The following is a 55,567-nucleotide window of genomic DNA, read 5'->3' as shown; positions in this document are numbered from 1 at the left end:
CGCCCACCGAGGAGCCCTGGTTGGCGGGTTTGATAAACAGCGGCAGCCCCAGTTTCTCACTGACGCGGGCAAAATCGTGCTGCGCGGCATTGCGCCGCGTCAGCGTGACAAAGGGTGCCACCGCCAGCCCGGCGTCACGCAGCAGCCGTTTGGTGACGTCTTTGTCCATGCTCAGCGCCGAACCCAGCACCCCGGCCCCGACAAATGGGATGTTCGCCATCCGCAACAGCCCTTGCAGCGAACCATCTTCGCCCAGCGTGCCGTGCACAATCGGGAAGATCACATCGAGCTGCGCCAGCGCACTGGCATCCCGGCTCTCGATCAGCTGATGCTGCTGTTGGCCGGGGATCAACGCCACATTGCGCTGCGACGGGTTAAGGGCGATGCGCGCCGGGTCGTCGGCGTGTTGCAGGTAATGGGCGGCGTCGCTGACGTGCCACTGCCCCTGTTTGTCGATGCCGAGCAGCGTGACCTCAAACCGCTCTTTGTCCATCGCGTCCACGATGTTTTTTGCCGATTGCAGCGACACTTCATGCTCTGCTGATTTGCCGCCAAAAATAACGCCTACCCGAATTTTCGCCACGCCGGTTCCTTAATGAGGTCAGGGAAGAATTGACGCGAAATAATGGCGCGGCCGGGGGGCGGCTGTAAAGACGCGGCGTGCGTAAAACTGCCGCCAGCCGATAATAACCGTCAGTCGACAATCACGATCAATCGACAATAAACAGGGTCGCGCCTTCGGCGGTAAAGGACTGGTGCGCCTCATGGTCGTCCGCCACCTGATAACTGACGCCGGGCGTCAGCACAAAGGTGCGGCCGTCGTCGAGGCGGCTCTCGAGTTTCCCGGCCAGGCAGAGCAGGATATGGCCTTTTTTACACCAGTGGTCGGCCAGGTAACCGGGGGAGTACTCCACCATCCGCACGCGGACGGGGTTCGCCTCGTCGCCGAAATGCCGGGTGCGCCACCAGGCCATGCCCTGTTCGCCGGGGTGTTCGGTGGCCTCAAGAGTTGACCAGTCAGTGATGCCGAAAGGAATGGCAGAGAGTTTCATACGGGTGCCTTGTGCCAGTGTCAGGCGTTCCAGCATACGGAACCGGCAGTGGCCTTGAACAGCGGCGAAAAGTGAAAAGTTAAGTAAATCAGGCAAAAAGAAAAAAACGCGGCAGGTCAGGCGGTCACGGCCCTGCTGCGCCGGATAACCTGCTGCTCTGTTGCAAAACATGTCTGTACGGCAGAAACGCGATTTTTTCAACTATGCTTAAGGACGTTTGCCGCTGTCACCGGCGGCCCCTTTTCACGGCGTGTTATTGGTTTAACACGACAATTCGCCGTCACCAAGGAGCACGATATGCCTTATCAAACCGTTAATCCTTTCAATAATAAACTCATCAAAGAGTACCCGACCCACGACGACAGCCAGGTGCAGCAGGCGCTGGCCACTGCCCATGAACTCTATAAATCGGACTGGGCGCAGGGCGACATCCAGCCGCGCCTGCAGGTGCTGCATAAGCTGTCAGAGCTTATCTCTGCGCGGGTGGACGAGCTGGCGAAGATCGCCAGTGAAGAGATGGGCAAGCTGATTGAGCAGAGCCGGGGCGAAGTGAAGCTCTGTGCCGCCATTGCCAAATACTATGCTGAGCACGCCGAAGAATTCCTGAAACCGACGCGCTACCCGACCGACCTGGGCGAAGCCTGGGTTGAAAATGCCCCGATTGGCGTGCTGGTGGCCGTGGAGCCGTGGAACTTCCCTTACTACCAGCTGATGCGCGTGCTGGCGCCCAACCTGGCTGCCGGGAACAGCATCCTGATGAAACATGCCAGCATCGTGCCGCACTGTGCGGAAGTGTTCGAACAATTAGTTCACGAAGCGGGCGCGCCGGAAGGGGCGTACACCAACCTGTTTATCTCCACCGACCAGGTCGGCAACCTGATTGATGATGACCGGGTGCAGGGCGTGGCGCTGACCGGCTCGGAAAAAGCGGGCAGCATCGTGGCGGCGCGCGCCGCCGGTAAGCTGAAGAAATCCACGCTGGAGCTGGGCGGCAACGACATCTTTGCGGTGCTGGATGACTGCGACCTCGACAAAGCGATCAAAGCCGCCACCTATGCGCGCCTGAATAACTGCGGGCAGGTCTGTACCGGGGCCAAACGTTTTATTGTGCATGAGAAAGTGGCTGACCGCTTCCTGCAAGGCTTCACCGAGCAGATGAAAGCGGCAAAACTGGGCGACCCGCTTGACCCGGAAACCACCCTCGGCCCACTCTCTTCCGCGCAGGCGCTGAAAGACCTGGAAAAACAGGTGGATGACGCGGTGAAAGCCGGCGCAACGCTGCACCTGGGCGGCAAGAAACTGGAAAACAACCCCGGCAACTTCTACCTGCCGACCATCCTGACCAACGTCAAACGGGATAACCCGGCCTACTTCCAGGAGTTCTTCGGCCCGGTGGCGCAGGTGTACGTGGTAAAAGATGACGACGAGCTGGTGAAACTGGCCAACGACTCCAACTACGGCCTCGGCGGCGCACTGTTCACGCAGGACATCGCGCGCGGCAAAAAGCTGGCGTCACGCATTGAAACCGGCATGGTCTATATCAATTCCCTGACCGATACCGCGCCGGAGCTGCCGTTCGGCGGCGTCAAGCGTTCCGGTTATGGCCGTGAGCTGTCTGACCTCGGCATCAAAGAGTTTGTGAACCAGAAGCTGGTGGTGGTCGCGAAATAACGCGCCAGCCCCCTGCCCTGCCGGCCGCCGCCCTGGCGGCCGGTATTTACCGCATGATTCCCGCCGCCGTTTTATTGACCACACCCCAGGTTAGGATTAGGTTTATTCATCAAGTGAATAATTCATAAGCACAGGGAGAGAGTATGACCCAGCCCGCCAGCGTCAACCGCGTGTTCCTGACACGACTCCAGGAGATTGTCGGCAGCCACAACCTGCTGACCGATGCGCGCAGCACCGAACGTTACCGCCACGGCTACCGCTCCGGCGGCGGCCATGCCCTGGCGGTGGTATTGCCGCAGACGCTGTTGCAGCAGTGGCGCGTGCTTCAGGCCTGCGTGGCCGCCAACAAGATTGTGATTATGCAGGCAGCCAACACCGGCCTGACGGAAGGCTCAACGCCCAGCGGCCACGATTATGACCGCGAGGTGGTGATCATCAGCACCCGCAAGCTCGACAAGCTGCAACTGATCAACAACGCCGAGCAGGTGATTGCGTTCCCCGGCAGTACCCTGCACCAGCTGGAAAAAATCCTGAAACCGCATGGCCGCGAGCCGCATTCGGTGATCGGCTCCTCCTGCATCGGGGCGTCGGTGATGGGCGGCATCTGCAACAATTCCGGCGGGTCGCTGATTAAACGCGGCCCGGCCTACACCGAACTGGCGCTCTATGCGCAGGTGGATGCCGACGGCCAGTTGCAGCTGGTGAACCATCTCGGCATCGATCTCGGCGAGACGCCGGAAGAGATTCTGACGCGGCTGGAAAAAGGCAGTTACAGCCCGTATGAGATTGAACAGACGCCGCGCGCCGCCTCTGACCACGAGTACGTTGACCGGGTGCGGGACGTGGACGCCGACACCCCGTCACGCTTCAACGCCGACCCGCGCCGCCTGCATGAGGCCAGCGGTTGCGCCGGTAAGCTGGCGGTGTTCGCGGTACGTCTCGACACCTTCCCGCAGGAGCCGCAGCAGCAGGTGTTCTACATCGGCACCAATGACACCGGCGTGCTGACGGCGATCCGCCGCCATATCCTGCGCCACTTTACGGCGCTGCCGGTGGCCGGGGAGTATCTGCACCGCGACTGTTTCAACATCGCCGAGATCTACGGCAAAGACACCTTCCTGATGATTGACCGGCTCGGCACCGACCGCATCCCTGACCTGTTCCTGACCAAAGGCAAGCTGGATGCGCGGCTGAACAAGGTGCCGCTGCTGCCGCGCAATATGAGTGACCGGGTAATGCAGTGCATGAGCCGTTTGCTGCCGGGCCACCTGCCGGCCCGCCTCACCGATTACCGCGACCGTTATGCGCACCACCTGCTGCTGAAGATGTCCGGTGACGGCGTGGCCGAAGCGCAGGCGTTTTTGACCCACTTCTTCCAGCAGGCGGAAGGCGATTTTTTTGCCTGCACGGAAGAGGAAGGGCGCAAGGCGTTCCTGCACCGTTTCGCCGCCGCCGGGGCGGCGGTGCGTTACCATGCGGTGCACCAGGAGGAGGTCGAGGATATTCTGGCGCTGGATATTGCCCTGCGCCGCAACGAGACGGACTGGTTTGAAACCCTGCCGCCGGAGATTGAGCAACAACTGGTGGCGAAACTCTATTACGGCCACTTTATGTGCCATGTGTTCCACCAGGATTACATCGTGAAAAAAGGCGTGGATACGCACGCCCTTAAAGCGCAGATGCTGGCCGGGCTGAATGCCAAAGGGGCGGAATACCCGGCGGAACACAATGTCGGCCACCTCTACCCGGCCAAACCGGCGCTGAAGGCGTTTTACCGGGAGATTGACCCAACCAACAGCTTTAACCCCGGCATCGGCAAGACGCCGAAGCAGAAATACTGGCGGGCGTGAAGGTCAGAGGAAAAACGCCCCGGCCACCCCGGCCGTCAGCACCAGGCCGGCGCACTGCACGCCCACCAGCAGTTTGAACCCGCGCCGCGCCGGGGCCATCGTCAGCATCGCCAGGTGCAGCAGCAGCGTGGTGAAATTGGTGACGGCCAGGATGCCCAACGCCACATAGCCGTTAAAATGCTCAAAGGCCCCGTGTGGGGCAAACCAGACGGCATCCGCTGCCAGTAACACACCAATCAGGGTGACCATCCACGACACCACGGTAAATAACACTTTCAGCTGCATACTCTGACGGGCTTCGGCCCGTTCCTCTTTTTCTCTCGGGAAAGTCACTGTAACAAATGCGGCGGCGGGGTGCGCGCTAAAGCGTGCGTTCAATGTGGAACAGACAGGAAAAAAAAGAAAAAAACCCCGCTGCGCCTGAAGTTACCTCAGGGCGCAGCGGGGTTTTTGTGGCCGGATGCCGCTGCCAACTAAGCCGGAAATGTCAGAAGAAATGCGCGCCGTACCCCCACATCATTACCGCCAGCGCCAGCAGCAATTCCAGCACCAGCACACCGATGCCGAGCGTGGAGCCGAACACCAGCATCCCCTCCTGCCGGTTAATGCCGAGGAAGGCGGGCATCCCGACCGCCAGCAGATAGCCGCTGTAGGCCAGTGCCAGCGCGCCGACAAACAAGCAGAGCCAGACCATCGGGTAGAGCGCCACCACCCCGCTTAAAAACATCGGCGTGGCCACGTAGCCGGCAAACACAATGCAGTCATTGCGCGACGGGCGGCCGGGGTAGCGGCTGGCCAGCAGGTGGATCACCCGCCCCATCACCGCCACCGCACCCAGCATCAGCAGGTAGAACGCCACCGCGATGCCCAGCGCCGTTGCGGGCTGTACCCGCAGGTATTCGTCGCCGCCGAAGCTCCAGCCAATCTGCGTCGTACCAATAAACGAACAGACCACCGGGATGGCGGCCATCAACATGACATGGTGCATATAGAGATGGGGAACCGACTCATGCTCACGCTTAATCTGTTGCATTTCCGGTTCGGGATGGGCGAACAGCCCCCAGACGTGATTGATCATAGCTACCTCCAGTGTCCGCCTGTGGCCGCAACAGACGAACCGGCTGAGGCGCGCCCAGGCTGACCTGAGTGTGCACGACCCTCTTCAGCTCAAGTATAGTGCCGGTCAGATTTTATACAGGCTCTCTTATGCAGAAAGGCGGGCAGCGCAGCAGAAAGGCAGGGGAAAGGAGGAAAGACCGCGCAGCGGGCTGCGCGGCAGGCTTTATGCAATCAACGAAAGCGCTTTGTCCAGCACCTTGTCACCGCGCATGGTGCCGTAATCCATCATATCAATCACATCCACCGGTTTGCCCAGCGGCGCGGCCGCTTCCTGCAACCGTTTCAGCTGGAACTTCACCTGCGGCCCGAGCAGGATGACATCCGCGTCTTTGACCACCAGCTCGAAATCCGACACCGGCACCGCCTCAATATCCACCTCAATCTGACGCTTCTCCGCTTCCTGACGCATCCGCTGGACCAGCATACTGGTCGACATTCCGGCGGCACAACACAGCACGATCTTTTTCATCAGTCACTCCTTGGTGTGTCCATTCAGATTCGTTACCCAACCATAACCCAGGCGGGAGTGAATACAAGACACCGGCCGCCCACAGGCGGACTAAAACTTCGGGTTGCGATAAACGTCATGCTTTTCAGTCGGGTATGCAGGCGTTTTCCGGCAGAAAAGGGGAAAGTGTCTATACTTACTGATACCGCACCGGTTTACCGGGCGGGACGGGATGCGAGGGAGAGCGCGCGGCCGTTTTGGGAAAACAACGTCACGGCGTTGTAAGGTGCATATGAAGTCAGGAGAAACCTATGAAAATTATTTTATGGATTATTGCGATTATCTTTATTGTTGGCCTGCTGACCCTGACCGGCGTCTTTAAGATGTTGTTCTGACCGGCCCCGCGTTGCCCTGTCCGGCTGCCTGGCCGGACAGGGTACCCCTTCCGGGCGGTTACTCGATCGCCTGTGCCACCGTTGGGTGGTCAAGCCGTTGATCTTTTTCCCTTCTGTAATTTTTCGCCACCTGCGGCACCGGCGCGGCGCGCCCGGTTTCCATCCAGCTGCGCAGCCGGTTGGCATCCGCAAAGTGGGTATACTTCCCGAACGCATCCAGCACCACTAACGTCACCGGCCGGTGGTTAATGGTGGTGCGCATCGCCAGGCAATGCCCGGCCTGATTGGTAAAGCCGGTTTTGGTCAGCTGGATGTTCCAGCTGCCGTTGCTCAGCAGGTGGTTGGTGTTGCGGAACGGCAGGCTGTAACGCGGGTGGGTAAAGCTGACCTGCGCCTGTTCCTGCGTGCTGAGCTGGCTTATCAGCGGGTAGAGCCGGGTCGCCTGCAACAGTTTGGTCAGGTCACGGGCGGTGGAGACGTTTTTCACCGACAGCCCGGTCGGCTCCACATAGTGGGTGTGGGTCATGCCCAGCGCGCGCGCCTTGGCGTTCATCGCGCGGATAAACGCGTCATAGCCGCCCGGATAGTGGTGCGCCAGCGTCGCGGCGGCCCGGTTTTCCGACGACATCAGCGCCATCTGCAACATCAGCCGGCGGCTGGTTTCACTGCCGATTTTCACCCGTGAGAACACGCCGCGCATCTCCGGCGTATTGTGGATGTCCACCGCGATCACCTCATCCAGCGGCAGGTGGGCGTCCAGCGTGACCATCGCGGTCATCAGTTTGGTGATGGACGCAATCGGGACGACCTCATCCGGGTTGCGGGAGTAGATCACCTGATGGGACTGCATATCCACCACCATCGCACTGCCGGAGGCGATCTCCAGCGGCGTGAGTTTACCGGCGATTGCCGCATTGCTGCCGGCCGTGGAGGCCGGTGCTGCCACTGCGCCCACGCTGACCGCGAGCAGGCTTAAAACCAAAAAAGGGATTTTCACATGAAATACTCTGTCACTTGCCAGGATTATCGGACACTGCCCGCCAGATTGCGGGCGAATTATAAGTGACGTGAATACCGTTAGCACTTGGATAATGCAGGACTATTTGTGACAAAGTGCAAGTGGCAGCCTGCCGTGAAAGCGCGCCGAGGTGAAAAGGGGCCGGTTGCCTGGCCCCGCCCTGTCAGCCCTGTTTCACCAGATGGTGTACCGCCAGCGGGCCGCCGGGGAACTGGAACAGCGCCCCGCCTGCGGCCAGCGCCCCGAGGTCCAGCCCCGCGAACCCCAGTTGCGCCATCAGTGCCGCCACCTGCTGTTTCGCATCGGCATCATCCCCGGCGTAAAACAGCACCCGCTGCCCGCCGTGGCTCTCCGGCGGCTCACTCAGTAACGGGGCGCTGAGGTGGTTAAAGGCTTTGACCAGCCGCGCGCCCGGCAGGTGATCGCTCACCACCTCGCTGGATGTCCGCCCGCCCAGCGGCACGGCGCGGAATGACGGCACCTCCACCGCGTTGTTGGCATCAATCACGATGCGGTTCTGCCAGGCCGGCAGCCCGGCCAGCGCCTGCGGCAGCGTCGCCCAGTTCACCGCCAGAAATACCATGTCCGCCTGCGCCGCCTGTTCACGGGTAGCGGCCGTCAGCGTCGGGCCAATCTCTTCCACCAGCGCGGCCAGCGTCTGGGGGCCGCGGCTGTTGGCGATCATCGCCGGGATGTGGTGGCGCGCCAATGCGCGGGCGATTGCACTGCCGATAGCACCTGCACCAATAATGCCGATTGTCATGATCTGTTCCTTATGGGTTAACACGTTACGTGGGATGTCGGTATGGCTTAAGACTACGCTTCCGATTCCCTGATGATTAGCCCATAGTGATGGCTATTATTTTCAACGATTGCTTGAAGGTGACGGGATGGAAACGCTGGCCAACATTGAGTCTTTTATGCGCAGTGTCGAGGGCGGCAGTTTTTCTGCGGCGGCGCGGCGGCTGGGGCTGACCCCGGCGGCGGTCAGCCGCAATGTGGCGATGCTGGAACGCAACCTGGGGCAGCGGCTGTTCCTGCGCAGCACCCGCAAGCTGACGCTGACCGAGGCGGGCGAACGTTTCCGGCAAGCCGTTGGCAGCCATCTGGAGGGGTTGCAGGCCGCGATTGCAGCCCAGACCACGCAACAGGGCGAACCGGCCGGCGTGCTGAAAATCAGCATGTCGCTGGTGTTCGGCACCGACTACCTGCTTCCGCTGCTGCCGGCATTTATCGCGCGCTATCCGGCGGTGCGCCCCGAGTGCCATTTTGAAAACCGCGCCTCAGACCTGATCGCCGAAGGGATTGATGTGGCGATCGGCGGCGGTTTCGCCCTGACGCCGGGGCTGGTGGCCCGGTCACTGGCCCCGGCGCACTGTATCGCGGTGGCGGCATCGGCAGTGCTGGCCGGGCGTTCCCTGCCCGCCACGCCGGACGATCTGGCGGCGTTTGACGGCATCCTGCTGCGTTCCGCCAATACCGGCCGTTTGCGCCGCTGGGTGTTGCGCAATGCGGCGGGTGAGGAGCAGGCCGCGATGCTGCGGGAATCGCTGGTGGTCAACGATCCGCTGGCGATGCGGCAGGCCGCGCTGCAGGGGCTGGGCGTGGCGCTGATCACCCTGCCGGATGCCCTGCCCTGGCTGGCGTCCGGTGCGCTGGTGCGGCTGCTGCCGGACTGGTATGCCGACCTCGGCCCCATCTCGGTGTATTACGCCAACCGCACCCTGCTGCCTGCCAAAACTCGGGTGTTTGTCGATTATCTGGTAGAGGCTTTCCGTGAGCGCGACTACGCCACGCACTTTAATGCCCGGCTGCCGCAGGCCCGTTAACGCGGCCTAATCCCTGTACTGTGTCAGGTTAATCTGAATTCCCTGCCCGGCCTGCCACACGCTGCGCCCCGTCCGGCGCGGCGTGTGGCACGTCTGTCACGCAGGTGTGACAGTGCGCACCCGGTGCATTTTCCCGGCAGCCCGCCCCATCGCCTACGCTTAACAGGCAGAGTGCAGCCCGTTCCGGTGGCTGCATGCCTTCCAAGGAGTTTTTATGGCGATGACAATGAAAGCCGCTGTGTTACACGAATTCAACCAACCCCTCCAGATAGAAGATGTGCCGGTCCCTGACGTCGGCCCTGGCCAGATCCTGGTGAAAATCGCCGCCACCGGCGTCTGCCACACTGACCTCCATGCAGTGCAGGGTGACTGGCCGGTGAAGCCCAACCCGCCGTTTATTCCCGGCCATGAGGGCGTCGGCCATGTGGTCCGCGTTGGGGCGGGCGTCACCCACCTGAAAGAGGGCGACCGCGTCGGCGTGCCGTGGCTCTACTCCGCCTGCGGCCACTGCGAGCACTGCCTCGGCGGCTGGGAAACCCTGTGTGAGAAGCAGCAGAATGCCGGGTACTCGGTCAACGGCAGCTTTGCCGAATACACGCTGGCCGATGCCAATTACGTCGGCATCCTGCCGGATAACGTCAGCTTCAACGAGATTGCGCCGATCCTTTGCGCCGGGGTCACGGTGTATAAAGGGCTGAAGATGACCGAAACCAAGCCCGGCCAATGGGTGGTGATTTCCGGCATCGGCGGGCTGGGCCACCTGGCGGTGCAGTATGCCAAAGCGATGGGCATGAACGTGGCGGCGGTGGACGTGGATGACGGCAAGCTGGCGCTGGCAACGCGCCTCGGTGCCACCGTGACGGTGAATGCCCGCCAGCAGGACCCGGCCGCCTTCCTGAAAAAAGAGATCGGCGGTGCGCACGGGGCGCTGGTGACGGCCGTTTCGCCGATCGCGTTCCAGCAGGCGATCGGCATGACGCGCCGCGGCGGCACCATTGCGCTGAACGGGCTGCCGCCGGGCAACTTCGAGCTGTCGATTTTTGACATGGTGCTGGACGGCACCACGGTGCGCGGCTCAATCGTCGGCACGCGGCTCGATCTCCAGGAGGCGCTCAACTTTGCCGGTGAAGGCAAGGTGCAGGCCACCATTGCCACCGAGCCGCTTGAGAATATCAATGACATTTTTGCCAGGATGCACGCCGGGAAGATCGAAGGGCGTATCGTGATTGATATGGCGCTGTAAGGCGTGAAAGGCGGCTGACGCTGCCCGGCCTATCCGCTACGATAGAAGGACGTCCTCTCTCAACAACGGAAAGACAATGGGCACAGTGCTGAAAGCATTAACAGGGATCGTTCTGGCGGCCGGGGCCATTGGCAGCGCAACGGCCGCTCCCCTTCCCTGCGCGGTGAAGAACCGCCAGGTCAATGAGAGCAATATCCAGATTTTACTCGGCGGCAGCGCCCGCGGCGACATCCGGCAGTTTGTTTCCGGCTCACTCGGCAAAGACGTCAACCAGCAGGTGCACCTCAGCGGCAATATCGACCGTTGCGGCCGCCTCAGCGAAGCCGTGTTCAAATACCAGAAAACCGAGAATAACCTCCGGCTGGAGATGGTCAGCCGCACCCTGCGGGTGGAGGCAGGCTGGATAACCGATTATGAGGTCAGGATTTCGGTGCTGAAAGAGGCAAACCAGACGCTGGTCAACCGCAAGCGCGGCACCCTCTACTACACCACCGGCAAGCGCGGCAACATCACCGCCTCCACCGATCTGTTCACCATCAATGACCGGCGCGGCTTTACCACCGGCACCTACGATTATGATGCCCAGTTGCGGGTGGTGCGCAGCGTCACGCGCGGCACCGATGCGCTCAGCAACCAGGAGACGCGCTACCGCTACACGCCGCAGGGCTGGCTGCTCAGCGCCACCGCCACCGACGGCGACCGCAGCACCTACCGCTATGACCCGCAGGGGCGCGAAAGCGGCTCGGTGACGTTCTCCTCGTCGCCGTTCAGCCAGACCAGCCGTGTGGAACGCTGCCAATCCTGGGACGAGGCCGGCAACTGTACGCTGAGTGACACCTTTGAAACGGAGTTGCTGCCGTCAATGCGCCTGACGCGCAACCTCGGCACGGCTTACCAGTACCGTTACTGGGACGAGCCGCCGGTTACTGGCGGTCAATTACCTGTGCAATAGCGGCAGACGACGTCAGGGTACGGATTTCCGTAAACAGCGCCGTGGCCTCGTCATACTCTTTGCGCAGGTAGCCGAGCCACTGTTTGATGCGCGCCACATGGTAGAGGCCGGTGTCGCCTTGCTTCTCCAGCCGCACATATTTTTGCAGTAAGGTGACCACGTCCGGCCACGCCATGCGCGGTTCATTGTACTTCACTACCCGGCTGAGGTTCGGCACGTTGAGCGCGCCGCGCCCCAGCATCACCGCGTCACAGCCGGTGGCCGTCATGCACGCCTGCGCGCTTTCATAGTCCCAGATTTCACCGTTGGCGATCACCGGGATGGTGAGGCGCCGGCGGATTTCGCCAATCGCCGCCCAGTTGATGCGGTCTGCTTTGTAGCCATCCTCTTTGGTGCGGCCATGCACCGCCAGCTCAGTGGCCCCGGCCTGCTGCACCGCGTCGGCAATCTCCAGGCTGCGGCTGCCGGAATCCCAGCCCAGCCGGATTTTCACCGTGACCGGCAGCGCCGCCGGTACCGCCTCCCGCATCGCTTTGGCACCGCGGTAGATAAGCTCCGGGTCTTTCAGCAGCGTCGCCCCGCCGCCGCTGCCGTTCACCAGCTTCGACGGGCAGCCGCAGTTGAGATCCACGCCATACGACCCCAGCTCCACCGCGCGCGCGGCGTTCTCCGCCAGCCATTGCGGGTGCTGGCCCAAAAGCTGCACCCGCACCAGGGTGCCGGAAGGCGTGCGGCTGTTGTGCTCCAGCTCCGGGCAGAGGCGCAGGAAGGATTTGGCCGGCAGCAGCTGGTCCACCACCCGCAGGAACTCGGTGATGCAGAGATCGTAATCGTTGACCTCGCTGAGCAGTTGCCGCACCAGTGAGTCGAGGACGCCCTCCATCGGGGCGAGTAATACACGCATTGCCGGATACCTCAGAAAAAGAGTGCGACATGATACGGGCGATGCCCTGTCCGGGGCAATCGTCTCGCGGCCGCAAAGGCCACAGGCAAAAAAAAAGCTGCCCGCAGGCAGCTTTTTCTGGTGAGCGCTTTTTCAGCAAGCAAACGGTCAGTCCGCTTTGCCGGCCGGGCGTGAACGGCGCGGCTGGCTTGGGCGGCTCGGACGGCGCTGGCCGTCGCTGTGCTCCTGGCGCTGGCGCGGCTGGCCGTTGCGGCTTTCGCCGGTGCGCGGGGCACCGCTGCGCTGGCCGCCGCCATTGCCGCCGTTGCCGCGACCGCCGCCCTGCCCGCGTCCGCCACCCTGGCGGCCGTTGATGATCGGCTCCGCCTTGATGGTCGGGTCCGGGTCATAGCCCGGCAGCGCAATGCGCGGGATCTCTTTCTTCAGCAGGCGCTCGATGTCACGCAGCAGTTTGTGCTCATCGATGCAGACCAGCGAGATCGCCTCACCGGTGGCTTCGGCACGGCCGGTACGGCCGATGCGGTGCACGTAATCTTCCGGCACGTTCGGCAGCTCATAGTTCACCACGTGCGGCAACTGGTCGATGTCCAGCCCGCGCGCCGCGATGTCGGTCGCCACCAGCACGCGGATGCGGCCGTCTTTGAAGTCCGCCAGTGCACGGGTACGCGCACCCTGGCTCTTGTTGCCGTGGATGGCGGCGGCAGTGATGCCGTCTTTGTTCAGCTGTTCCGCCAGGTGGTTGGCGCCGTGCTTGGTGCGGTTAAACACCAGCACCTGCTGCCAGTCACCGGTGCCGATCATCTGCGACAGCAGTTCCCGTTTGCGCTTCTTGTCCACGAAGTGGACGCTCTGCGCCACCTGCTCAGAGGCGGTGTTGCGGCGGGCCACTTCCACCGACGCCGGGTTGTGCAGCAGCTTGTTCGCCAGCGCTTTGATCTCATCAGAGAAGGTCGCGGAGAACAGCAGGTTCTGGCGTTTGGCCGGCAGTTTGGCCAGCACACGGCGGATGTCATGGATGAAGCCCATGTCGAGCATCCGGTCCGCTTCGTCCAGCACCAGGATTTCAACCTGCGACAGGTCTACCGCGTTCTGGTGTTCCAGGTCGAGCAGGCGGCCGGGGGTGGCGATCAGCACATCGACGCCGCCGCGCAGTTTCATCATCTGCGGGTTGATGCTCACCCCGCCGAAGACCACCAGCGAGCGCAGGCGCAGGTGTTTGCTGTAGGCGTCGACGTTCTCGCCAATCTGCGCCGCCAGTTCACGGGTCGGCGTCAGGATCAGGGCGCGGACCGGACGGCGGCCTTTGCTCTGGTGCGGGGTGCTGTTCAGCAGGTGCAGCAACGGCAGGGTAAACCCGGCGGTTTTGCCGGTGCCGGTCTGGGCGCTGGCCATCAGGTCACGGCCTTCAAGCACTACCGGGATCGCCTGACGCTGGATAGGCGTCGGCTCACGGTAACCCTGTTCTTCTACCGCACGCAGAATATCGGCATGTAAACCGAGAGAATCAAATGACATAAAGAATAAAGCTCCAGATCTCCCGTTACCAACAAGGTTGGTGCAGTTTCCGGGGAGATAGTAGACGAGGCAAGATGGGGCATCACCACGAGGATTCGGCACAAACTGCGAGTGCGCCAGTTGCGCAAAGTGTAGCAGATAACCCCTGCGATACGTGAAATATTATGCGGCCGGTCACATTATGGTAAAAAAAATCGCGTCCCGGCCCGGCTTTTTTACAGGCTGGCATGGGCCTTTCCCGTCAATGACATAAAATCCTACGCTTTTCTGCTGTGTCGGCCGTTGACCCGCCTGCTACCCTTGAACTCTGTGTCCCTGCAAGAAGGCGGTTCAGGATCGATGGAAACCTGGAAGGTTAATTTATTTTCAGTCTGGTTAGGCTGCTTCTTTACCGGGCTGGCGATGAGCCAGATCCTGCCGTTTCTGCCGCTCTATATTGAGCAGCTTGGCGTGCATGACCACGAGGCGCTGAGCCTCTGGTCAGGGCTGGTGTTCAGCGGCACCTTTCTGGTGTCGGCGATTGTGGCACCGATGTGGGGCAGCCTGGCGGACCGCAAAGGGCGCAAGCTGATGCTGCTGCGCGCCTCGCTCGGCATGGCGATTGTGATGCTGTTGCAGGGGTTTGCCACCAACGTCTGGCAACTGTTTATTCTGCGCACCTTAATGGGGCTGACCTCCGGCTATATCCCGAATGCGATGGCGCTGGTGGCTTCTCAGGTGCCGCGAGACAAAAGCGGCTGGGCGCTCGGCACGCTCTCGACCGGCCAGATCTCCGGGGTGATTTTAGGCCCGCTGCTGGGCGGTTTTATGGCTGACCACGTCGGGCTGCGCATCGTGTTTTTCATGACCGCCGGGATGCTGTTCCTCAGCTTTCTGGTGACGCTGTTCCTGATCAAGGAGCGGGTGGTGGTGGTCAGCAAAGCGGACAAACTCAGCGGCAAAGCGGTGTTCGCGTCCCTGCCCTACCCGGCGCTTATCATCAGCCTGTTCTGCACCACCCTGACCATCCAGCTGGCGAACGGCTCGATCGGCCCGATTCTGGCGCTGTTTATCAAAGCGCTGACCCCGGCCAGTGACAACATCGCCTTTATCAGCGGGGTGATCGCCGCGGTGCCCGGCGTCTCGGCGCTGCTGGCTGCGCCCCGGCTCGGGCGGCTGGGTGACCGCATCGGCACCGAGCGGATTTTGCTGGCGGCGCTGCTGTGCGCCACGCTGCTGTTTTTCATGATGTCCTGGGTCACCACGCCGGTGCAGTTGGCGGTGTTGCGCTTCCTGCTCGGCTTCGCCGACGGCGCGTTGCTGCCCGCGGTGCAGACGCTGCTGATGAAGCACAGCAGCGAGCAGGTCACCGGCCGCATCTTCGGCTATAACCAGTCGTTTATGTACCTCGGCAACGTTGCCGGGCCGCTGATTGGCTCCGGCATCTCGGCGCTGGCCGGTTTCCGCTGGGTGTTTATCGCCACCGCCGTGATCATCATCATCAATACCGCGCAGCTCTGGCTGAACGTCAAACGGGTGCCTAAGCGGCGCTGAACCGCAGGCAGAAAAAAACCGGGCATGGCCCGGTTTTTTTGTCTGGTGTGCGCTTAGCGGCGGTTGCCGAAGATGCGCAGCAGCATCAGGAACAGGTTGATGAAGTCAAGGTAGAGCGTCAGCGCGCCGACAATCGAATACTTGCGGAAGCCGTCGCGATCCGCCGGGTCGAGCTGTTCGCCGATGTTTTTCAGCTTCTGAGTGTCGTAGGCGGTCAGGCCGACAAACACGATGACGCCGATGTAGGTCACCGCCCACATCAACGCGGTGCTTTTCAGCCAGATGTTGACCAAGGAGGCCAGCACGATGCCGATCAGCGCCATAAACAGCATACTGCCCATGCCGCTCAGGTCACGCTTGGTGGTGTAACCAAACAGGCTCATCGCCCCGAACATCCCGCCGGTGACCACAAAGGTGCTGGCAATCGAGGAGTAGGTGTAGAGCACAAAGATGCTCGACATGGTGAGGCCGGTCAGCACCGAATAGAGCATAAACAGCGCCGTGGCCGCCGCGCCGCTCAGGCGGTTAACCAGCCCGGAGAGCACAAACACCACGGCCAGCTGGGCAATGATCAGCCCAAAAAAGGTGATCTGGCTGGAAAAAATCGCCTGCATCACCGCCGGGGTATTGGCGGCATACCAGGAGACAAACGCCGTCAGCAGCAGGCCGCAAGTCATCCAGCCATAAACCTGGGCCATGTAGGTCTGAATGCCGGTGCCGACACCCTGAATAGCGGAATTATTGGAACGCGGATATCTGTCCATGTGAAACCTTTTGCGTAAGTGACAGAAAAATCAGGCTGCAACCGGCAGCCCCCTCAAAAGTATAGTCTACCACAGCCGGGGCAACGGCCTGTTAACCGATCCCGTCAGTCCCAGCGGCGGGCGGCCTGATGGTCGCTGTCACGCGCGTCGACCCAGCGGTCGCCTTCCGGCGTGGCTTCACGCTTCCAGAACGGCGCGCGGGTTTTCAGGTAATCCATGATGAATTCTGCCGCGTCAAACGCCATGCCGCGGTGCGCCGCCGTCACGCCGACAAACACGATCTCATCGCCGGGGTACATCGCGCCGATGCGGTGGATAACGGAAATGCGTTGCAGCGCCCAGCGGCTGCGCGCCTCAGCGACGATCTCCGCCAGCGCTTTCTCCGTCATGCCGGGGTAGTGCTCCAGCGTCAGGGTGCTGACATCGCTGCCGAGGTTATGGTTGCGCACTTTGCCGGTGAAGGTGACGACCGCGCCGTCGTCATCGCACGCGGCCAGCCAGCGGTACTCATCGCCGACGCTGAAATGCTCAGCGCCGACGCGGATGCGGGTATTGTCCATCTCAGCCCCCGGTGACCGGCGGGAAGAACGCGACCTCATCCCCCGCCTGTAACGGGTGGTCCATCGCCACCAGCGACTGGTTCACCGCCGCCAGCAGGTTGCCGGCTTCCAGCGCCAGCGCCCAGCGGTCGCCGCGTGCGCACAGCGCCCGGCGCAGCGCGTCAACGTCGTTAAACTCCGCCGGCAGCGTCAGGGACGCGGTGCCGGTCAGCTCGCGCACCTGCGCGAAAAACAGGATCTCAATCATACGTCCGCCCTGAAATCACCGGATTTGCCGCCGCTTTTTTCCAGCAGGCGCACCGGGCCAATCACCATGTCTTTCTGTACCGCCTTGCACATGTCATAGATGGTCAGGGCGGCCACGGAGGCGGCCGTCAGCGCCTCCATCTCCACGCCGGTCTTGCCGCTCAGGCGGCAGCGTGACTCAATCCTCACCCGGTGATGTTCCGGCTGCGCCTCAAGCTGCACTTCGACCTTGGTCAGCAGCAGCGGGTGGCAGAGCGGGATCAGATCCCAGGTTTTTTTGGCGGCCTGGATCCCGGCGAGGCGGGCGGTGGCGAACACGTCACCTTTGTGGTGGCTGCCGTCGATGATCATCGCAAGCGTAGCGGGCAGCATCTCAACAAAGGCTTCGGCGCGCGCCTCACGCACGGTATCGGCCTTGGCGGAGACGTCCACCATGTGGGCTTCCCCGGCGGCGTTGATGTGGGTCAGTTGGGACATAACGTTCTCTTACTCAGTGGCATCCGGCGCGTCAGGCTGCGGCAGCGGCTTGAGGTGCGGGATAAAGTTACAGGGGCCGTGGCGGGCATCAAGTTGCTCGGCGATGATGCGCTCCCAGGCGGTGCGGCAGGCGCGGGTGGAGCCGGGCATGGCGAAAATCACCGTCTGGTTGGCGATGCCGCCAATGGCGCGCGACTGGATGGTCGAGGTGCCGATCTCCTCATAGGAGGCCATGCGGAACAGCTCGCCAAAGCCTTCGATTTCGCGGTCAAACAGCGGCCGCAGCGCCTCCGGCGTGGTGTTGTGCGCCGAGAAGCCGGTGCCGCCGTTAATCAGGATGGCCTGCACATCCGGGTCAGCAATCCACGCCGAGACAATGGCGCGGATCTGGTAAAGGTTGTCTTTGACGATCCGGCTCACCACCACCTTGTGCCCGGCCTCGTGTGCCGCCTCGCGCAGGTAGTCGCCGGAGGTGTCATCCGCCTCGGTGCGGGAATCGGAGACGGTCAGCACCGCCAGCTGGGCAGAGACGAAATCACCACGGGGTTTGCTCATGGAAGCTCCTTAACAGGCAGCGCATCAGCCGCCGATAAATGAAAGGTTCTGCGTGATGCCGGTATTGCCTTCATGCAGGAAGTGGGTCTGCTTTTTACGGTGCAGCCCGCCCTGGATGCGGTCCAGCAGCGCCTCGTGGTCGCGGTCATCGGCCAGCAAATCGCGCAGCGGCACGCCCTGCTCGCCGAACAGGCAGAGGTGCAGGTTGCCGATGGCGGAGACGCGCAGGCGGTTGCAGCTGGCGCAGAAATCTTTCGCGTACGGCATGATCAGGCCAATCTCGCCCTGATAATCGGGGTGGCGGAACACCCGCGCCGGGCCGTCACTGCGGCCGCGCAGCTGTAGCTGCCAGCCCTGCTGCATCAGCTGGCGCTGGATCACCTCGCCGGAGACGTGGTGTTTGCGGAACAGGTCGCTGCCGTCGCCGGTTTCCATCAGCTCAATAAAGCGCAGCTGGATCGGGCGGTCTTTGATCCAGTTAAGGAAGGCCGGCAACTGTTTGTGGTTGACGTCGCGCATCAGCACCGCGTTGACCTTCACCTTCTCGTACCCGGCTTCAAAGGCGGCGTCGATCCCTTCCATCACCTGACGGAATTTGTCCTGCCCGGTAATGGCGTGGAACTGGCGGGCGTCGAGGCTGTCCACACTGACGTTAATCGCCGTCAGCCCGGCATCACGCCAGGCCGCGACGTCACGCGCCATGCGGTAGCCGTTGGTGGTGGTCGCCAGCGTGCGGATCTGCGGGTTCTCGCGCACGGCGGCGATGATCTCGCAGAAGTCACGGCGCAGGCTCGGCTCCCCGCCGGTCAGGCGCACTTTTTCCGTGCCCAGTTCAGCAAAGGCACGGGTCACGCGGCGGATCTCATCCAGCGAGAGAAAACTTTTTTTGGCATGACCGGTGGATTTATAGCCATCCGGTAAGCAATAGGTGCAACGGAAGTTGCACACGTCAGTAATTGACAGGCGCAGGTAATAGAACTTGCGCGCAAAAGCATCGGTAAGTTGGGGCACCAGTAACACCTTTCCAAATACGGGAGATGCAGGCATTTCTGCCTCGCACCCTGGTGGCTTACGCCACGGCCAGGGCGCCATATCATTTGTGTGAAGGTAATGACTTAGGCGCAAAGGCTAGGAGTTTGATCATCCACCGGTCGCCTGTGGCGGGCGGTGAAGACCCTGTTGAGAGGGAAATCTTAGCGCTAAATCCGCGCCGGCGCCAATCCGCATTTTCGCTATATATCTTGATATATAACGTATTTTGGCGCGCAACCGCTTGCTTTGTATCCGTGAGTAACAGCCGGTAAAAAAATCAGGTAAAATCGCCGCCGTCACGCCGGGCCTTTCTGCACGGCCCACGATTTCCCTTGGTAAGGAGCAGTATGCGCAACAGAACATTGGCCGATCTGGACAGAGTGGTCGCCCTCGGCGGAGGCCACGGCCTGGGCCGGGTGATGTCCGCCCTTTCCTCGCTCGGCTCCCGGCTGACCGGCATCGTCACCACCACCGACAACGGCGGCTCCACCGGCCGCATCCGCCGCTCTGAGGGCGGCATCGCCTGGGGGGATATGCGCAACTGCCTGAACCAGCTGATCACCGAACCCAGCGTCGCCTCGGCGATGTTCGAATACCGCTTCAACGGCAACGGGGAGCTGGCCGGGCATAACCTCGGCAACCTGATGCTGAAAGCGCTGGATAACCTCAGCGTGCGGCCGCTGGAGGCGATCAACCTGGTGCGCAGCCTGCTGAAGGTGGAAGCACAATTGATCCCGATGTCAGAGCATCCGGTGGACCTGGTGGCGCTCGACCACGAAGGCAACCCTGTGTACGGCGAAGTGGACGTAGACCAGTTGCAGCATATGCCGCAACAGCTGATGCTGTCGCCGCCGGTGCGCGCCACCGCGGAGGCGATCGACGCCATCACCCACGCGGACATCATCCTGATCGGGCCGGGCAGCTTCCTCACCAGCCTGATGCCGCTGCTGCTGCTGGATGAGCTGGCCACCGCCCTGCGCCGCAGCGCCGCGCCGATTATTTACATCGGCAACCTGGGGCGTGAGCTGAGCGTGGCGGCGGCGTCGCTTTCGCTGCCGGACAAACTGGCGCTGATGGAGCAGCGCATCGGCCGCAAAGCGATCCAGGCAATCATTGCCGGGCCGCGGGTGGACACCGGCGGCATCACTGACCGGCTGATCGTCCAGCAGCCGCTGGAAGCCAGCGACATTCCCTATCGCCACGACCGCGAATTACTGCGGCTGGCGCTGGAAAGCGCGCTGCAACGGATGAAATAATCCGTTACACCGTCAGTGACAACAAAAAACCGCCATCAGGCGGTTTTTTTCAGGGCTGCTTCCAGGGATTGCCGTGCTGGGTGTCAATGTAGAGTTCTTCGACTTTCTGCCGCGCCCACGGGGTACGGCGCAGGAATTTCAGGCTGGATTTGATGCTGGGGTCGCTTTTGAAGCAGTTGATGCTGATGCGTTGGGCGAGGCCCGGCCAGCCGTAGTGCGCCACCAGCGCCGTCAGCAATTGCTCCAGCGTGATGCCGTGCAGGGGATCTTTCGGGGTGTGGGAAGCCTTGTTTTGCGTCATCGCCGTGTCGCCTCTGAAATCGGGGGCGCACACCTTAACAGGTTTGTGCGCCCCGGCAAACCATCAGGAGGCAGCGATGAACTGCTCGCGCAACTGATGGATCTCATCACGCACGCTGGCCGCTTCCTCGAACTCCAGGTTCTGCGCATGGACATACATTTTCGCTTCCAGCTCGCGGATTTTGTTGTCCAGCGCCTTCGGCGACAGCGCCTCGTAAGTCGCTTTGGCTTCGGCCGCGCGTTTGCTCTGCTTGGTGCGCGAGGTCGGCTGGCCAAGTTGCAGGATGTCGGCAATGCGTTTGTTGAGGCCCTGCGGCGTGATGCCGTGCTCCTCGTTGTACGCCTGCTGTTTGGCGCGGCGGCGCTCCGTCTCTTCAATGGCACGCGCCATCGAGTTGGTGATCTTGTCCCCGTAGAGGATCGCCTTGCCGTTGAGGTTACGCGCCGCACGGCCGATGGTCTGGATCAGCGAGCGCTCAGAGCGCAGGAAGCCCTCTTTGTCCGCGTCCAGGATCGCCACCAGCGACACCTCCGGCATGTCCAGCCCCTCACGCAACAGGTTGATGCCCACCAGCACATCAAACTCGCCCAGCCGCAGGTCGCGGATAATCTCGACGCGCTCCACGGTGTCGATGTCTGAGTGCAGGTAACGCACCCGCTCGCCGTGCTCCTCCAGGTATTCGGTGAGATCCTCGGCCATACGCTTGGTCAGCGTGGTGACCAGCACCCGCTCGTTGATCGCCACGCGTTTGCGGATTTCCGACAGCAGGTCATCCACCTGGGTGCCTACCGGGCGCACTTCGATCAGCGGGTCAAGCAGGCCGGTCGGCCGCACCACCTGGTCAATCACCTCGCCGCCCGATTTCTCCAGCTCATAGTTGCCCGGCGTGGCGGAGACGTAAATGGTCTGCGGGGCCAGCGCCTCGAACTCCTCAAAGCGCATCGGCCGGTTGTCCAGCGCGGACGGCAACCGGAAGCCGTACTCCACCAGCGTCTCTTTGCGTGCGCGGTCGCCGCGGTACATGCCGCCAATCTGCGGGATGGTGACGTGGGATTCGTCAATCACCAGCAGGCCGTCCGCCGGCAAATAGTCAAACAGCGTCGGCGGGGCCTCGCCCGGCGCACGGCCGGAGAGGTAGCGCGAATAGTTCTCGATGCCGGAGCAGTAGCCCAGCTCGTTCATCATTTCCAGGTCAAACTGGGTACGCTGGGTGATGCGCTGCTCCTCGAGCAGTTTGTTGTTCTCCAGCAGCGATTTGCGGCGGTCGGCCAGCTCCAGCTTGATGCCCTCCATCGCCTCAAGGATGCGCTCGCGCGGCGTGACGTAGTGGGTTTTCGGGTAGATGGTGAAGCGCTGCACATCCTGCTCCAGGTGGCCGGTGAGCGGGTCAAACAGTGACAGCCGCTCCACTTCCTCATCAAACAGCTCCACCCGCAGCGCCAGATCGTCTGACTCCGCCGGGAAGATGTCGATCACCTCGCCGCGCACGCGGAAGGTGCCGCGCTGGAACGCCTGGTCGTTGCGGGCGTATTGCAGCTCCGCCAGACGGCGCAGGATCGAGCGCTGGTCGATTAACATGCCGCGCGTCAGGTGCAGCATCATTTTCAGGTAAGCGTCCGGGTCACCCAGGCCGTAAATGGCGGAGACGGAGGCCACCACCACCACATCACGCCGCTCCAGCAGCGCCTTGGTGGCGGAAAGGCGCATCTGTTCGATGTGCTCGTTCACCGCCGCATCTTTCTCGATGAAGGTGTCGGAGCTGGGCACGTAGGCTTCCGGCTGGTAGTAGTCGTAGTAGGAGACGAAATACTCCACGGCGTTCTCCGGGAAGAACTCCTTCATCTCGCCATACAGCTGGGCCGCCAGCGTCTTGTTGGGTGCCAGCACCATGGTCGGCCGGTTGAGGTCAGCGATGACGTTGGCCACGGTAAAGGTTTTGCCGGAGCCGGTCACCCCCAGCAGTGTCTGGTGCGCCAGCCCGTTCTCCAGCCCCTCTTCCAGACGGCGGATCGCCTCGGGCTGATCCCCGGACGGCTTGAAATCGGAACGCAGTTTGAACACTTTACTCATTGATAGGCTACCTGTTGGAGAGACGCGGCTGGCCGCCGCGAGAAAACCTGACCCAGCCCGCGACGCGGAAAGGGGTTACACGGCTACTAAGTATGGAAGCCGGAGCGATTTTTGCCAGCCCTATTCTACTGGATATAATTCCAGGTTCAAGTACGCTTTTTCGGCACGTTGGTTGTGCAACGCCTTTCTGCCTTTGGGCAGCCCGGCATTACATGACCAAAAAATGATATTTTTATCACAGGTTGACTTTTATCCCCAGAACGCGTCGCAAATTAACCTGGTGAGAAAAATGAGACAACCTCGCAACAAAATCATCACCCCCTTTTTTTTCTGACTTGTTTTTTACTAATTTACTGATAAAAAAGCACTTTTGTAAAAAGCGGGCTTTCGCGCCAATCTGGGCGCAAGCCGCGCCCCGCCTTGCTTACAGCCACTTTTCGCACGCTCATGCACAAGGTTATCCACAGGAATAGTGGATAACTCACACAGCGCCATGTGCGGCGGGAGTTGGCAAAAAAGGCGCTTTACCGGCCCGATGAGGATTAATGGGCTTTTTTTAGTTAATTTTATCCCGGTTTGCCTGGCTATTTATGCTGATAAAGACTAATGCGCCCTCTTGCCAAACCGCAGAACGCCGTTTTTAGCCCAGGCGGTGAGGTCAGCCACTATGGCACCGGTTAAGAGTGCACCAGCATCACCCCGCAGGCACCGGCAAGGTGCAGACCCGCCTCCCCCGGCACGCTAATGGTTAACTGCGCTTACCGGTCAGGGGATGTTTTTTTAGTCGCAAACCGTTAACAACCGTGTAACGTTATTCTTTTTTCCTGCCCATGGTAAGTTGGCCTGCGGATTGCTTAATGGTAACGGCGCGGGCAGTTTTTCCCTGTTTCAGGGCGCGGCGGGATTTCACTGAAAGCGTGCGCAGGCGACTTGTTTTGTCCCGGCCGGCCAACATTTTTCATGATTAATCACTGCCGTAACACCGTTTACCTGCGCTTTTGCCTGGGTGCCATCCCGCATACCGGCCGCAGAATCTGCTGGCGATGGCGTCAATCAGCGGGCCTTGTCCTGCCGCAGCCTGGCCCGCCCGCCCGCTGCGTTAACGGGCATCGTGCACGCCGCAGGTGCTGTCTCTGCACTGCCCCGGCGGCTCGTCGGCCGGGGCAACCACACCATGAACCATCGCGTATCGGGAGAGTGCCTGATGTTAAGCGTAAAAGCAGTCAACCAGTTCTATGGACCGACCCACACCTTATGGGACGTTAATCTGGAGTTGCCGCGCGGCGAATGCACCTGTTTGCTGGGGCGGGCGGGGGTCGGCAAAACAACGCTGGTGAACTGCATCATGGGGCACCTGCCGGTCAGGAGCGGCTCAATGACCTGGCAGACCGGCGACCGGCCGCCGCAAAACCTGCTGCAACAGCCGGTGGAGAACCGCGCGGCGCTCGGCATCAGCTATGTGCCGCAGGGGCGGCCCATTTTTTCACAGTTGAGCGTGGAGGAGAATCTGCATGTGGCGATGATGGCGGCGCAGCACCCGCACCGCCGGATCCCGGCGCAGGTGTTTGAGCTGTTCCCGGCGCTGCATGATATGGGCAGCCGCCGCGCTGGGGAGTTAAGCCCGTTCCAGCAACAACAGCTGGCGATCGCACGGGCGCTGGTGCCGGAGCCGGAACTGCTGATCCTGGATGAGCCGACCGACGGCAGCCCGCCGGACAGGGTGGCGGAGATGGGCAACCTGATCCACCGCCTGAACCGCGACCTCGGCATCACGGTGCTGCTGGTGGAGCACCAGTTAGCGTTTATCCGCCGCGTTGCTGACCGCTTCTGCCTGCTGGACCGCGGGCGCAACGTGGCGGAAGGCACGCTGGATCAGCTGGATGACCGGCTGATCAGCCATTATCTGATGTGATGCGGGCCAGATCGAGGTACGCGCCGAGCGGCTGGCTGAGATCGTCCAGATAAGGGATTTCGCCCAGCATCGGCGCGGGCAGCAGCCGTTGCAGCGTGGCGAGGTACTCACCGTGCCGCCGCCCCGGCGGTTGCACATCATTGGCGACCCAGCCCGCCAGCGGCAGCCCGGCCGCCTGTACCGCGGCGGCGGTGAGCAGCGCATGGTTGATGCAGCCGAGCTTCACCCCCACCACCAGAATCACCGGCAATTGCTCCTGTACCACCCAGTCGGCAAAGCTGAACGCCTCCCCCAGCGGGGTGAACCAGCCGCCCGCCCCTTCCACCAGCACCCAGTCCGCCCGCGCCCCGAGGGCGCGTAACCCGGCAGAGAGCACGATGGGGTCAATCGGCCGCCCTTCGTCCCGGCTGACGATGTGCGGCGAGGTCGGTTCCGCAAAGGTGTACGGGTTCACCTCCTCATAACGCAGGGCCAGCGTGCTGTGCTGTTGCAACGCCAGCGCGTCACTGTTGCGCAGGCCGTCGGCGGTTTCCTCACTGCCGGACGCCACCGGCTTGTAACCGGCGGTCTGGTAACCGGCGCGCGCCGCAGCCTGCAACAAGGCGCTGCTGGCCACGGTTTTGCCGACCTCGGTGTCGGTGCCGGTGACAAAATAGCGTTTAATCACGGTAAATCACTCCATAAGCCACGTGGTAACTCAGCGGGCATTGCCCATCCCGGCGCGGGAACACCTGTTCCAGCCTGTCCAGCCTGCGGCGGCCGGTCAGCCCCGGCGCCCGCCCCTGATGCAGGTGGGTCGCGCCGATGCCTTTCAGCGAACGCATCAGCGCCCGCACATCGGCAAACCGCTCCCGCTCATGGCCGAAGCCCAGCTCATGCCGGTAGGGCGCACAGGCCGCGGCGATCTGCTCTTTGGTCAGGAAACGGTTTACGTGGCCATGCCCGTCGATCTGCTGCCAGGCTTCCGCCAGCTCCGACAGCGATCCGGCCGCCAGCGTGGAGAACATGATCACCCCGCCGGGGCGGGTGACGCGGGTCAGCTCCGCCAGCACCTGGGGCAGCGCGTCGCACCACTGCACCACCAGGCTGCTGAACACCGCATCCACGGCGGCGTCCGGCAGCGGCAGCGCCTCGATGTCACCGGTCAGGTAGCGATCCGCCGAGGCCAGTGCCTGCGCCTGCTGCACCATGCCTTCCGCCAGATCCAGCGCCACCACCGGGTGCCCGGCGTCGCGCCAGCGGCGGCTGAAATGGCCGGTGCCGCACCCGGCATCCAGCACCGTGGCCCCGGCCGGCACGGCCGCCAACGCCATCAGCCGTTCGCCGACCCGGCGCTGCAACGCGGCAGCCTCATCATAATGGTGCGCCGCGCGGCTGAAGGCCGCCGCCACGGCGCGTTTATCCACGGTTGTGGGGTGGTCAGCCACAGACAGCATGCAGTGCCTCCAGAAGGGTCTCGATATCATCCGGCCGGTGAGCGGCGGTCAGGGTCAGGCGTAAACGGGCGCTGCCGGGCGGCACGGTGGGCGGGCGGATGGCGCTCACCCAGATGCCGCGCTCACGCAGCCGCGCCGCCAGATCCAGCGCCGCCTGGTTGTCACCGACGATCAGCGGCTGGATGGCGGTCGCCGAATCAGCCAGCTGTAACGGCAGCCCCGCCACGCCGTCGCGGAAGCGGCGGATATGCTGATGCAACTGCTCACGCCGCGCATCGCCGTCAATCAGCGCTGTCAGCGCCGCATCCAGCGCGCAGACCTGCGCCGCAGGCATCGCGGTGCTGTAGATCAGGTGGCGCGCCCGTTGCAGCAGGAATTCGGCGGTGGCGTCATCGCACAATACCGCCGCCCCGCTGACGCCGAACGCCTTGCCGAAGGTCAGCACCAGCAGTTCCGGCCGCACGTTTTGCTGCCGGCAACTGCCTGCGCCCTGCTCCCCAACCACGCCGACGCCGTGGGCGTCGTCCACCAGCAGCCAGGCGTTGTGCGCCGCTGCCTCTGCCGCCAGCGCCTTCAGCGGCGCGGCATCGCCGTCCATGCTGAAGACCCCTTCGGTCACCACCAGCGTGTTGCCGGGGGCCGGCTTCTCCAGCAAACGCGCCAGGGCGGCGGCGTCATTATGGGCAAAACGGCGCAGCCCTGACGGTGCCTGCAACGACGCCTCCAGCAACGAGGCGTGGCTGAGTTTGTCCGCCAGCACCCGGTCATCGGCCTGCAACAGCGCCGCCAGCACCGCCTGATTGGCAGCAAAGCCGGAGATAAACAGCAGCGCACGCGGGTAGCCCTGCCACTCAGCCAGCCGCTGCTCAAAGCGCTGGTGCACCTCGCTGTAGCCGGTAACATGGCCGGAACCGCCGGAACCGACGCCGTAGTCCGCCGCGCCCTGTTGCCAGGCGGCGATCACCGCCGGATGGTGGCTGAGGCCCAAATAATCATTGCCGGAAAAGTTGAGGTAAGCCTGCCCGCCCTGCACCAGGCAGCGGCCGTTGCCGCCCCGGTTCGGCACACGGCGGCGATAGGCTGCGGCCGCGTGCTGTTCAGCCAGCGCGGCCGTGATGCGTTGTTGCCAGCCCATCATGCTCAGCGGGCTGCCGCATTGTAGAACTGGTCGTTGTCAGCGGTGAGCAGTTGCGCCGCCAGCGCCTGTTGCTGCTGGTTGTCGCCGTGCTCCACGCCGGTGGCCTGCGGGTTCAGCCCCAGTTTGCGGAACAGGATGAGATCTTTGTCTTCCGCCGGGTTCGGCGTGGTCAGCAGTTTGCAGCCGTAGAAGATGGAGTTGGCCCCGGCCATAAAGCACATCGCCTGCGTCTGTTCGCTCATCTGCTCACGCCCGGCCGACAGCCGCACGTAGGAGGTCGGCATCATGATGCGCGCCACCGCGATGGTGCGGATAAAGTCAAACGGGTCGACATCGTCATTGTCCGCCAGCGGCGTGCCCTTGACCTTCACCAGCATGTTGATCGGCACGCTCTCCGGCGGGGTCGGCAGGTTGGCCAGCTGCATCAGCAGCCCGGCGCGGTCGCGCACGCTTTCACCCAGCCCGACGATACCGCCGGAACAGACTTTGATGCCCGCGCCGCGCACTTCTTCCAGCGTGTCCAGCCGCTCCTGGTAGCTGCGGGTGGTGATGATACTGCCGTAAAACTCCGGCGAGGTGTCGAGGTTATGGTTGTAGAAGTCCAGCCCCGCGTGCGCCAGCCGCTGCGCCTGTTCGCTGTTCAGGGTGCCGAGGGTCATGCAGGTTTCCATGCCCATCGCCTTCACGCCCTGCACCATCTGCTCCAGGTAGGGCATGTCGCGGTCATGCGGGTTTTTCCACGCCGCGCCCATGCAGAAGCGGGTCGACCCGGCCGCTTTCGCCTGGCGTGCCGACTCCAGTACCTGGTCAACCTGCATCAGCCGCTCTGCTTCCAGCCCGGTTTTGTAGCGCGAACTTTGCGGGCAGTATTTGCAGTCTTCCGGGCAGGCACCGGTTTTGATCGACAACAAGGTGCTGACCTGCACCTGACGCGGGTCAAAATGCTGGCGGTGGATCTGTTGCGCTTCAAACATCAGCTCTAAAAAAGGCTTCTCAAACAGCGCCTGGGTGGTTTCCGGCGTCCAGTAAATACGTTGTGCCACGGCGGCATCTCCTTATCGGTGTTGTGGGCACAGTGTAAATAACGGCATCATGCTGTCAACCAAAAACAGATCACTTTAGTTTACGGTAAACCTTATGTAGACTTTGTTGTTTACCGCTTCAGCCGGAACTGTTTGATGACGCACGACGATCTTGCTTTTGACCAACGCCATATCTGGCACCCTTACACCTCTATGACGACCCCGCTGCCCTGCTACCCGGTGGTGTCCGCGCAGGGTGTGGAACTGACGCTGGCCGATGGCCGGACGCTGGTGGACGGCATGTCCTCCTGGTGGGCGGCCATCCACGGCTACAACCACCCGGCCCTGAACGCGGCGGCCACGGCGCAGCTCGGCCAGATGGCCCATGTGATGTTCGGCGGCATTACCCACCCGGCCGCCGTGGCGCTCTGCCGCCAGCTGGTGGCGATGACCCCGGCGGCGCTGGAGTGCGTGTTCCTGGCGGACTCCGGTTCCGTGGCAGTGGAAGTGGCGCTGAAGATGGCGATGCAATACTGGCAGGCACGCGGCGAACGGCGCCAGCGGGTGCTGACGCTGAAACGCGGTTACCACGGTGACACCTTCGGCGCGATGGCGGTGTGCGACCCGGAAAACTCGATGCACAGTTTGTATCAGGGCTACCTGCCGCATCACCTGTTCGCCGACGCGCCGCAGTGTGGGTTTGAGGAGGCGTGGGACGCCGCGGACATCGCGCCGTTTGAGCAGTTGCTGACGCAGCACGCCACGGAGATCGCCGCCGTGATCCTGGAGCCGGTGGTGCAAGGCGCAGGCGGGATGCGCATCTACCACCCTGACTACCTGAAGGCGGTGCGGGCATTGTGTGACCAGCACGGCATCCTGCTGATTGCCGATGAGATCGCCACCGGCTTTGGCCGCACCGGCAAACTGTTTGCCTGCGAACATGCCGGGATCACGCCGGATATCCTCTGCCTCGGCAAGGCGCTGACCGGCGGCTATATGACGCTCTCGGCCACACTGACCACCCGCCAGGTGGCGGAGACCATCAGCAACGGCGCGGCGGGCTGCTTTATGCATGGCCCGACGTTTATGGGCAACCCACTGGCCTGCGCGGTGGCCGGGGCGAGCCTGGCACTGCTGGCGGAGAACCGCTGGCAGGCGCAGGTCGCGGCGATTGAAACCCAGCTCAGGGCGGAACTGACGCCGCTGGCCGGGCACCCGGCGGTCGCCGCGGTGCGGGTGCTGGGGGCAATCGGCGTGGTGGAACTGCATACGCCGGTCGACATGGCGCGGCTGCAACGCCACTTTGTGGAACAGGGCGTCTGGATCCGGCCGTTCGGCAAGCTGATTTACCTGATGCCGCCTTACATCATCACCCCGGAACAGCTGACGCGCCTGACCCGCGCCATCGCCTCCGCACTGGCCTGACGGCCTGGGGGAAGCCACTGCGCTTCCCCTTTTTTTCCGGCTTTCTGCCCTTTTTCATGCCCTGTCCCAGGCGCGCCGTGCGCCATTTCCGGCGCGTTCTGCCATGCCCTGGGTTTTCACCGCATAAAATCCTAAGAACTCATGCCTATACTTAGGGATGGTGTTCCTTTTTCCGTGAACAGGAGTGAGTGATGAGTCAAAGCAACAGCGTAAACCGTCAACTGGTACTGGCATCACGCCCGCATGGCGCGCCCACCGCCGATAATTTCCGTCTGGAACAGCACCCGATCCCCGAGGCGGCAGAGGGTGAGCTGCTGCTGCGCACGGTCTACCTCTCGCTTGACCCGTATATGCGCGGCCGCATGAGCGATGCCCCGTCTTACGCCGCGCCGGTGGAAATCGGTGAGGTGATGACCGGCGGCGCCGTCTCGAAGGTGGTCACGTCGCGCCACCCGGATTTCCAGGAGGGCGACTGGGTGCTCGGCACCACCGGCTGGCAGGATTACAGCGTGATGCCGGGCGACAAGGTGCAGAAGCTGGCTGACCACATCGCGGATCATCCGTCGCTGGCGCTGGGCGTGCTCGGGATGCCGGGCTTCACCGCCTACATGGGGCTGCTGGACATCGGCAACCCGCAGCCGGGCGAAACCGTGGTGGTGGCCGCGGCCACCGGGCCGGTCGGCTCGATGGTCGGGCAGATCGCCAAACTCAAAGGCTGCCGTGCCATCGGCATCGCCGGCGGCGAAGAGAAGTGCCGTTACGCCCTGGAACAGTTCGGTTTTGACGCCTGCATCGACCACCGGGCCGACGATTTTGAGGCGCAACTGGCGGCCGCCTGCCCGGACGGCATTGACGTCTATTATGAGAATGTCGGCGGCAAGGTCTTTGACGCGGTGATGCCGCTGCTCAACAGCAAGGCGCGCATCCCGGTGTGCGGCGTGGTAGCCCACTATAACGCCACCGGCCTGCCGGACGGCCCGGACCGCCTGCCGCAACTGACGGGGCTTATCCTGCGCAAACGCCTGCGGATGCAAGGCTTCATCATTTTTGATGATTACGGTCACCGTTACCCGGAGTTCGCCGCGCAGATGGGCGAGTGGTTCAACGCGGGCAAAATTAATTTCCGTGAAGATATCACGGACGGGCTGGAGAACGCCCCGCAGGCGCTGATTGGCCTGCTGGAAGGCAAAAACTTCGGCAAAGTGGTGGTGCGCGTCGGGGATGATGCGTAAACCTGCCGCCACCTTACGTGAGGAGGAAAAATGAAAATTCTGATGGTTATGACGTCGCACGACCAGTTGGGTGATACCGGCAAAAAAACCGGCTTCTGGCTGGAGGAGTTCGCCGCACCCTATTATGAATTTATCGATGCGGGCGCAGAGGTCACCGTGGCGTCGCCCAAAGGCGGCCAGCCGCCGCTCGACCCGAAAAGCGATGAGCCGGACGCCCAGACCGCACACACTGAGCGCTTCCGCAAGGATGACAGCGCGCAGCAGGTGCTGGCGAATACCCTGACTCTGGACGCTGTCAATGCCAATGAGTATGACGCCGTGTTCTACCCCGGCGGCCACGGCCCGCTGTGGGATCTGGTGGATGACCGTAAATCGATCATGATCATCAACACCCTCTACGCGGCCGGGAAACCGGTGGCGGCAGTCTGCCATGCGCCGATTGTGCTGCGTAACGCCGAAAAACCGGACGGCACCCCGCTGGTGCAGGACAAGCGCGTCACCGGCTTCAGCAACAGTGAAGAGGACGCGGTGGGCCTGACCAAAATCGTGCCGTACCTGGTGGAAGATGAGCTGAAACGCATGGGCGGTGAGTACAGCAAAGAGGCGGACTGGAAAAGCTATGTCATCGACGACGGCCATCTGGTGACCGGCCAGAACCCCGGCTCCTCGGCGGCCACTGCACAGATGTTATTGAAAAAGCTGGACGTATAGGGTAGAGATCCCTGCCTGGGGCGGCACCGGTTGCCGCTTTTTACCACCTTGATTCAGGGGACGATATGGCATTTACATTACGCAGTAACGATCTGAAAGACGGCGACAAAATGCCGCAGCAGCAGGTCTTTAACGGCATGGGCTACAGCGGCGAGAACCTCTCCCCGCACCTGGCCTGGGACGGCGTGCCGGAAGGCACCAAAAGTTTCGCCATTACGGTCTACGATCCGGATGCCCCGACCGGCTCCGGCTGGTGGCACTGGGGCGTCGCCAACATCCCGGCCGACGTGCGTGAACTGGCGACCGGGGCCGGTTCCGGCAAAGGCGGCCTGCCTGAAGGCGCGGCGCAGACCCGCACCGACTTCGGTAAAGCCGGCTACGGCGGCGCAGCACCGCCGAAAACCGAAACCCACCGCTACCAGTTCACCGTGCACGCGCTGGACGTTGACCACCTGGAGGTGGACGAGAACACCAGCGGCGCGATGCTCGGCTTCAACCTGCACCACCACAGCCTCGGCAAGGCGAGTTTAACGGTCACGTTTAACTGAGGTGCCTGATTAAGGCCGTGCCCCGGCACGGCCTGTTTTTCTCTCTTTATTATAGTTACCCTCTTCTGTACAAAATAAGATGCAAAAATAATTATTCATTTCTTAATTATTAATTACACACAGTAAATTCTTTTCATCACATCCTCTTTCCACCTGTGTCATATCAAATAAACACCTCCCCAACCGACTTATCTTATTTCCCCGCCAGCACGACGCCGGAACGGCCGGTATTGATAATATGACCTCCTCTCTGCTGTCGGGCTGCATTTATTACCTCACACAAGGAACAGGATAATGGCAAAAGGCTATTTTTTAGTCAGGGGAGACAGAACTAACTGCGGAGGCGTAATTGCCGGAGGTGCAGAAGACCACACCCTATTTGGCCGCCCGGCTGCCCGGGAGCGCGATGAGGTCACCTGCGGGGTTTACCCTGGAAAGTTTTATATAAAAGGTGGTATTGAAACCGATACGATTCATGGGCGGCGCATGGCCGGAACACTGGACAGCGTCAGTACCTGCCCATGCCAGGCACGGTTTGTTCCTTCGCTGTTGAAAGACACCTATGAGAAGGCGCCCAGCCAGGGGACTAACGACGAACGTGCTTTCTGGGACAAACAGCAATCCTTCGCCGCTCAGCGGGCGGCATTAACGGAGCCGGAGGTTTTTTCTACGGAGCAGGAAGAGCAAGAACCAGAGAAAGAGCAGGAAAACCATTCTGAACCCTTGCCGTTGCCCGCGCTGATTTTCGCCACGGAAAACACCATGGATGATTACCGGGCGAAAGATATGCACCACGGCGACCTGGATGAACAAACGCTGAAAAAACGTTATAAGCTGAACGATATTTCTACCCGGGTAAACCCCTGGACGGGGGTAAAAATTGATCCGGCCTACCGCGGATTTTCCCTGTTTCAGAAAAAAGAGAAACTCAGCAAAGAGGCGGTGGCGGCAATACTGTTTGATGAATTCCGTGACCTGTCTGATATGTTCTCTTTTTACGGCGATTATCAGGGGCTAATCCGCAAGATGATTACCCATATGCAGTACCACCACGGCCAGCCATTCAGCGATCCGCTGCTGGATAAGGCGCTGGAAGCGCAGATATTGGGGGATATGTCTGAGACTAGCTCTTTAAATCTAATCAAAGGCGCTATACAAGAAAACATTGACTGGTCAAATAATAACTATCCTTTAAAAAGCAAGGAAAAATTATATGACAGTGTACTAAAATCTGTTCTACCTAAGTTTAATAAATTAACAGATAGAACGAATGGCTTGGTTATCTCTGTACATGATACATGGGCAACTCATATTACTCTCACCTCGTTAGAGGTTACTGACGATAGCTTTCAAGCAACGATACACTATCGTGTCCAGGATCATTTTGGTCTTGATGATCAAGACATTTCGCATCCTATTTATCATAAGTTTCGTATTTTCAGGATTTGGTTTTTACTTCAACACTGGGAAGAATATAATTACAAACCCTTCATCACTGAAATGAATGTCAGTATTTTCACTCAAGGTAAAAGATATGAAAAATAATAAAAAAACAATATTTACAATTATTTTTTTTACAGTTGCTTTCTTTTCATGGCGGCTATTTTTAAAACCAGAAATAGTCGGAGTTCATCAGGATAGATACTTGACATTTATTGTAATGAAAAACCCTCCTTTGACTGATAAGGGTAAAATAAACTGGTGGGTTAAAAATAAGCAAAAATTAAAAGAAGAATACAGCATTCCAAAACCTGATTCAGAAGGCTATTATGACATATCATTCTGGAATGTTGGCGATGGGTATAAAATTAACCACGGAACTGATGAAGACGCTGATCTTCTTTGCTTTAGCGCTCTTAAAACAAAAGAAAAATGCATTAAAAAAAACCCTGTATTATTTATCACACATTATAGTAAAAATAATGATAAGGGGCCTTTTACTCAATTTACATTGAAGAATGTCATCTACCGCCAGCATGGCGAAAATGGCGAAATCAAACGGGTGAAAGATGAGGAGTAAAACTATCATTTGTGCAATTACGCTATTGCTATTCCCAGCCTATCTGCTTTATTTAGCAGTTCTGCCTACGGAAATAATTGGAGTTCATCAATACGGAAACTCATCTCGCATTGTAGTAAAAAACTTTCCATTAACAAATCACGGGAAAATTAAATGGTGGGTGAGAAATAAAGAGGAACTAAAAAAAATTACGGAATACCTGTTCCATATAAAGAAGATGGAAATTTTACGGTGTCATTTTGGGACATTGGCGATGGCTACCACGCTAATACCTTGACAGATCAGGATTTAGACCTCCTCTGCTTCAAGGATATGAAAAAAGAAGCCAATTGCATTGAAAAAAAGAGATTAATGCGAATATCTCGTTATAGCGGCCCCTGGTTCGGTGGTGTGGTTATTGATTATACCATTGATAATGAAATCTACCGCCAGCATGGCGAAAACGGCGAAATCAAACGAGTCAAAAAGGAAGAGTAAATATCACGGCCGGATCACCGGCCGTTACTCTTGTCAGAACGCCTTAATCAATCGACAAATATTGCTTGTCGAGGTCAAGGATGGTGACCCACATCGGGCCCTGGCCGACGTTGTAGCGGGCCCGCATGCTCAGCGCGCCGGTCGCCTGATCGATTTTCGCCACTTCAATGCCGGCGGATTTCTGCCCGGCGGTGATCACGTACTGGCCGCTGTGGTCGATGTTGAAGCCGCGCGGCTGGGTTTCGGTCGGGTGGTGGCTCATAGGGTGATCCTACGAGATAAACAATAATAAAAAATCGGGCATTGCTGAAATTCTCTATGTTTCTGCTTGCTTCATCAGTCAATACACACCATGGTAATTATTCATTTCTTAATTATTAATTGCACACAGTAAATTCTTTTCATCACATCCTCTTTCCACCTGCTTCATATCAAATAAACACCTCCCCAACCGACTTATCTTATTTCCCCGCCAGCACGACGCCGGAACGGCCGGTATCGATAATATGGCCTCCTCTCTGCTGTCGGGCTGTATTTATTCCCTCACGCAAGGAAACAGGATAATGGCAAAAGGCTATTTTTTAGTCAGGGGAGACAGAACTAACTGCGGAGGCGTGATTGCCGGAGGTGCAGAAGACCACACCCTATTTGGCCGCCCGGCTGCCCGGGAGCGCGATGAGGTCACCTGCGGGGTTTACCCTGGAAAGTTTTATATCAAAGGCGGTATTGAAACCGATACGATTCATGGGCGGCGCATGGCCGGAACACTGGACAGCGTCAGTACCTGCCCATGCCAGGCACGGTTTGTTCCTTCGCTGTTGAAGGACACCTATGAGAAGGCGCCCAGCCAGGGGACTAACGACGAACGTGCTTTCTGGGACAAACGGCAATCCTCCGCCGCTCAGCGGGCGGCATTAACGGAGCCGGAGGTTTTTTCTAAGGAGCAGGAAGAGCAGGAGCCGGAGAAAGAGCAGGAAAACCATTCTGAACCCTTGCCGTTGCCCGCGCTGATTTTCGCCACGGAAAACAACATGGATGATTACCGGGCGAAAGATATGCACCACGGCGACCTGGATGAACAAACGCTGAAAAAACGTTATAAGCTGAACGATATTTCTACCCGGGTAAACCCCTGGACGGGGGTAAAAATTGATCCGGCCTACCGCGGATTTTCCCTGTTTCAGAAAAAAGAGAAACTCAGCAAAGAGGCGGTGGCGGCAATACTGTTTGATGAATTCCGTGACCTGTCTGATATGTTCTCTTTTTACGGCGATTATCAGGGGCTAATCCGCAAGATGATTACCCATATGCAGTACCACCACGGCCAGCCATTCAGCGATCCGCTGCTGGATAAGGCGCTGGAAGCGCAGATATTGGGGGATATAACGGGAGAAAGCACTTTACAAATAATAAATCAAACTTTAATAGATTACATTGCTTGGAATAATAATTATTATCCTAAAGCAAGCAAAAAAGATTTTAAAGACAAATTATCACAGTCTATATTACCTAAATTTAATAAATTAATAGACAGAACTAATGGATTGGTTATTTCCGTGCATGATACGTGGTCAACACACATTTTCTTAGAATCATTAGAAGTAGATACAGATAGTTTCAAAGCAACAATCAGATATCGTATTCAGGATCATTTCGGACTTGACGACACAGACATCCTGCACCCTATATACCGCAAACTCCGTATATTCAGAATCTGGTTTTTACTTCAGCGCTGGGAAGAGTATAACTATAGGCCATTTATTACAGAGATCAACGCAACCGTTACGATTAACGGAGGAAGAAATGAAAAAATATAAAAAAATAGCTCTCTCTACTCTAACGATTAGCCTGCTCTCTTTTGCGCTATGGCGGCTATGTCAGACTCCTGAAATTATCAATATTCATCAGAAAAATCATTTAACCAGCATAGTGGTCAAAAACTTCCCCATTACAAATAACGGGAAAATTACGTGGTGGTTAAAAAACAAGAAATTGTTAAAAATAAAATATGGCATCCCAATTCAGAACCCAAAAACAGGAAACTATAATATAACAATTTGGGACATTGGTGATGGATATCGTGTTAATACCTGGACAGATCAGGATTCAGATCTCCTCTGCTTCAAGGGTATGAAAACCGAAGCCAATTGCATAGAAAAAAATATCTTAATGCGGATATCTCGTTATAGCGGCCCCTGGTTCGGGGGGGTAGTTATTGATTATACGGTGGGCGAAGACACCTACCGCCAGCATGGCGAAAACGGCAAAATCAAACGGGTGAAAGATGAAGAGTAACGATGACGGCCGGATTACCGGCCGTCATCATTTCAGGGCACCTTACTCAATCGATGAATACTGCTTGTCGAGATCCAGGATGGTGACCCACATCGGGCCCTGGCCGACGTCGTAACGGGCCAGCGTGCTCAGCGCGCCGGTCGCCTGATCGATTTTCGCCACTTCAATGCCGGCGGATTTCTGCCCGGCGGTGATCACGTACTGGCCGCTGTGGTCAATGTTGAAGCCGCGCGGCTGGGTTTCCGTCGGGTGGTGGCCTGCCAGCGTCAGCACGCTGCCGTCTTCCGACACCTGGAACACGCTCAGCAGGCTGGCGGTGCGGTCAGTGGTGTAGAGGAAACGGCCGTCCGGCGTGATGTGGATGTCCGCCGCCCAGCGGGTGTCGGCAAAATCGTCCGGCATCGCGTTGAGGGACTGCACCTGGCGGTAACCGCCCTGCCCGTCCTGCTGGTAGACGTCAACGCTGCTGTTCAGCTCGTTTACGCAGTACACCACGCGGTGGTTCGGGTGGAACGCCATGTGGCGCGGCCCGGCCCCTTCCGCTGCGGAAAGCGCTTCCGGCTGGTGCGGGGTGGCGGTGCCGTCCTGCGCCAGATCGAACAGGCGGATGCGGTCCTCTTTCAGGCAAGGGATCAGCAGCAACTGGTTGTCCGGTGAGATGTTGGCGGAGTGCGGGGCCTGCAGGTTTTCCAGCGTCTGGCTGGCGGCCTGCACCACGCCGTCATGGCCTATCGGGCTGATGCTGACGCAGTTGCCGCTGTAGGAGGCAGCAAACAGGAAGCGCCCCTGCAAATCCGTCTCCAGATGGGTGGGGCCGCCCGGCAACGGGGCCATACCGGCCTGCTCCAGTTTACCGTCATCGGCGATACGGTAGCTCACCACGCCGAACGCCGGGCGCACGCCGACGTACAGGAAACGGTTGTCCGGGCGCAATACCATCGGCTGTACCTGGCCGGGTACGTCAACGGTTTGCAGCAGGGTGAGCGTGCCGTCACCGGCGAGTTGCCAGGCGTGGATCTGCTGGCTGTCCGGGCTGGCGACATAGACGACTTGCTTCATGGTCTCTCCTTTTACAGCTGCCGAAAACAGCAGCATGGGTGGCGTAAGTCAATGTACGGGGTCGGTAATCCTCTACCATAACCATTCAGCCCGCTGCCGCAAAGTGCCGTGTGCGTTTTCCCCATCCGGCGTTCGCGTGTACTATCTTCTGAACAGGCTGACTTTTATTCACTTTCGATAAAGAGACCCGCTATGACCTATCGCGTAATTGCGCTCGATCTCGACGGCACACTGCTTGACCGTCAAAAACGTATCCTCCCGGAATCTTTGAAGGCCATTCAGGCCGCCCGTGAACAGGGCGTGAAGGTGCTGGTAGTGACCGGCCGCCACCATGTCGCCATCCACCCGTTCTACCAGGCGCTGAAGCTCGATACCCCGGCCATCTGCTGTAACGGCACCTACCTGTATGACTACCAGAACAAAAAGGTGCTGGCGTCTGACCCACTACAGGAAGAGCTGGCGCAGGAGGTGATCACCATGCTGGATCACTCCAAGATTCACGGCATGTTGTATGTGGACAATGCGATGCTGTATGAGCGCCCGACCGATCATGTGCTGCGTTCACTGGCGTGGGCGGAGACCCTGCCGGAAGCGCAGCGCCCCACCATTTTGCAGGTCAACAGCCTGCGTGAGGCGGCACAGGAAGCAGAGGCTATCTGGAAATTTGCCACCACCCACCCTGACCTGAAAGCGCTGAAAGCCTTTACCGTGGAGGTTGAGGAGCGGCTGGGGCTGGCGTGTGAATGGTCATGGCACGATCAGGTGGACGTCGCCAAAGGCGGCAACAGCAAAGGCAAACGCCTGCAGGAGTGGGTGGAGGCGCAGGGCATGACCATGAAGGATGTGCTGGCATTTGGTGATAACTATAACGATCTCTCGATGCTGGAGACCGCCGGGCTGGGCGTGGCGATGGGCAACGCGGATGACTACATCAAAGAGCGCGCCGCCCGCGTGATTGGCACCAATGAGGAGCCGGGCATTGCGGACGTGATCACCAAAGAGATTTTGCAGTAACCGTTTCCCCGCCCTGATGGGCGGGGAGCGTTTCCGCCTGTGCCGCCTTAGTGTTTATCTTGCGAGGCGAGCAGCCCAATCATTTTTTTAGAAAACTCACCGAATTCGCTGTCCTGATAAGTCACCCAGCGTTTTCCGATAATAAAGGCGGGGGTGCCATTGATTTTATAATAGGCGGTGACTGCTTTCATATAATCGAGCGCGTCGGCCACCTCCGCTGAGGCTTCGGCCTGGCGATAGGTTTCAACATTAATCCCGTTTTTGGTTAACCATGCATTAAATTGCTGTATATCAGAGGTATTTAATTGCTGATTAATCACCGCATCATAGAGTGCCGCCCGGTGTTGTTTTTCAATACCCATGACATTAAGTGTGGCGAAAACACGGGCTGAACCGGAAAGCCAGTTGCCTGACCCATCATTAATATGTAAATAGACCACTTTTTTACCGGCAGGCATGTTCGCTTCCAGGGCTTGCACGTCATTTGATGACTGCTGGCAAAAGTGGCAGGCATAAGAGAAGACTTCAATAATGGCATTCTCGTCACGTACCGGTGAGTTAGCCGCCCCCTCTTCCCCCTTATCAACCAGCATTTCCTGTTGGCCGCCACTCAGCACGAATTTCTCAATCCACATCGTGGTACACCAAGAAGAAATGCCGATCACCAGCAGGGTATACGCCAGAAAATAAAGAATATTCTTTTTGTTTATCATTGCTTACTCTCATCCGGGAGCAGGCCCGGCCATCGCCGGCCCTGCGGGTATCAACAACGTATAAAAATTAATGGGGCTGGCTGTCGCGGTAAAACAGCCATAAATATAAGCCTGAACAGACAGCCGCCGCCGGAAATAATAACCCGGCGCACCCCAGGTCATATCGGGCGCTGAGCATACAGCACTATTCCTAATAGTGTAAAATTAATATCGCTAAACATTATTATTATAATCTTTAATTCATTCACGTATTTTATTGGTCATTGGAAATATATAATAGGCAGGTATTAATTGACCGCCAGGGTTTATCACCCTCACGCGCTTTATTTATTGGGGCGTTATTTTTGATAATAAACAAAATAACCCCCTATTCCTGCCCTGCTGAGCGACAGGGCAACAGGCGGGGAATCACAGCAAGAAGCGGGGGCAGCCGGTGGGCGACGTCAGCCCCCCGCCGATGCCCTAACCGGAAATCGACACGCTTTTGATCTGCGCGTAGAGCCACATACCGGGCTTAATCAGCAACTCGTCCCGCGCCCAGGGGGAGATGCGCGCCCAGAGCACCTGATCGCCCACCGCCAGTTTGACTTCAACCTGATCGCTGACCTCTAGGCACTCCAGTACTTTGGCGCGCAGGATATTGCGGATGCTGCTGCCGGTGGGCGGTTGCAGCGCCAGCGAGACATCAGCGGCCTGGATGCGGATGCGCAGCGGCGACTCTGCCGCCGCCTCAACCCGGTTGACCCACAGGTGCTGGTCGCCGAGGCTCAGGGCGCTCATCGCGTAACGCGGGTGGTGCTCCAGCACCGTGACCGGCAGCACGCTGCTCTGCTCCTCTTTCGGCAGCCACGGCCGCAGCGCGCTGCTGGCCCACACCTCCTCCAGCGGCCCGACGGCGCGCACCTGCCCCTGATCGAGCATCAGCACGTTCTGCGCCAGCCGCAGCAGTTCATCCATGCTGTGGGTGACGTAGAGCACCGGCAATTTGACGTCCCGCACCAGCCGCTCCAGATAGGGCATCAGCTCACGTTTGCGCGGCAGATCCAGGGAAGCCAGCGGCTCATCCATCAGCAGCATCTCCGGCCCGGTCAGCAGCGCCCGGCCAATCGCCACCCGCTGCTTTTCACCGCCGGACAGGGTATTCGGGTGCCGATCCAGCAGCGGCTCAATACCGAGCAGCGCCACCACGGTGTCGAACTGCCCGCGCTGGGCGGGCGGCATACCGTAGGTCAGGTTGCCGCGAACCCGGTAGTGCGGGAACAGCCGCGCATCCTGGAACACGTAACCGATGCGGCGTTTTTCCGGCGGCAGCCACTGGTTGGCAGCGGTGTCCACCAGCACGCGGCCGTTAAGCCGGATGTGGCCGCTATCGGGCCGCGTCAGGCCGCCAATCACATTGATCAGCGAGGTTTTGCCCGCGCCGGAGAGGCCAAAGATGGCGGTGATCCCCTGCGCAGGCAGCGTGGCCTGCACCGACAACGCCAGATCGCCGAGCTGTTGCGTTATATCGAGTTCCAGCATCAGGCCCCCAACCGCCGTTGGCTCCAGCGCGCCAGCCACTCCGAGAGCAGCAGCGCGCCCAGTGACAGCACAATCGCAATCACACAAAGCCGCGCCGCCGCCGCTTCTGCGCCCGGCGTTTCAATCAGGGTGTACATCGCCAGCGGCAGGGTGCGGGTCTCCCCCGGAATATTGGAGACGAAGGTGATGGTCGCGCCGAACTCACCCAGCGAACGGGCGAAGGCCAGCACCGCGCCGACAATGATGCCCGGCAGCGACAGCGGCAAGGTCAGGGTGAAAAAGACCCGCCAGGGTGACGCGCCCAGCGTGCGCGCCGCCTGCTCCAGGCGCAGGTCGATGGCTTCCAGCGCCAGCCGGATGGCGCGCACCATCAGCGGGAACGCGACCACCGCCGAGGCCAGCGCCGCGCCGCGCCAGCTGAAACTGAAGCTGATGCCGAAGGTGTCATACAGCCAGCCGCCAATCAGCCCGCGTCGCCCCAGGCCAATCAGCAGCAAATAGCCGATGACCACCGGCGGCAGTACCAGCGGCAGGTGGATCAGGCTGTCGAGCAGGGCTTTGCCGGGAAAACGGCAGCGCACCAGCACCCAGGCCATCAGGATGCCGAACGGCAGGCTGCACAGCACCGCCACGCCCGCCACCTGTAAACTCAGCAGCACCGCCTGCCACTCATACGCGCTTATGATCATCAGTGTGAAGTCGATCCGTTCTGGGTGGGCGCAAGCCCGCCTTGTGTTGGGGTGAAACCATAATGTGTGAAGACTGCCGCCGCCTGCGGCCCTTTCAGATAATCATAGAAGGCGCTGACCGCGGCTGTCTGGTGATCTTTCACCATTGCCATCGGGTATTCCACCGGCTTGTGGCTGTCGGCCGGGAAGGTGCCCGCGACCTTTACTTTATCACTGACCACCGCGTCAGAACCGTAGACGATGCCGTAAGGCGCTTCGCCGCGCTCCACCAGCGCCATCGCCGCGCGCACATTATTGGCACGCGCCAGTTTCGGCTCCAGCGCCGCCCAGGCCCCGAGCGACTGCAACGCCTCTTTGGCATATATCCCCGCCGGGACATGGTCCGGGTCACCCACGGCCAGCCGTTCCCCCGCCAGCAGTGATGTCCAGTTGGTCTGCTTATTCAGCGTGACCTTCGCGGCACCGGCTTTCGCCGGGGCAATCAGCACCAGATCATTGCCCAGCAGGGTGTAACGGCTTGAGGGGATGATCTGCTGTTTCGCCGCCGCGTAATCCATCCATTGCTGGTCAGCTGAGATAAAGAGATCCGCCGGGGCGCCCTGCTCAATCTGCCGCGCCAGCACTGACGAGGAGGCGTACGAGGAGACGATCTCCACCGGGTGGGTTTTCTGGTAATCCAGCGCGATATCCTGCAACGCGTTGGTCAGCGACGCGGCAGCAAACACGGTGATTTTCTCCGCCGCCTGCGCCTGGGAAGTCAGGGCAGAGAGCAGTGTCAGGGTAAGCAGGCTTTTTTTGGTCAGCAAGGGCATCAGGACAGTCTCCGGGTTACGTTATATAGCAAAGGATATAACGTCGTGACAAACCTTGTCATTCGGTTTATCGGCCGCAAAAAACAGAACTTGATGGGCGGCATAAAAAAGCCCGGCACAAGGGCCGGGCGGGGTCATACGGGGCGTTAGTGGCGGGCGCCGGCCTGTGTGTTGCCGTTGCGGCTCTCTTTAGGATGCCCGATCTTCGAGAAGACGTTGAACACCGACCCCAGGCCATAAATCAGGCCGAGGATAATCGCCATCACCACCGGCACCATCACGATGGCAAATACCAGACTCTCTAACAATTCCAACATTTTCGCCTCACTTAGCTGTGCGTTATGCGGCACATGCCGCGCGCGTCATGCACCGATAATAGCAATGATTGCGCGCCGGGGCGTTAGCAATTCACCAACCGCCGCGGTTTGCCTCACTGCCTTCAATCAGCGACAATCCTTTTTTCCTCTTCCGCTGCTGGATGACGACATGCACGCTGACATTTTGCTGACCCTGAAACTTGACCAACACCTGTTTGCCGACCCGCGCCGCATCGCCCTGCTGAAGCAGGTGCAGGCCACCGGCTCCATCAGCCAGGGGGCGAAACTGGCGGGCATCAGCTACAAGAGCGCCTGGGATGCGATCAATGAGATGAACCAGCTGGGCGAACAGACGCTGGTGGAGCGCGCCACCGGCGGCAAAGGCGGCGGCGGGGCCACGCTGACGCGTTACGGCCGGCGGCTGATCCAACTCTATGACCTGCTGACCCAGATTCAGCAAAAAGCGTTTGATGTGCTCAACGATGACGCCCTGCCGCTCGACAGCCTGCTGGCGGCGGTGGCGCGTGTCTCGTTGCAGACCAGCGCCCGTAACCAGTTTTTCGCGACCGTGGTCGATCGCGGCCACCAGCATGTGCAGCAACAGGTGCAGTTGCTGCTGGCGGACGGGCAGACCCGGTTGCTGGCGGCCTTGACGGAGCAGAGCGCCGACCGGTTGCAGTTGCAGCCGGGCAAAGAGGTGCTGGCGCTGATCAAAGCGCCGTGGGTAACGCTGGCGGCAGCCGGGGCGCCCGCCCCGGCCGGCAGCAACCAGTTTGCGTGCGTGGTCAGCAGCCTCAATCCCGGCCAGGAGAACAGCGAAGTGCTGCTGACCTTTGCCGGTGAGGAGACGCTCTGCGCCACGGTGCCGAACGCGCAGGTCGCCGCGCTGGCGCTGGCACCGGGCCTGGCGGTGGCCGCGCAGGTGCAACCGGATCAGGTGATTATTGCCACGCTGTGCTGATTGCGTTTATTTATCAGATAGTTGCATTTTCAGCGTTAACAGTTTGCAGATTTGTCAATTGACTTCACCCGGACAGCCGCTTATCCCTAACCCAAACTGGTTGCACAAAAAGGGATACTACCATGTCGTCATTGCAGATTACGCAAGGCCTGTTCCGCCTGAGCGATACCCGCACCCTTCACCTGCCGGATCTGCGCCTGAACGCCGGGGAGAGCTGGGCGTTTGTCGGGGCCAACGGCAGCGGCAAATCGGCGCTGGCCCGCGCGCTGGCCGGGGAGCTGGTGCAACTGGCCGGCTCCCGCCACAGCGACTTCACCCAGGTTGCCCGCCTCTCCTTCGAACAGCTGCAAAAGCTGGTGAGCGAAGAGTGGCAGCGTAACAACACTGACCTGCTGAGCGCCGATGAGGATGACACCGGCCGAACCACCGCCGACATCATTCAGGAAAACCACCGCGACCCGGCGCGCTGTGCGGCGCTGGCGGCACAATTCGGCATTACGCCGCTGCTGGGCCGCCGCTTCAAATACCTCTCTACCGGCGAAACACGCAAAACGTTGCTGTGCCAGGCCCTGATGGCCGCCCCGGACCTGCTGATCCTTGACGAGCCGTTTGACGGGCTGGATGTGACGTCACGCGGCCAGCTGGCTGCGCTGCTCGGTACGCTGTCGCAACAGGGCATTACGCTGGTGCTGGTGCTGAACCGCTTTGATGAGATCCCGGCGTTTATCGCGCAGGTCGGGGTATTGGCCGACTGCCACCTCACCACCACCGGCCCCCGCGCAGAGGTGATGTCTCAGGCGCTGGTGGCGCAACTGGCGCACAGTGAGCAGCTGGCGGGGCTGGCCCTGCCGGAGACCGAGGAGCCGCAGCGCCGCCCCACCCTGCCGCCGGATCAGCCGCGGATTGTGCTGCGCCACGGCGTGGTCTCCTATAACGACCGCCCGATCCTCAACGGCCTCGACTGGCAGGTGAACCCCGGCGAGCACTGGCAGATTGTCGGGCCGAACGGGGCGGGCAAATCCACGCTGCTGAGCCTCGTCACCGGCGACCACCCGCAGGGCTACAGCAACGACTTAACGCTGTTCGGCCGCCGGCGCGGCAGCGGGGAAACCATCTGGGACATCAAAAAGCATATCGGCTACGTCAGCAGCAGCCTGCATCTGGAGTATCGCGTCAGCGCCAGCGTGCGTACGGTGATCCTCTCCGGCTTCTTTGACTCCATCGGCATCTATCAGGCGGTGTCCGACCGCCAGCAACAGCTGACCCAGCAATGGCTGGCGCTGCTCGGCCTGGACGGCGCAGCGGCCGAGGCGCCGTTCCACAGCCTCTCCTGGGGGCAACAGCGGCTGGCGCTGATTGCCCGCGCGCTGGTGAAACACCCGGCACTGCTGATCCTCGACGAGCCGTTACAGGGGCTGGACCCGCTGAACCGCCAGCTGGTGCGCCGCTGGATCGATGTGCTGATTGGCGAAGGGGATACGCAACTGCTGTTTGTGTCACACCACGCGGAAGACGCGCCGCAGTGCATTACCCACCGGCTCAGTTTTGTGCCGGACGGCGACAGCTACCGCTACCCGATTGAGCCACTCTGACGCATAAGGGGCATGCCTGCCCCGTTGCCCTGTTCAGGCTGCCCGCCAAGTGGAAGCGATTACACTTCACGGCAGCCATGCTGTTCCGCCCATCACGTCGCTTAACGCCTGATGCCCGCCCCACGCTTTTTCAGCCAAACACCTGCTGCTTTTTCACCGGGGCTTATGCTAGGCTTTCCGGTGTAAGCGATTCCATTTTTAAAGCCTGGATCACCTTTTCCTGCGCGCGCCCATGCTATCTTTCAGCAGATTTTGCGACAGAAAAGCGCGAGCCGTGATGGCTGGAAGTGGAAGCGATTACACCTCGTGCGCCGGCAGGCGGTGCTCCCTGTTGCTGTTCCCTGTTATGCCCCTGGGCCAGATGCCCTGATGGCGACCCTCAGGGCCGTTCGGATTAAGGAAGGTTTACGTTATGTCGATTTTTAACCCGGTTGATCATCCGCATCGCCGTTACAACCCGCTGACCGATCAATGGATCCTGGTCTCCCCACACCGTGCCAAACGCCCGTGGCAAGGCCAGCAGGAATCCCCGGCGCTGGAAACGTTACCGAGCCATGATCCCGATTGTTTCCTCTGCCCCGGCAACACCCGCGTCACCGGCGATGTGAACCCGGATTACCCGGACACCTATGTGTTCACCAATGACTTTGCCGCGCTGATGCCGGACACCCCGGCCGCGCCGGAGAGTGAAGACCCGCTGATGCGCTGCCAGGGCGCACGCGGCACCAGCCGGGTGATCTGCTTCTCGCCTGACCACAGCAAAACCCTGCCGCAGCTCTCGCTGGAGGCGCTGGAGGCGGTGGTGAAAACCTGGCAGGAACAGAGTGCTGAGCTGGGCAAAACCTACCCGTGGGTGCAGGTGTTTGAGAACAAAGGCGCGGCGATGGGCTGTTCCAACCCGCACCCGCACGGCCAGGTGTGGGCCAACAGCTTCCTGCCGAATGAGGCGGAGCGCGAAGACCGGTTGCAGCGTGATTACCTGCAACAGTACGGCTCCCCGATGCTGGTGGATTATGTGCAGCGTGAGCTGGCCGACGGCAGCCGCACGGTGGTTGAGACACAACACTGGCTGGCGGTGGTGCCCTACTGGGCGGCGTGGCCGTTTGAGACGCTGCTGCTGCCGAAAGCCGCCGTGCTGCGCCTGACTGACCTCACGGACGACCAGCGGCGCGATCTGGCGCTGGCGCTGAAAAAACTCACCAGCCGTTATGACAACCTGTTCCAGTGCTCCTTCCCCTACTCGATGGGCTGGCACGGCGCGCCGTTTACCGACGGCGACCACGCGCACTGGCAGCTGCACGCCCACTTCTATCCGCCGCTGTTGCGCTCTGCATCAGTGCGCAAATTTATGGTCGGGTACGAGATGCTGGCAGAAACCCAGCGTGACCTGACCGCTGAACAGGCCGCTGAGCGTCTGCGTGCCGTCAGTGACATCCATTACCGTGACGCGGAGTGATTCCATGAGCCTTAACACCACAACCCAACAGATTTTCGAGCAGACGTTCGGTTACCCGGCGGCGCTGACCGTCAAGGCCCCCGGCCGCGTCAACCTGATCGGTGAGCATACCGACTATAACGACGGCTTCGTGCTGCCGTGCGCCATCGACTATGAAACGGTGATCAGCTGCGCCAAACGTGACGATCACCAGATCCGCGTGGTGGCGGTGGATTATGACAACCAGCAGGACCAGTTCTCCCTCGACGCACCGATCCTCAGCAGTGACGACCTGCCGTGGGCTAACTATGTGCGCGGGGTGGTGAAACACCTGCACCAGCGCAGCCCCGGTTTTGGCGGGGCTGACCTGGTGATCAGCGGCAATGTGCCGCAGGGCGCGGGCCTGAGCTCCTCCGCCTCACTGGAAGTGGCGGTCGGCCAGGCGATGCAGGCGCTGTATAACCTGCCGCTGGATGGCGTGGCCCTGGCGCTGAACGGCCAGGAGGCGGAAAACCAGTTCGTCGGCTGCAACTGCGGCATCATGGACCAACTGATCTCCGCGCTCGGCAAGCAGGATCACGCGCTGCTGATCGACTGCCGCTCGCTGGAGACCCGCGCCGTGCCGATGCCGGACAACGTCTCGGTGGTGATCATCAACTCCAACGTCAAACGCGGGCTGGTAGGCAGCGAATACAACACCCGCCGCGAACAGTGCGAAGTGGCCGCGCGCTTCTTCGGCGTCAAAGCCCTGCGTGACGTTAACCCGGACATCTTCTTCCCGATTGCCGACGAGCTTGACCCGGTGGTATCACGGCGCGCACGCCACGTGATCACCGAGAACAACCGCACGCTGGCCGCAGCAGATGCGCTGGCCGCCGGCGACCTGAAGAAAATGGGCCAGCTGATGGCGGAATCCCATGCGTCTATGCGTGACGATTTCGAGATCACCGTGCCGCCTATCGACGCGCTGGTCGAGATGGTGAAAGGGGTGATTGGCGAGCGCGGCGGTGTGCGTATGACCGGCGGCGGCTTCGGCGGCTGTGTGGTGGCGCTGATGCCGAGCGAGCTGGTGGACGACGTCAAAGCCACGGTAGCGCGTGAGTATCAGGCCAAAACCGGGCTGAAAGAGACCTTCTACGTCTGCCGTGCGATGCAGGGGGCAAGCGTATGCTGAACCAGACCCCGGCACCGGACGGCCAGCCGTTCCGCCTGCATACCCTGCGCAATGCCCAGGGGATGACCATGACCTTTATGGACTGGGGCGCGACCTGGCTCTCCGCCGTGCTGCCGCTGGCAGACGGCACGGAACGCGAACTGCTGCTGGGCTGTGCATCCACCGATCGCTACCCGGTGCAGGAGGCCTATCTGGGCGCGACCGTGGGGCGTTACGCCAACCGCATCGCCAATGCGCAGTTGCAGCATGACGGCAAAACCTTCCCGCTTGCCGCCAACCAGGGCGCACACCAGCTGCACGGCGGCCCGGAAGGCTTCCATGCCCGCCGCTGGCTCTGCCTGGAGGCGGATGAGAAACAGCTGCGTTACCAGATCCAGTCGCCGGACGGCGACCAGGGCTTCCCCGGCAACCTCACCGCCACCGTGACGTACCGGCTGACCGACGATAACCGGCTGGAGATTGAGTACAACGCCACCGTGGACCAGCCCTGCCCGGTGAACCTGACCAACCACGCCTACTTCAACCTGGACGGCGAAGGCACGGATGTGCGCCGCCACCGGTTGCAGCTCTTTGCTGACCGTTTCCTGCCGGTCGACAGCGAAGGCATCCCGAGTGCCGGCCTGACCGACGTGGACAATACCGGTATGGACTTCCGCCAGCCTAAAACCCTGGCACAGGATTTCCTGAAAGACCGTGACCAGCAGCGGGTGAAAGGGTATGACCACGCCTACCTGCTGCGCCGTTCCAGCGGCGCGCTGGATTGCCCGGCCGCGCACCTCTGGTCGTCGGACGACAAGGTCAGGCTGAGTGTCTTCACCACCGCCCCGGCGTTACAGCTCTACAGCGGTAACTACCTGAGCGGCGTGCCGAACCGCAGCGGCGGCAGCTATGCCGCGTACGCCGGTGTGGCGCTGGAGAGTGAATTCCTGCCTGACAGCCCGGCCCACCCGGAGTGGCCGCAGCCTGATTGCTGGCTCGCCCCCGGCAAAACGTACCGCGCGACCACGGTGTACCAGTTCTTCGCGCAGTAATGCCTGTTCTGACGGGAGCGTTGCTCCCGTTTTTTTTCGTGTCTTTTCAGCAACAAAATGTGAGAACCGGCACACTCCCCGCTGAAATCCCGCCTTGCCCCCGTTCTGCCCTCTACGCTTAAAGCAGTGTCCCTTTTACCGCTCAAGGAGTGTTTATGCGTATTGCGTTCTATGGCTGTGCCTTTGCCCTGCTGTTTGCCGGCAATGCGCTGGCTGCCGGCCACTCGTCCGCCGTGCCCTCTTCGGTGCTGCGCGACCCTGATCAGCAAAAAATGACCGACTGCGAGCAGCAGGCCACCATGCAATCGCTCAAAGGGGAAGACCGGAAAAAATTCATGAGCCAATGCCTGCCTGCGCAGGTCAACCCAGCGAAAGAACTCACCCCGCACCAATTAAAAATGCAGGCCTGTAACCAGGACGCCGACAAGCAGGACATCACCGGCGATGCACGCAAAACCTTTATGAGTCAGTGCCTGTCCAGGCATTGATAACCGCTGAAAATGCCGGGACGCGCCCCTGCCGGCCGCGCCCCACCCCGCGTTTCATTTTCTTTGTGCCCTAAATTTCGTTATGGTGTAGGTCAACAGATTGTCCCCGCCAATGGGTTGGTGGAAAAAGACGCGGGCGACCGCGGCACAATCCGATTGTCGGCGTGATGGTCAGGCAATATAATGATAATTGTTATCATTAAAAATCAGGAAATTAAGGAGTTTAGCTATGGCTGTAACGAAGCTGGTGCTGGTGAGACATGGTGAAAGTGAGTGGAACAAAGAGAACCGCTTCACAGGCTGGAAAGATGTCGATCTTTCTGAAAAAGGCCGCACCGAAGCCAAGCAGGCAGGTCAGTTGCTGAAACAGGAAGGCTTCCATTTTGATTTTGCTTACACCTCGGTACTGAAACGTGCCATCCACACCCTGTGGAACATCCTGGATGAGCTGGACCAGCCGTGGCTGCCGGTGGAGAAATCCTGGAAACTGAACGAGCGCCACTATGGGGCGTTGCAGGGCCTGGATAAAGCAGAAACCGCGCAGAAATATGGCGACGAGCAGGTTAAACAGTGGCGCCGCGGCTTTGCCGTGACCCCGCCGGAACTGACCAAAGATGACGAGCGTTTCCCTGGCCACGACCCGCGCTACGCGAAACTGCGTGCTGATGAACTGCCGACCACCGAAAGCCTGGCGCTGACCATCGATCGCGTTATCCCTTACTGGACTGACGAGATCAAACCGCGCCTCGAAAGCGGTGAGCGTGTGATCATCGCTGCCCACGGTAACTCCCTGCGTGCGCTGGTGAAATACCTGGACAACATGAGCGAAGAGGAAATCCTCGAGCTGAACATCCCGACCGGCGTGCCGCTGGTGTATGAGTTCGACGAAAACTTCAAGCCGATCAAACACTACTACCTGGGCAATGCTGACGAGATCGCAGCGAAAGCCGCCGCCGTGGCCAACCAGGGTAAAGCGAAATAATTTTCTGACGCGAAAGGCATTTTTCTGCCGCAATCATGCAGAAATAAAAGCAGTCACACAGAAACAAAAACGGAGCCTTTCGGCTCCGTTTTTTTATGCCTGCGGTTTAGCCGCGGCGCGCCTGAACGGCGGCAGCCAACTGGCGCAGCACGGCGTCGGTGTCGTCCCAGCCGATGCAGGCATCCGTCACGCTCTGGCCATAGACCAGCGGTTCGCCGCTCTCCAGGCTCTGGTTGCCTTCCACCAGATGGCTCTCAATCATCACGCCCATGATGCTTGCGTCTCCCCCGGCAATCTGCCCGCTGACATCGGTCGCCACGTCCAGCTGCTTTTTGAACTGCTTGCTGCTGTTGGCGTGGCTGAAGTCGATCATGATGCGTGGCGGCAGGCCCGCTTTCTCCAGCCCGGCTTTCACCTCACTGACGTGTGCCGCGCTGTAGTTCGGCTCCTTGCCGCCGCGCAGGATGATGTGGCAGTCGGCATTACCGCTGGTGTTAACGATCGCGGAGTGGCCCCATTTGGTGACCGACAGGAAGCAGTGCGGCGCCCCGGCGGCGTTGATGGCATCAATCGCCACTTTGATCGTGCCGTCAGTACCGTTTTTGAAGCCCACCGGGCAGGAGAGGCCGGACGCCAGCTCGCGGTGCACCTGGGATTCCGTGGTGCGCGCGCCGATGGCCCCCCAGCTCATCAGGTCTGCCAGGTATTGCGGGGTGATCATATCCAGGAACTCACCGGCTGCCGGCAGGCCGGTGTCGTTAATCTCCAGCAACAATTTACGTGCCAGACGCAGGCCGTCATTAATCTGAAAACTGCCGTCCATCTGCGGGTCATTGATCAGCCCTTTCCAGCCCACGGTGGTACGCGGTTTTTCAAAATAGACGCGCATGACGATTTCCAGCGAATCCTTTAACTCTTCACGCAACGCCAGCAAACGGCCGGCATACTCTTTAGCAGCCTCCGGGTCATGGATGGAGCAGGGGCCAATCACCACCAGCAGACGATCGTCATTACCTTTCAGGATCTTATGGATAGCGCTGCGTGCGTGTGACACCGTTTCAGCCGCTTTGTCAGTGGCGGGAAATTTCTCTAACAGGGCAACCGGCGGCAGGAGTTCATTAATTTCTTTAATGCGTAAATCGTCGTTTTGATAATTCATAGCTGATCCATTCGGTATTCAAGAGGTGCGCACGCGGCATATCCGGATAAATTTATCGTCTCTGCCTGCGGCTGTAAACATAATTTAACACCCTCATTTTCCGAATGTCTGATTGATAACTGAAAATTATAATCTAGGCTTAAAGTATGCATGTAACAAAGCAATCCCCGCAGGCCACCGGCTTGCAACCCCGGTTTTCCCGGCGCGCCCGGCTAAGACGTTAGCCGAAAGCTCACTGTCCACAGTGTTTCAGATCGGTAGTGTTTCAGGATGGTGAAAACGCAGTGCCAGGGCCAATGATGGCCCGGCGGTCTGCCTTCGATGTTTCACTTAATCAGACTCACAGCATCATAAAATGGAGAAAACGTTATGAAAAAGCTCGCAGTGATTTTTCTGACCGCAACCATGGCTTTCGGTAGTGGCGCAGCGCTGGCTGCTGGTTCTTCTTCTGACAGCGGCTCTTCCTCGTCGAATAACGGCATGTCCAACCAGTCTGACGGCCCAGGTGCCAAAGAGAACCTGCCGCCGTCCAACGTGGACAACAGCCAGATCAATACCGGCTCCACTGACACCAGCGGCAATACCAGCATTGATAAAAGCAGCGGTGATCAGGGCAGCGGCGATACCAGCACCGCGACCGGCAGCACCGATGCCAATGAAGCGCATAAGGACACCATTTGTAAAGATGGCCGTTGCCCGGACCAGACCCCAGGGTCCCCTGAGGCTGACGCCACCTCCAAATAACCGGCTGTACCGCGCCGGTGACGTATCCTGCGGGGGGCCATGCCCCCTGTTTTCTTTTTTCCACCGCCCTTCTTTCCCCCCTTGCAACCTGCTCCGCTTAGGTTATGCTAACTTCCTATGTAACCCTCTGATATTCTTTGTTTTGTTATAACATGACACTCGCTGGCGGTGAGGTCAGCCCGTCATTTATTATAGGAATCTGTATGCCGCATTCTCATCATCACTCTCATGCCGGCCCGGAGACGGGCAACAGCAAGCGCCTGCTGTGGGCGTTTCTGGTGACAGCCGGGTTTATGGTCGCGGAAGTGATCGGCGGGCTGATCTCCGGCTCACTGGCCCTGCTGGCGGATGCCGGCCATATGCTGACCGACTCTGCGGCGCTGCTGATGGCGCTGCTGGCGGTGCGTTTCGCCCAGCGAAAACCCAATGCGCGCCACACCTTCGGTTACCTGCGGCTCACCACGATGGCGGCCTTTGTCAATGCTGCCGCCCTGCTGGTGATTGTGCTGCTGATCCTCTGGGAAGCGATCCAACGTTTTCTGACGCCACAGCCGGTGCTGGGCGGCACCATGATGGTCATTGCGGTGGCCGGGCTTATCGCCAACCTGGTGTCATTCTGGCTGCTGCACCGCGGCGAAGAGGAAGCCAATATCAACGTGCGGGCCGCGGCGCTGCATGTGCTGGGGGATCTGCTGGGGTCAGTGGGGGCGATTGTGGGGGCGCTGATCATTCTCTACACCGGCTGGACGCCGATCGACCCTATCCTGTCGGTGCTGGTCTCCTGCCTGGTGTTGCGCAGTGCCTGGGGGCTGCTGAAAGAGAGTTTCCATGAGCTGCTGGAAGGCACGCCGCATGAGATCGATATCGCGGCGCTGCAAAAAGATCTCTGCGGCAATATTCCTGAAGTGCGCAATGTGCACCACGTGCACGTCTGGCAGATTGGTGAACAACGGCTGATGACCCTGCATGTGCAGGTGATCCCGCCCCATCACCATGATGCGCTGCTGCACAGCATTCAGCACTACCTGCTGGACCACTACAACATTGGCCATGCCACGATTCAGATGGAGTACCAGCATTGCGACACGCCGGACTGCCTGATTAACGAGGCACCCGCCGCACAGGCGCATGCGCATCACCACCATCACTGACAAAAAAGCCACCGCAAGGTGGCTTTTTTTGGCGCTTACGCCGGGCTTTTCAGCGGTTTTTTCAGCCCGGCGGCAAAAGCCAGCATCCGGTTCAGCGGCTTCAGCGCCTGCTCACGCAACGCCGGGGCAACCTGGATCTCATGCTGCGCCCCACCCTGCTCCAGCGCGGCAGAGAGCGCCTGCAGGCCGTTCATCGCCATCCATGGGCAATGTGCACAGCTGCGGCAGCTCGCGCCTTCCCCGGCGGTCGGCGCTTCGAACAACTCTTTCTCCGGGCAGGCCTGCTGCATTTTGTAGAAGATGCCGCGATCGGTCGCGACAATCAGCTTTTGCTGCGGCAGCCGCTGGGCGGCCTGAATCAGCTGGCTGGTAGAGCCGACGGCATCCGCCATTGCCACCACGGCCTGCGGGGATTCCGGGTGCACCAGAATCGCCGCATCAGGGTGCAGCGCTTTCATCCGGCTCAGGGCCTGGGTTTTAAACTCATCATGCACGATGCAGGCGCCCTGCCAGCAGAGCACATCAGCCCCGGTCTGCTTGCGGACGTAATTGCCCAGATGCCGGTCAGGCGCCCAGAGGATCTTCTGCCCCAGGCTGTCGAGGTGCTCAATCAGTTCTACCGCGATGCTGGACGTCACCACCCAGTCGGCCCGCGCTTTAACGGCGGCAGAGGTATTGGCGTAGACCACCACGGTGCGGTCGGGATGCTGATCGCAAAAGGCGGCAAAGGCGTCATCGGGGCAGCCGAGGTCCAGCGAGCACTCTGCCTGTAGCGTCGGCATCAACACCCGTTTTTCCGGGTTAAGGATTTTAGCCGTTTCCCCCATAAACCGGACACCCGCAACCAGTAACGTCGTGGCCGGATGCTGGCTGCCGAAACGCGCCATCTCCAGCGAATCGGCAATGCAACCGCCGCTCTCTTCCGCCAGGGCCTGGATTTCCGGGTCGGTGTAATAGTGCGCCACCAGCACGGCATTTTGCTGTTTCAGCTGCGCCTTGATCTTTTCGCGATACGCTTGCTTTTGCGCCGTGGTCAACGGGGCAGGCTTGGGCGGAAACGGGTAAACATCCACATGTAAATCCAGCACGTCGCTCATGTCACTCTCTCAGGTCAGGCCGCACTATGGCGAACCGTCGCCTGCGTGCTTGCGTTTTATATGCTAAACAAAATAGCGGATAAAAAGCCTGATGTCGCTGGGAATCGCATCAACGATGGTGAAATTGTTTAGGGGAGTGATTTTAAAAGGGTAAAAATGGGGAAATACGGGTTTGACTCGCCCTTCGGGCAACGCTGCGCGTTGTCGTCTCGCTTCGCTCGGCTCGAACCTACGACCCATTGATTAAAAGTCAACTGCTCTAGCTAACGATTTGCCAGGGATTTAATGGTGAATCTAATTCGATGGTTGTTCTTACAGGATTGAAGTGCTGAGAGATGATGGTGGGTCGTGCAGGATTGACCCGGCCTCCGGCCTCGCCCTTCGGGCAACGCTGCGCGTTGTCGTCTCGCTTCGCTCGGCTCGAACCTGCGACCCATTGATTAAAAGCCAACTGCTCTACCCACTGAGCTAACGATTTGTCAGAGGTGGAGATTTTTTTTGAATGATTTTTTTGATGATGGAGATTACAGAATCGAGATGCTTTGAAATGATGGTGGGTCGTGCAGGATTCGAACCTGCGACCAATTGATTAAAAGTCAACTGCTCTACCAACTGAGCTAAC

57 protein-coding genes, 1 other RNA gene, 2 pseudogenes and 1 riboswitch (1 of these 61 cut by a window edge) are annotated in these 55,567 nt (G+C 60.0%); of the genes and pseudogenes, 29 read left to right on the top strand and 31 right to left on the bottom strand.

Annotated features, from left to right (window positions below; translation table 11 throughout):
* Positions 1–583, bottom strand: partial view of a D-alanine--D-alanine ligase gene (gene ddlA / locus JK232_RS11985; RefSeq protein WP_072926112.1) — the 5' portion only. It extends 515 nt beyond the left edge of the window; 583 of the gene's 1,098 nt are visible here — the first part of the coding sequence; the start codon lies at positions 581–583; its stop codon lies off the left edge, out of view.
* A 127-nt stretch (positions 584–710) separates the two neighbouring features.
* The gene (locus tag JK232_RS11980) at positions 711–1,052 is read right to left on the bottom strand and encodes a DHCW motif cupin fold protein (RefSeq protein ID WP_072926869.1); all 342 of its coding nucleotides are present in this window, start codon (positions 1,050–1,052) and stop codon (positions 711–713) included.
* A gap of 297 nt (positions 1,053–1,349) precedes the next feature.
* Here JK232_RS11980 and JK232_RS11975 point away from each other — a divergent pair, with 297 nt between their 5' ends.
* Both JK232_RS11975 and dld read left to right on the top strand, forming a co-directional pair.
* Positions 1,350–2,723 (top strand): NAD-dependent succinate-semialdehyde dehydrogenase, encoded by a 1,374-nt coding sequence (locus JK232_RS11975; RefSeq protein ID WP_101828744.1) that lies wholly within the window; start codon positions 1,350–1,352, stop codon positions 2,721–2,723.
* Between the two features lie 143 nt (positions 2,724–2,866).
* A complete protein-coding gene (dld, locus tag JK232_RS11970) occupies positions 2,867–4,573 on the top strand; it encodes a D-lactate dehydrogenase (RefSeq protein ID WP_101854956.1) in 1,707 nt (568 codons plus the stop codon).
* Positions 4,574–4,576: 3 nt separating this feature from the next.
* Here the strand turns inward: dld and JK232_RS11965 are convergent, their stop codons facing one another.
* The 3 genes from JK232_RS11965 to JK232_RS11955 all read right to left on the bottom strand — a co-directional run bounded on the left by JK232_RS11965 (position 4,577) and on the right by JK232_RS11955 (position 6,161).
* On the bottom strand, positions 4,577–4,858 hold the full coding sequence (locus JK232_RS11965; RefSeq protein ID WP_072926117.1) for a hypothetical protein: 282 nt from the start codon (positions 4,856–4,858) through the stop codon (positions 4,577–4,579).
* 202 nt (positions 4,859–5,060) lie between these two features.
* A complete protein-coding gene (locus JK232_RS11960; RefSeq protein WP_072926119.1) occupies positions 5,061–5,651 on the bottom strand; it encodes a Yip1 family protein in 591 nt (196 codons plus the stop codon).
* Between the two features lie 204 nt (positions 5,652–5,855).
* Positions 5,856–6,161, bottom strand: coding sequence for a PTS sugar transporter subunit IIB (locus tag JK232_RS11955; RefSeq protein WP_072926121.1), 306 nt, complete (start codon positions 6,159–6,161; stop codon positions 5,856–5,858).
* Positions 6,162–6,451: 290 nt separating this feature from the next.
* On the opposite strand from JK232_RS11955, the gene JK232_RS23120 reads away from it, so the two are divergent.
* Complete coding sequence (locus tag JK232_RS23120) at positions 6,452–6,535, top strand: small membrane protein YohP (RefSeq protein WP_455423860.1); 84 nt, start codon at positions 6,452–6,454, stop codon at positions 6,533–6,535.
* A 58-nt stretch (positions 6,536–6,593) separates the two neighbouring features.
* On the opposite strand, the gene pbpG is transcribed toward JK232_RS23120, so the two are convergent.
* Together pbpG and JK232_RS11945 are read right to left on the bottom strand one after the other, a co-directional pair.
* Positions 6,594–7,532 carry a D-alanyl-D-alanine endopeptidase gene (gene pbpG / locus JK232_RS11950; RefSeq protein ID WP_072926122.1) on the bottom strand — a complete coding sequence of 313 codons (939 nt, stop codon included), beginning with the start codon at positions 7,530–7,532 and terminating at the stop codon, positions 6,594–6,596.
* Positions 7,533–7,716: 184 nt separating this feature from the next.
* A complete protein-coding gene (locus tag JK232_RS11945; protein WP_212589253.1) occupies positions 7,717–8,316 on the bottom strand; it encodes an NADPH-dependent F420 reductase in 600 nt (199 codons plus the stop codon).
* Between the two features lie 127 nt (positions 8,317–8,443).
* On the opposite strand from JK232_RS11945, the gene JK232_RS11940 reads away from it, so the two are divergent.
* The 3 genes from JK232_RS11940 to JK232_RS11930 all read left to right on the top strand — a co-directional run bounded on the left by JK232_RS11940 (position 8,444) and on the right by JK232_RS11930 (position 11,577).
* Positions 8,444–9,382 (top strand): LysR family transcriptional regulator, encoded by a 939-nt coding sequence (locus JK232_RS11940; RefSeq protein WP_212589252.1) that lies wholly within the window; start codon positions 8,444–8,446, stop codon positions 9,380–9,382.
* Between the two features lie 214 nt (positions 9,383–9,596).
* Positions 9,597–10,625 carry an alcohol dehydrogenase AdhP gene (adhP, locus tag JK232_RS11935; protein ID WP_072926127.1) on the top strand — a complete coding sequence of 343 codons (1,029 nt, stop codon included), beginning with the start codon at positions 9,597–9,599 and terminating at the stop codon, positions 10,623–10,625.
* 76 nt (positions 10,626–10,701) lie between these two features.
* On the top strand, positions 10,702–11,577 hold the full coding sequence (locus JK232_RS11930; protein WP_072926129.1) for an RHS repeat protein: 876 nt from the start codon (positions 10,702–10,704) through the stop codon (positions 11,575–11,577).
* Here the strand turns inward: JK232_RS11930 and dusC are convergent.
* Both dusC and rhlE read right to left on the bottom strand, forming a co-directional pair.
* A complete protein-coding gene (gene dusC / locus JK232_RS11925; protein WP_101854954.1) occupies positions 11,549–12,481 on the bottom strand; it encodes a tRNA dihydrouridine(16) synthase DusC in 933 nt (310 codons plus the stop codon). The genes JK232_RS11930 and dusC overlap by 29 nt on opposite strands.
* A gap of 147 nt (positions 12,482–12,628) precedes the next feature.
* Positions 12,629–13,996, bottom strand: a complete 1,368-nt coding sequence (gene rhlE / locus JK232_RS11920; protein ID WP_072926132.1) for an ATP-dependent RNA helicase RhlE — start codon at positions 13,994–13,996, stop codon at positions 12,629–12,631.
* 339 nt (positions 13,997–14,335) lie between these two features.
* On the opposite strand from rhlE, the gene JK232_RS11915 reads away from it, so the two are divergent.
* On the top strand, positions 14,336–15,529 hold the full coding sequence (locus tag JK232_RS11915; RefSeq protein WP_101854953.1) for a multidrug efflux MFS transporter: 1,194 nt from the start codon (positions 14,336–14,338) through the stop codon (positions 15,527–15,529).
* 53 nt (positions 15,530–15,582) lie between these two features.
* Here JK232_RS11915 and JK232_RS11910 read toward each other — a convergent pair whose 3' ends face one another.
* From JK232_RS11910 to moaA, 6 genes are all read right to left on the bottom strand, one after another.
* On the bottom strand, positions 15,583–16,293 hold the full coding sequence (locus JK232_RS11910; protein WP_101828740.1) for a Bax inhibitor-1/YccA family protein: 711 nt from the start codon (positions 16,291–16,293) through the stop codon (positions 15,583–15,585).
* Positions 16,294–16,397: 104 nt separating this feature from the next.
* Entirely contained in the window at positions 16,398–16,853 is a 456-nt protein-coding gene (gene moaE, locus JK232_RS11905; protein ID WP_101835097.1) for a molybdopterin synthase catalytic subunit MoaE, read from the bottom strand.
* A 1-nt stretch (position 16,854) separates the two neighbouring features.
* Positions 16,855–17,100, bottom strand: coding sequence for a molybdopterin synthase sulfur carrier subunit (gene moaD / locus JK232_RS11900; protein ID WP_072926138.1), 246 nt, complete (start codon positions 17,098–17,100; stop codon positions 16,855–16,857).
* Positions 17,097–17,576 carry a cyclic pyranopterin monophosphate synthase MoaC gene (gene moaC, locus JK232_RS11895; protein WP_072926140.1) on the bottom strand — a complete coding sequence of 160 codons (480 nt, stop codon included), beginning with the start codon at positions 17,574–17,576 and terminating at the stop codon, positions 17,097–17,099. The genes moaD and moaC overlap by 4 nt, the downstream gene beginning before the upstream one ends.
* Before the next feature lie 9 nt (positions 17,577–17,585).
* A complete protein-coding gene (gene moaB, locus JK232_RS11890) occupies positions 17,586–18,131 on the bottom strand; it encodes a molybdenum cofactor biosynthesis protein B (protein ID WP_101828738.1) in 546 nt (181 codons plus the stop codon).
* A 24-nt stretch (positions 18,132–18,155) separates the two neighbouring features.
* On the bottom strand, positions 18,156–19,142 hold the full coding sequence (gene moaA / locus JK232_RS11885; protein WP_212589251.1) for a GTP 3',8-cyclase MoaA: 987 nt from the start codon (positions 19,140–19,142) through the stop codon (positions 18,156–18,158).
* A riboswitch (molybdenum cofactor riboswitch) is annotated at positions 19,133–19,278 on the bottom strand. It overlaps the preceding gene by 10 nt.
* A 232-nt stretch (positions 19,279–19,510) precedes the next feature.
* On the opposite strand from moaA, the gene yvcK reads away from it, so the two are divergent.
* Entirely contained in the window at positions 19,511–20,419 is a 909-nt protein-coding gene (yvcK, locus tag JK232_RS11880) for a uridine diphosphate-N-acetylglucosamine-binding protein YvcK (RefSeq protein WP_072926144.1), read from the top strand.
* Between the two features lie 49 nt (positions 20,420–20,468).
* Here the strand turns inward: yvcK and JK232_RS11875 are convergent, their stop codons facing one another.
* Positions 20,469–20,720: a VF530 family protein gene (locus JK232_RS11875; RefSeq protein ID WP_072926145.1), complete on the bottom strand. Its 252-nt coding sequence runs from the start codon at positions 20,718–20,720 to the stop codon at positions 20,469–20,471.
* Between the two features lie 63 nt (positions 20,721–20,783).
* Complete coding sequence (gene uvrB / locus JK232_RS11870; RefSeq protein WP_072926147.1) at positions 20,784–22,790, bottom strand: excinuclease ABC subunit UvrB; 2,007 nt, start codon at positions 22,788–22,790, stop codon at positions 20,784–20,786.
* Positions 22,791–23,994: 1,204 nt separating this feature from the next.
* On the opposite strand from uvrB, the gene JK232_RS11865 reads away from it, so the two are divergent.
* Positions 23,995–24,702, top strand: a complete 708-nt coding sequence (locus tag JK232_RS11865; protein WP_072926149.1) for an ATP-binding cassette domain-containing protein — start codon at positions 23,995–23,997, stop codon at positions 24,700–24,702.
* Here the strand turns inward: JK232_RS11865 and bioD are convergent.
* From bioD to bioB, 4 genes are read right to left on the bottom strand one after another with little or no spacing between them, the layout of a single operon-like run.
* Entirely contained in the window at positions 24,683–25,369 is a 687-nt protein-coding gene (gene bioD / locus JK232_RS11860) for a dethiobiotin synthase (protein WP_072926150.1), read from the bottom strand. The genes JK232_RS11865 and bioD overlap by 20 nt on opposite strands.
* Positions 25,362–26,138, bottom strand: coding sequence for a malonyl-ACP O-methyltransferase BioC (gene bioC / locus JK232_RS11855; RefSeq protein WP_246538509.1), 777 nt, complete (start codon positions 26,136–26,138; stop codon positions 25,362–25,364). Before bioC ends, bioD begins: the two co-directional genes overlap by 8 nt.
* Positions 26,122–27,273, bottom strand: coding sequence for an 8-amino-7-oxononanoate synthase (bioF, locus tag JK232_RS11850; RefSeq protein WP_212589313.1), 1,152 nt, complete (start codon positions 27,271–27,273; stop codon positions 26,122–26,124). The genes bioC and bioF overlap by 17 nt, the downstream gene beginning before the upstream one ends.
* A gap of 5 nt (positions 27,274–27,278) precedes the next feature.
* Positions 27,279–28,319, bottom strand: coding sequence for a biotin synthase BioB (gene bioB, locus JK232_RS11845; RefSeq protein WP_212589249.1), 1,041 nt, complete (start codon positions 28,317–28,319; stop codon positions 27,279–27,281).
* 135 nt (positions 28,320–28,454) lie between these two features.
* Here bioB and bioA point away from each other — a divergent pair, with 135 nt between their 5' ends.
* The 8 genes and pseudogenes from bioA to JK232_RS11805 all read left to right on the top strand — a co-directional run.
* Positions 28,455–29,723, top strand: coding sequence for an adenosylmethionine--8-amino-7-oxononanoate transaminase (bioA, locus tag JK232_RS11840; protein WP_101828736.1), 1,269 nt, complete (start codon positions 28,455–28,457; stop codon positions 29,721–29,723).
* A 191-nt stretch (positions 29,724–29,914) separates the two neighbouring features.
* Positions 29,915–30,955, top strand: coding sequence for an NADP-dependent oxidoreductase (locus JK232_RS11835; RefSeq protein ID WP_072926157.1), 1,041 nt, complete (start codon positions 29,915–29,917; stop codon positions 30,953–30,955).
* Between the two features lie 30 nt (positions 30,956–30,985).
* Complete coding sequence (locus tag JK232_RS11830) at positions 30,986–31,666, top strand: type 1 glutamine amidotransferase domain-containing protein (protein ID WP_072926159.1); 681 nt, start codon at positions 30,986–30,988, stop codon at positions 31,664–31,666.
* Between the two features lie 65 nt (positions 31,667–31,731).
* Entirely contained in the window at positions 31,732–32,214 is a 483-nt protein-coding gene (locus JK232_RS11825) for a kinase inhibitor (protein WP_072926161.1), read from the top strand.
* Between the two features lie 294 nt (positions 32,215–32,508).
* Complete coding sequence (locus JK232_RS11820) at positions 32,509–33,759, top strand: PAAR domain-containing protein (RefSeq protein ID WP_212589248.1); 1,251 nt, start codon at positions 32,509–32,511, stop codon at positions 33,757–33,759.
* Positions 33,749–34,234 carry a DUF943 family protein gene (locus JK232_RS11815; RefSeq protein WP_212589247.1) on the top strand — a complete coding sequence of 162 codons (486 nt, stop codon included), beginning with the start codon at positions 33,749–33,751 and terminating at the stop codon, positions 34,232–34,234. The genes JK232_RS11820 and JK232_RS11815 overlap by 11 nt, the downstream gene beginning before the upstream one ends.
* Entirely contained in the window at positions 34,224–34,511 is a 288-nt protein-coding gene (locus JK232_RS23065; protein ID WP_212589246.1) for a DUF943 family protein, read from the top strand. Before JK232_RS11815 ends, JK232_RS23065 begins: the two co-directional genes overlap by 11 nt.
* Positions 34,427–34,711 (top strand): annotated as a pseudogene (locus JK232_RS11805) (DUF943 family protein); the annotation flags it as partial. The gene JK232_RS23065 and the pseudogene JK232_RS11805, both read left to right, overlap by 85 nt.
* Before the next feature lie 43 nt (positions 34,712–34,754).
* On the opposite strand, the pseudogene JK232_RS11800 reads toward JK232_RS11805, so the two are convergent.
* Positions 34,755–34,973, bottom strand: a pseudogene (locus JK232_RS11800) (beta-propeller fold lactonase family protein); the annotation flags it as partial.
* A gap of 301 nt (positions 34,974–35,274) precedes the next feature.
* Between JK232_RS11800 and JK232_RS11795 the strand changes: the two are divergent.
* Positions 35,275–36,528 (top strand): PAAR domain-containing protein, encoded by a 1,254-nt coding sequence (locus tag JK232_RS11795; RefSeq protein WP_212589244.1) that lies wholly within the window; start codon positions 35,275–35,277, stop codon positions 36,526–36,528.
* Complete coding sequence (locus JK232_RS11790) at positions 36,515–37,006, top strand: DUF943 family protein (RefSeq protein ID WP_212589243.1); 492 nt, start codon at positions 36,515–36,517, stop codon at positions 37,004–37,006. The genes JK232_RS11795 and JK232_RS11790 overlap by 14 nt, the downstream gene beginning before the upstream one ends.
* A 42-nt stretch (positions 37,007–37,048) precedes the next feature.
* On the opposite strand, the gene pgl is transcribed toward JK232_RS11790, so the two are convergent.
* Positions 37,049–38,065 carry a 6-phosphogluconolactonase gene (gene pgl / locus JK232_RS11785; protein WP_101828735.1) on the bottom strand — a complete coding sequence of 339 codons (1,017 nt, stop codon included), beginning with the start codon at positions 38,063–38,065 and terminating at the stop codon, positions 37,049–37,051.
* Between the two features lie 192 nt (positions 38,066–38,257).
* On the opposite strand from pgl, the gene JK232_RS11780 reads away from it, so the two are divergent.
* Positions 38,258–39,079: a pyridoxal phosphatase gene (locus JK232_RS11780; protein ID WP_101828734.1), complete on the top strand. Its 822-nt coding sequence runs from the start codon at positions 38,258–38,260 to the stop codon at positions 39,077–39,079.
* A 47-nt stretch (positions 39,080–39,126) separates the two neighbouring features.
* Here JK232_RS11780 and JK232_RS11775 read toward each other — a convergent pair whose 3' ends face one another.
* From JK232_RS11775 to JK232_RS11755, 5 genes are all read right to left on the bottom strand, one after another.
* Complete coding sequence (locus JK232_RS11775) at positions 39,127–39,792, bottom strand: DsbA family protein (RefSeq protein ID WP_072926166.1); 666 nt, start codon at positions 39,790–39,792, stop codon at positions 39,127–39,129.
* A gap of 462 nt (positions 39,793–40,254) precedes the next feature.
* Positions 40,255–41,313 (bottom strand): molybdenum ABC transporter ATP-binding protein ModC, encoded by a 1,059-nt coding sequence (gene modC / locus JK232_RS11770; protein WP_101828732.1) that lies wholly within the window; start codon positions 41,311–41,313, stop codon positions 40,255–40,257.
* Positions 41,313–42,002 (bottom strand): molybdate ABC transporter permease subunit, encoded by a 690-nt coding sequence (modB, locus tag JK232_RS11765; RefSeq protein WP_072926170.1) that lies wholly within the window; start codon positions 42,000–42,002, stop codon positions 41,313–41,315. The genes modC and modB overlap by 1 nt, the downstream gene beginning before the upstream one ends.
* Entirely contained in the window at positions 42,002–42,814 is an 813-nt protein-coding gene (modA, locus tag JK232_RS11760; protein WP_072926172.1) for a molybdate ABC transporter substrate-binding protein, read from the bottom strand. The genes modB and modA overlap by 1 nt, the downstream gene beginning before the upstream one ends.
* Positions 42,815–42,960: 146 nt before the next feature.
* Positions 42,961–43,131 (bottom strand): AcrZ family multidrug efflux pump-associated protein, encoded by a 171-nt coding sequence (locus JK232_RS11755; protein ID WP_072926173.1) that lies wholly within the window; start codon positions 43,129–43,131, stop codon positions 42,961–42,963.
* 169 nt (positions 43,132–43,300) lie between these two features.
* Here JK232_RS11755 and modE point away from each other — a divergent pair, with 169 nt between their 5' ends.
* From modE to gpmA, 7 genes are all read left to right on the top strand, one after another.
* Entirely contained in the window at positions 43,301–44,092 is a 792-nt protein-coding gene (gene modE, locus JK232_RS11750) for a molybdenum-dependent transcriptional regulator (protein WP_072926175.1), read from the top strand.
* 122 nt (positions 44,093–44,214) lie between these two features.
* On the top strand, positions 44,215–45,684 hold the full coding sequence (modF, locus tag JK232_RS11745; RefSeq protein ID WP_212589242.1) for a molybdate ABC transporter ATP-binding protein ModF: 1,470 nt from the start codon (positions 44,215–44,217) through the stop codon (positions 45,682–45,684).
* A 412-nt stretch (positions 45,685–46,096) separates the two neighbouring features.
* Complete coding sequence (gene galT / locus JK232_RS11740) at positions 46,097–47,140, top strand: galactose-1-phosphate uridylyltransferase (RefSeq protein ID WP_072926178.1); 1,044 nt, start codon at positions 46,097–46,099, stop codon at positions 47,138–47,140.
* 4 nt (positions 47,141–47,144) lie between these two features.
* A complete protein-coding gene (gene galK / locus JK232_RS11735; RefSeq protein ID WP_101828729.1) occupies positions 47,145–48,293 on the top strand; it encodes a galactokinase in 1,149 nt (382 codons plus the stop codon).
* Entirely contained in the window at positions 48,287–49,324 is a 1,038-nt protein-coding gene (galM, locus tag JK232_RS11730) for a galactose-1-epimerase (RefSeq protein ID WP_212589241.1), read from the top strand. The genes galK and galM overlap by 7 nt, the downstream gene beginning before the upstream one ends.
* 155 nt (positions 49,325–49,479) lie before the next feature.
* A complete protein-coding gene (locus JK232_RS11725) occupies positions 49,480–49,812 on the top strand; it encodes a PsiF family protein (protein ID WP_072926183.1) in 333 nt (110 codons plus the stop codon).
* 229 nt (positions 49,813–50,041) lie between these two features.
* Positions 50,042–50,794 carry a 2,3-diphosphoglycerate-dependent phosphoglycerate mutase gene (gpmA, locus tag JK232_RS11720; RefSeq protein ID WP_072926185.1) on the top strand — a complete coding sequence of 251 codons (753 nt, stop codon included), beginning with the start codon at positions 50,042–50,044 and terminating at the stop codon, positions 50,792–50,794.
* 106 nt (positions 50,795–50,900) lie between these two features.
* Here the strand turns inward: gpmA and aroG are convergent, their stop codons facing one another.
* On the bottom strand, positions 50,901–51,953 hold the full coding sequence (gene aroG, locus JK232_RS11715) for a 3-deoxy-7-phosphoheptulonate synthase AroG (protein ID WP_072926186.1): 1,053 nt from the start codon (positions 51,951–51,953) through the stop codon (positions 50,901–50,903).
* Positions 51,954–52,322: 369 nt separating this feature from the next.
* On the opposite strand from aroG, the gene JK232_RS11710 reads away from it, so the two are divergent.
* The gene (locus JK232_RS11710) at positions 52,323–52,697 is read left to right on the top strand and encodes a protein YbgS (RefSeq protein WP_072926188.1); all 375 of its coding nucleotides are present in this window, start codon (positions 52,323–52,325) and stop codon (positions 52,695–52,697) included.
* 203 nt (positions 52,698–52,900) lie between these two features.
* The gene (gene zitB / locus JK232_RS11705) at positions 52,901–53,848 is read left to right on the top strand and encodes a CDF family zinc transporter ZitB (protein ID WP_212589240.1); all 948 of its coding nucleotides are present in this window, start codon (positions 52,901–52,903) and stop codon (positions 53,846–53,848) included.
* A 35-nt stretch (positions 53,849–53,883) separates the two neighbouring features.
* Here the strand turns inward: zitB and nadA are convergent, their stop codons facing one another.
* Positions 53,884–54,945: a quinolinate synthase NadA gene (gene nadA, locus JK232_RS11700; protein WP_212589239.1), complete on the bottom strand. Its 1,062-nt coding sequence runs from the start codon at positions 54,943–54,945 to the stop codon at positions 53,884–53,886.
* Positions 54,946–55,284: 339 nt separating this feature from the next.
* Positions 55,285–55,416: non-coding RNA, RtT sRNA (locus tag JK232_RS11695), on the bottom strand.
* Between the last annotated feature and the right edge of the window lie 151 nt (positions 55,417–55,567).

Source organism: Nissabacter archeti (assembly GCF_018257325.1).
Classification (GTDB): Bacteria; Pseudomonadota; Gammaproteobacteria; order Enterobacterales; family Enterobacteriaceae; genus Chimaeribacter; species Chimaeribacter arupi.
This window is presented reverse-complemented; position numbering and strand designations above follow the sequence as displayed.

Coding starts and splice junctions, on each gene's coding strand:
- galK (WP_101828729.1), top strand. CDS start 47,145: ATGAGCCTTAACACCACAACCCAACAGATTTTCGAGCAGACGTTCGGT.
- JK232_RS11710 (WP_072926188.1), top strand. CDS start 52,323: ATGAAAAAGCTCGCAGTGATTTTTCTGACCGCAACCATGGCTTTCGGT.
- moaB (WP_101828738.1), bottom strand. CDS start 18,131: ATGAGCAAACCCCGTGGTGATTTCGTCTCTGCCCAGCTGGCGGTGCTG.
- JK232_RS11960 (WP_072926119.1), bottom strand. CDS start 5,651: ATGATCAATCACGTCTGGGGGCTGTTCGCCCATCCCGAACCGGAAATG.
- JK232_RS11795 (WP_212589244.1), top strand. CDS start 35,275: ATGGCAAAAGGCTATTTTTTAGTCAGGGGAGACAGAACTAACTGCGGA.
- JK232_RS11815 (WP_212589247.1), top strand. CDS start 33,749: ATGAAAAATAATAAAAAAACAATATTTACAATTATTTTTTTTACAGTT.
- JK232_RS11775 (WP_072926166.1), bottom strand. CDS start 39,792: ATGATAAACAAAAAGAATATTCTTTATTTTCTGGCGTATACCCTGCTG.
- dld (WP_101854956.1), top strand. CDS start 2,867: ATGACCCAGCCCGCCAGCGTCAACCGCGTGTTCCTGACACGACTCCAG.
- JK232_RS11865 (WP_072926149.1), top strand. CDS start 23,995: ATGTTAAGCGTAAAAGCAGTCAACCAGTTCTATGGACCGACCCACACC.
- JK232_RS23120 (WP_455423860.1), top strand. CDS start 6,452: ATGAAAATTATTTTATGGATTATTGCGATTATCTTTATTGTTGGCCTG.
- yvcK (WP_072926144.1), top strand. CDS start 19,511: ATGCGCAACAGAACATTGGCCGATCTGGACAGAGTGGTCGCCCTCGGC.
- bioC (WP_246538509.1), bottom strand. CDS start 26,138: ATGCTGTCTGTGGCTGACCACCCCACAACCGTGGATAAACGCGCCGTG.
- aroG (WP_072926186.1), bottom strand. CDS start 51,953: ATGAATTATCAAAACGACGATTTACGCATTAAAGAAATTAATGAACTC.
- dusC (WP_101854954.1), bottom strand. CDS start 12,481: ATGCGTGTATTACTCGCCCCGATGGAGGGCGTCCTCGACTCACTGGTG.
- JK232_RS11965 (WP_072926117.1), bottom strand. CDS start 4,858: ATGCAGCTGAAAGTGTTATTTACCGTGGTGTCGTGGATGGTCACCCTG.
- JK232_RS11955 (WP_072926121.1), bottom strand. CDS start 6,161: ATGAAAAAGATCGTGCTGTGTTGTGCCGCCGGAATGTCGACCAGTATG.
- JK232_RS11875 (WP_072926145.1), bottom strand. CDS start 20,720: ATGACGCAAAACAAGGCTTCCCACACCCCGAAAGATCCCCTGCACGGC.
- modB (WP_072926170.1), bottom strand. CDS start 42,002: ATGATCATAAGCGCGTATGAGTGGCAGGCGGTGCTGCTGAGTTTACAG.
- moaE (WP_101835097.1), bottom strand. CDS start 16,853: ATGGACAATACCCGCATCCGCGTCGGCGCTGAGCATTTCAGCGTCGGC.
- moaD (WP_072926138.1), bottom strand. CDS start 17,100: ATGATTGAGATCCTGTTTTTCGCGCAGGTGCGCGAGCTGACCGGCACC.
- JK232_RS11780 (WP_101828734.1), top strand. CDS start 38,258: ATGACCTATCGCGTAATTGCGCTCGATCTCGACGGCACACTGCTTGAC.
- modF (WP_212589242.1), top strand. CDS start 44,215: ATGTCGTCATTGCAGATTACGCAAGGCCTGTTCCGCCTGAGCGATACC.
- moaC (WP_072926140.1), bottom strand. CDS start 17,576: ATGTCCCAACTGACCCACATCAACGCCGCCGGGGAAGCCCACATGGTG.
- bioF (WP_212589313.1), bottom strand. CDS start 27,273: ATGGGCTGGCAACAACGCATCACGGCCGCGCTGGCTGAACAGCACGCG.
- zitB (WP_212589240.1), top strand. CDS start 52,901: ATGCCGCATTCTCATCATCACTCTCATGCCGGCCCGGAGACGGGCAAC.
- JK232_RS11915 (WP_101854953.1), top strand. CDS start 14,336: ATGGAAACCTGGAAGGTTAATTTATTTTCAGTCTGGTTAGGCTGCTTC.
- galT (WP_072926178.1), top strand. CDS start 46,097: ATGTCGATTTTTAACCCGGTTGATCATCCGCATCGCCGTTACAACCCG.
- adhP (WP_072926127.1), top strand. CDS start 9,597: ATGGCGATGACAATGAAAGCCGCTGTGTTACACGAATTCAACCAACCC.
- JK232_RS11825 (WP_072926161.1), top strand. CDS start 31,732: ATGGCATTTACATTACGCAGTAACGATCTGAAAGACGGCGACAAAATG.
- modE (WP_072926175.1), top strand. CDS start 43,301: ATGCACGCTGACATTTTGCTGACCCTGAAACTTGACCAACACCTGTTT.
- JK232_RS11830 (WP_072926159.1), top strand. CDS start 30,986: ATGAAAATTCTGATGGTTATGACGTCGCACGACCAGTTGGGTGATACC.
- JK232_RS11790 (WP_212589243.1), top strand. CDS start 36,515: ATGAAAAAATATAAAAAAATAGCTCTCTCTACTCTAACGATTAGCCTG.
- nadA (WP_212589239.1), bottom strand. CDS start 54,945: ATGAGCGACGTGCTGGATTTACATGTGGATGTTTACCCGTTTCCGCCC.
- JK232_RS11940 (WP_212589252.1), top strand. CDS start 8,444: ATGGAAACGCTGGCCAACATTGAGTCTTTTATGCGCAGTGTCGAGGGC.
- JK232_RS23065 (WP_212589246.1), top strand. CDS start 34,224: ATGAGGAGTAAAACTATCATTTGTGCAATTACGCTATTGCTATTCCCA.
- rhlE (WP_072926132.1), bottom strand. CDS start 13,996: ATGTCATTTGATTCTCTCGGTTTACATGCCGATATTCTGCGTGCGGTA.
- galM (WP_212589241.1), top strand. CDS start 48,287: ATGCTGAACCAGACCCCGGCACCGGACGGCCAGCCGTTCCGCCTGCAT.
- pgl (WP_101828735.1), bottom strand. CDS start 38,065: ATGAAGCAAGTCGTCTATGTCGCCAGCCCGGACAGCCAGCAGATCCAC.
- modC (WP_101828732.1), bottom strand. CDS start 41,313: ATGCTGGAACTCGATATAACGCAACAGCTCGGCGATCTGGCGTTGTCG.
- modA (WP_072926172.1), bottom strand. CDS start 42,814: ATGCCCTTGCTGACCAAAAAAAGCCTGCTTACCCTGACACTGCTCTCT.
- JK232_RS11945 (WP_212589253.1), bottom strand. CDS start 8,316: ATGACAATCGGCATTATTGGTGCAGGTGCTATCGGCAGTGCAATCGCC.
- JK232_RS11725 (WP_072926183.1), top strand. CDS start 49,480: ATGCGTATTGCGTTCTATGGCTGTGCCTTTGCCCTGCTGTTTGCCGGC.
- gpmA (WP_072926185.1), top strand. CDS start 50,042: ATGGCTGTAACGAAGCTGGTGCTGGTGAGACATGGTGAAAGTGAGTGG.
- JK232_RS11755 (WP_072926173.1), bottom strand. CDS start 43,131: ATGTTGGAATTGTTAGAGAGTCTGGTATTTGCCATCGTGATGGTGCCG.
- uvrB (WP_072926147.1), bottom strand. CDS start 22,790: ATGAGTAAAGTGTTCAAACTGCGTTCCGATTTCAAGCCGTCCGGGGAT.
- JK232_RS11930 (WP_072926129.1), top strand. CDS start 10,702: ATGGGCACAGTGCTGAAAGCATTAACAGGGATCGTTCTGGCGGCCGGG.
- JK232_RS11820 (WP_212589248.1), top strand. CDS start 32,509: ATGGCAAAAGGCTATTTTTTAGTCAGGGGAGACAGAACTAACTGCGGA.
- JK232_RS11980 (WP_072926869.1), bottom strand. CDS start 1,052: ATGAAACTCTCTGCCATTCCTTTCGGCATCACTGACTGGTCAACTCTT.
- JK232_RS11975 (WP_101828744.1), top strand. CDS start 1,350: ATGCCTTATCAAACCGTTAATCCTTTCAATAATAAACTCATCAAAGAG.
- bioA (WP_101828736.1), top strand. CDS start 28,455: ATGACGCACGACGATCTTGCTTTTGACCAACGCCATATCTGGCACCCT.
- JK232_RS11910 (WP_101828740.1), bottom strand. CDS start 16,293: ATGGACAGATATCCGCGTTCCAATAATTCCGCTATTCAGGGTGTCGGC.
- JK232_RS11835 (WP_072926157.1), top strand. CDS start 29,915: ATGAGTCAAAGCAACAGCGTAAACCGTCAACTGGTACTGGCATCACGC.